Raw genomic sequence first — 57671 nt, 5'->3', positions numbered from 1 at the left:
GAACGGGTGGCGCTCAATTTCGCGGGGCGGCTCTCGGGCATCGCCAGCCAGACCGCCGATTTCGTGGCCGAGACAAGGGGCACGCGGGCGCGCATCACCTGCACCCGCAAGACCACGCCCGGTCTGCGCCTCGTCGAGAAGCAGGCCGTGCTGCACGGCGGCGGCTTCAACCACCGCTTCTCGCTGTCCGACGCGATCCTGATCAAGGACAACCACATCGCCGCCGCTGGCGGTATTGCGCCGGCGCTCACGGCGGCGAAGGCCAGCGCCTCGCACATGATGCGGGTGGAGATCGAGGTCGACCGTCTCGACCAGCTCGCCGAGGTGCTGGAGGTCGGCGGCGCCGACGCGGTCCTCCTCGACAACATGGAGACCGCGACGCTCACCGAGGCGGTCAGGATGGTCGCCGGCCGGCTGATCACCGAGGCCTCGGGCAACATGGCGCTCGGCCGCATCGCCGAGGTCGCGGCGACCGGCGTCGATTACATCTCGGTCGGCGCGCTCACCCATTCGGCGCGCACGCTCGACCTCGGCCTCGACTTCTGAGCCTCAGCCGACCGCGATCCGCGGCCGGCCCTGCGCGGTGACGCGGAGCCGCGCTTCGATGAACATCGGCTGGCCCTCGACCTCGATCTCGGAAAGCTCGCGGTCGACCGTGATCCGCATCTTCTCGACCCCGGCAAGCCGGGCGCGACCCTCGGCATCCTCGGTCAGCGCGGCTTCGAGGACGGCAAGCGCGGTGTCGCGGTCGTTGAAGCGTTTCGGCCCCTCGGCCAGGTGGGCGGAGAAGAGGCCGGGGCCGGGGCTCGTCACGATGCCCTCGGCATGCATGGCGATCTGCCCGACGACGGCGCCGATCGCGTTCGCGACGCCGGCATGTTCAGGCAGCACCATCCGCGTGCCGACCCGGTCGCCCACCGCACCGTAATAGGACGGCGCGGAGGCGCCGAGGCCGATCACCGGCACGCCGAGACTCGCCTGCAGCTTCACGATGCCGGAATGACCGTCGAGCCCGGCGCGCATCAGCGGATGGCGGGCGAGCCCCTCGGGCACCTCGCCCCAGTCGCGGCTGTCCTCGGCGAAGGCGGCCTCCAGAAGGCAGTCGACGGTCTGCGCGGTGAGCTGGTCGATGACCGCCTCGGCCAAGGCCTCCGGACCCGCCGCGATCCGGTCGCCGCGCCCGTTGCGGCGCCGGGCAAAGAGCGTCACTGCCTTGCGCGCGGCGCCGGCATCCCAGCTGTCGAGCCGGCCCAGAACATGCGCCGCGTCCGAGGGCGTGACGCCCGCGATCATCACATGGCCGCGCGCCACGAGCCGGTTCAAGGCTGGCAGTTCCAGCCGCGTCCGCACGCAGTCGGTCACCCGGCGCGGCCCGGCCAGCAGCCGCTCCACCACCGCGCCCTCGCGCCCCGTCAGCCCTTCGGGCGGCGTGTCGCGCCACATCGGGATCGCGAAGCGCCCGTCATGCTCTCCGACCGCGTCGAGCGCGAGCCAGCCATCGAGCGCGTCATGGACGATCCCGGGGTAGTCCCGCGCCGCGAGCGAGACCGGCACCAGCCGCCTCGGTCCGAGCCTGAGGCTGGTCATCAGCCCTTCGATCAGGTGCAGTTCGCTGTCGCCGCCAAGGCCGGTCGTGCGCATCGCCACCGCCTCGACCATGGTGCGGAACTCGCCAACCCGCGCGCCCATCGGGTCGATCATCGGCTTGCCGTCCTTGAGAAGGCAGACATCCGTCGTCGTGCCGCCGATGTCCGACACCAGGGCGTCGGTCTCGCCCGTGAGCCAGCTCGCCCCGGCGATCGAGGCGGCGGGGCCGGAAAGGATCGTCTCGATCGGCCGGTCGCGGGCAAGGTCCGCGGAAACCAGCGCGCCGTCGCCGCGCACCACCATCAGGGGCGCGTCGATGCCGAGGCTCGCCATATGCGCCTCGCAGGCGGTGATGAGCCGGTCGATCATGCCGATGAGGCGGGCATTCAGCACCGCCGTCAGCGCCCGGCGCGGACCGTTGAGCCCGGCGGAAAGCTCGTTCGAACAGGTCACCGGCTTGCCGGTTTTTTCACGAATCAGTTCACGCGCCGCGTTCTCATGCGCGGGGTTGCGGGTGGCAAAGCTCGCGGCGACGGCGAAACCGGTGATGTCGGCGCCTAGGGTGGCGATTTCAGTCTCTAACCTTGCCAGATCGAGCGGTGCGACCTCGCCGCCGCCATGATTGTGCCCGCCCGCGAGGCGGATCACCGGATCGCCCTTCAGCGCGTCGGTCAGCCCGGCGCGGGCCAGCTCGGATTCCTCGAAGCCGATGAAGACCAAGGCCACGCGCCCGCCCTGCCCCTCGACGAGCGCGTTGGTGGCGAGCGTGGTCGAGAGCGAGACCATTGCGACCTGCGCGGCCTTCACCCCGGCCTTCTCGATCGCCGCGTCGATGGCGCGGCCGACGCCAAGTGAGAGATCGGGCCGCGTGGTCAGCGATTTTGCCGAGGCGATGACGCGGTCCTCGCGCTCGTCGAGGATCACCGCGTCGGTATAGGTGCCGCCGGTATCGACGCCGAGAAGGTAAGCCATGATCGTCCCCTAGTTCCGGCCCGACAGGATGCGTTCGGCGCCCATCCAGCCCATGAGAATGCTCGGCGCATTGGTATTGCCGCCGATCAGCGTTGGAAAGGCCGAAGCGTCGCAGACCCGGAGCCCCTCGACGCCGCGCACCTTCAGATCCGGGTCCGCCGCCGAGGTCGCGGGGTCCGCGCCCATCCGGACCGTGCAGGACGGGTGGAACACGGTGCCCGACCGGGCGCGGAAGTCAGCGATGAGGTCTTCGTCGGACTTGACCTCCGGCCCCGGACGCAGCTCCTCGGCGATGAGCGAGCGCATCGGCTCCTCGGCGGCGATCCGGCGCAGGTACTTCACCGCCGCCAGCATCTCCTGGACGTCGTGGTCGGTGGAAAACGCGTTTGCCACGATCCGCGGGGCGGCGAAGGGATCGGCGGAGTGAAGCGTGATCTCGCCCCGGCTGGTCGGGCGGCAGTTCGACAGTCCGATGGAGAGGCCCGAGAACGGGTCGGGGGTCAGCAAGGGCCGCTCGCCCTCGCGCGGGATCAGCGTCGAAAACGCCTGGAAGTAGAGCTGCATGTTCGGGCGCGCGAGCTCCGGCGCGGTGCGGAAGAAGCCGCCGCCGTGGTTGATCGACTTCGCAAGCGGCCCCTTGCCGCCCATGAAGTACTTCATGCCGACGATCATCTTGCCCCACCAGGGCCGCAGGATGTCGTTGTAGGTCGGCACGTTCATCCGCCAGGTGTAGTTGACGCCCTGATGGTCGTTGAGGTTCCGCCCGACCTGCGCGTTGTCGGCCACGACCTCGATCCCGTGGCGCTTCAGATGCTCCGCCGGGCCGATGCCCGAGAGCATCAGAAGCTGTGGGCTGTTGATCGCGCCGCCCGCGAGGATGACCTCGGAAAAGGCTCTGACCCGGCTCAAAACGCCCTTCCGGGAATATTCGACCCCGACTGCTCGGCGGCCCTCGAACAGAACACGGGTCACATGGGCATGGGTCAGAACGGTGACGTTCGGCCGTTTCATCGCGGGCCTCAGGAAGGCGCGGGCGGCGGAGTTTCGGCGCGCACCCTTGATCGTCATCTGGTAGACGCCGACGCCTTCCTGCTCGGCGCCGTTGAAATCGGCGTTGCGGGGCAGGCCGGTCGCTTCGGCCGCGCCGATATAGCTCTCGACCAGCGGATGGAGGTCGCGGCCGTTGGCCGAGATGAAGAGCGGCCCGCCGGTGCCGCGCAGGTCGTTGCCGCCCGCCTCGTTGTCCTCGATCGCCCGGTAAGCCGCGCGCGCGGCCTCCCAGCCCCAACCCGGTCCGGCCTCGGCTTCCCAATCGTGATAATCGCTCTCGTGGCCCCGGATCCAGACCATCGCGTTGATCGAGCTCGACCCGCCGAGGATCTTGCCGCGGGGCCAGAAATCGCGACTTCCGGCAAGGCCCGGATCGGGCTCTGTCCGGTACATCCAGTTCACCGCCGGATCGAAGAAGAGCTTGCCGTATCCGAGCGGCAGATGGACGTAGAAGCGCCGGTCGGTTCCGCCCGCCTCCAGCACCAGAACCCGGTGCCGGCCGCTGGCCGAAAGCCGCTCCGCCAGCACGCAGCCTGCGGATCCCGCGCCGACGATGATGTAGTCGTATCCGTCCATGCCGCCCTCATGAAAAGCGCCCCGCCCTGATGCCTCAGGCGGGGCGCGTCGTCAGCCCGTTCCGCGACGGAATGCGTCGTTTCGGGACTATTCCAGCCGCGCCGGGAAGCCCGGCGCGCGCAGATCGGTGCCGAGCTGGTCTTCGAGAAGCTTGGCGATCATCGGCGACTGCGCGTCGCCGCCATAGGCGGCCTTCGCGGCGACATAGGTCTGGTTGGTCATCGAGGCGAGCTCCAGCGGCACGCCGAACTCCTTGCCGAAGTTCAGCGCGAAGCCGAGATCCTTCAGCGCGAGGTCGATGTTGAAGGCAATGTCGTAGGAGCCGTTGAGGATCAGGGCACCTTCCGTCTCATGGACGAAGGAATTGCCCGACGAAGCGGCAATAGCGTGCCAGGCCTGCCCGAGGTCGAGCCCGCCGCGTTTCGCGAGCATCAGCGCCTCGCCGCAGGCCTTGAGATGGATGAAGGCCAGCATGTTGGTGATGACCTTGATGATCGAGGACGACCCCAGAGGCCCCATGTGGAACACCCGGTTGCCCATCGCCTCGAAGGCCTTCCAGTGCAGGTCCACGGTCTCCTTGTCGCCACCCGGCAGCATGGTGATCTCGCCCCGATAGGCGAGGTGGACGCCGCCGGTGACCGGCAGTTCCAGCATGTGGATGCCGTGGGCCTCGGCGACCTTGGCGAAGGCCAGCACGTCGTCGCGGCCAAGCGTCGACATCTCGATCCAGGTCGCGCCCTTCTTCATCTTCGGCAGGATCTGCGCCAGCACCTTTTCGGTGACCGCCGGCGATGGCAGGCAGGTGATGACGTGATCGACCGAGGCCGCGACCTCCTCGGCGCTGTCCGACCAGGTCGCGCCCGCCGCGATCAGGGGTTCGGCCAGCTCTTTCTTGAGGTCCGTGACCGTGACCTTGAAGCCCGCCTTCAGAAGGCAGCCCGCGCAGGCCGCCCCGAGATTGCCGAGGCCGATGTAACCGTAATGCATGGAGAGTCTCCCTTGGCGCCTCAGGCGCCGTATCCGATGATGCCCTTGGTCTCGCAGAAGTCGTGGATGCCCCAGTCGGCATATTCACGGCCATTGCCAGATTGCTTGTAACCGCCGAACGGGGCGAAGGTGTCCCAGTCGGGGTAGTTGATCTGCACCTGCCCGGTGCGCAGGCGCCGCGCCACCGCGCGGGCCTCGGTGATCTCGCCCTGCACATAGCCGCCGAGACCGTAGACGCTGTCATTGGCCATCGCGACGGCCTCGTCCACGCTGTCATAGGGCATGATCGCGAGCACGGGCCCGAAGATCTCCTCGCGCGCGATGGTCATGCCGGGGGTGACATTGCCGAAGATGGTGGGGCGCACGAAATGACCCCGGTTGAGGCCATCCGGCCGGTCGAGCCCGCCCGCGACCAGAACCGCGCCCTCGTCGATGCCGGTCCGGATCAGCCCCTGGATCTTCTCGTATTGCGCCCGGCTGACGACCGGGCCGATCCCGGTCTCCGGATCGGTCGGATCGCCGACGCGGAGGCTCGCGGCCTTAGTCCCGGCGATGCCCAGCGCCGCCTCCTGCACCGCGCGCGGCACGAACATTCGCGTCGGCGCGTCGCAGCTCTGGCCGGTGTTCGACATGCAGGCCTCGACACCGCCCTCGACCGCCGCCTTCAGATCGGCCGAGGCGAGGATGATGTTGGCCGACTTGCCGCCCAGTTCCTGCGCCACCCGCTTGACCGTCGGCGCGGCGGCTTCAGCCACCAGGATCCCGGCGCGCGTGGAGCCGGTGAAGGAGACCATGTCGACCTCGGGATGCGAGGAAAGCCGCGACCCCACGCCCGGCCCGTCGCCGTTCACGAGGTTGAAGACCCCGGCCGGAACGCCCGCCGCGTCCATGATCTCGGCGAAGATGAGCCCCGACAGCGGCGCGATCTCGGAGGGCTTCAGAACCATCGTGCAGCCCGCCGCGAGCGCCGGGGCGACCTTGCAGACGATCTGGTTCATCGGCCAGTTCCAGGGCGTGATCAGCCCGACGACGCCGATCGCCTCGCGCTGGATGAGCGTGGTGCCGCGCAGCTCCTCCCAGGGGAACCGCTCGGCCGCCTCGATGGTGGCGGCGAGATGCACGTCGCCCGCCCAGACCTGCGCCTCGCGGGAAAAGCCGATCGGCGCCCCCATCTCGACCGACATCGCCTGCGCGAGGTCCTCGGCGCGGCTGAGATAAACTTCGCGCACCCGCTTCAGGAGCGCGATGCGCTCGGAGGCGGGCTTGACCGAGAAGGCGGGAAACGCCGCCCGTGCGGCGAGGATCGCCCGGTCGGCATCCTCCGCCGAGCCGATGGCGACCTCGCCCACGATCTCCTCGGTCGCCGGGTTCTCGACCGGCATGGTTCTCGCCCCGGCGCCCGGGCCGACCCAGGCGCCATTGATGTAGAACTGCCCCAGACGCGCAAGAACAGACACTATTTCAGCCCGAAATAGATGTTGTAGTCCTTGCGGATCGCCGCATCGAGCTGCGGGTCGACCTGGATCCCGGCCTTGGACAGGATCTCGTTCTTGCGCGCGATCGCCTTGTCGAGAAGCATCGGCCGGTCGGCCTCGACCCATTCCTTCGGGCTCATCCGGTTGCCGAGCGTCGGGTAGACATATTCCGTCTGCATCAGCTGCAGCGTCTGGTCCGAGCCAAGGTAATGGCCGGGACCGCCAAGGCACACCGCCTTCATCGCCTCGATCGAGGTCGAATCCTCGGTCACGTCGATGCCGCGCACGGTGCGCAGCACCTGGCCGAGGATATCGTCGCCAAGCACGAGGCTTTCGAGACAGAAGCCGAGAAGCGAGGCATGCATCCCCACCGATTCATAGACCATGTTGAGGCCCGACAGCCCGGCCAGCACGTTGGTGATGCCCTGCTCCCACCCGGCCTGCATGTCCGGCAGCTTGGCATCCGAGATCCCCGCCGCCGCGCCGCCGGGCAGGTTGTAGAACTTGTGCATCTGCGAGCAGCCCGCCGTCAGCAGCGCCTGCTCGGCCGAGCCGCCCGACATCGCCCCGGTGCGCAGGTCCGAGACGAAGGGCCAGGTGCCGAAGATCGCCGGATGGCCCGGCTTCATCGCGTTGACATAGACGACGCCCGCAAGGCATTCCGCCACCGCCTGCACGATGGCGAGCGCGATCGGCGCCGGCGCGGTCGCGCCCGCCTGCCCGGCCGACAGGAGGAGAACCGGCATCCCGGCGCGGATGCAGTGCTCCATCGCCATGCAGCTCTCCTCGGCGAACTTCATCGGCGGCACGACGAAGCAGTTGGAGTTCGAGATGAAGGGCCGCGCCCGCCACGCCTCCTCGCCGCCCGCGAGCCGGTGAATGAGATCCATGCAGGGCTCGACATGGCTCGGGTCGGAGAAGGAGGTGCCGATATGCTTGGTCGTCGCCGAGACGCAGGCATAGATCGTGTTGAGGTCCATCTCGAGATTGTCCAGCACGTCCCGGCAGACCATCGCCCGCTGGAAGAAGTGCACGTTGTCGAGATTGTGGGTGATCCGCGCCGCGTCGAAGAGGTCCTGCGCGGTCGAATCGCGATAGGTGTTGGTCTCCAGATCGACGATGTGAACCGCCGCCCCGGCGGTGCCGAAATGCACGTTGGTCCCGCTCAGATGCAGGTCGTGCTTCGGATCGCGGCCGCAGAGCGTGATGTCGCGCGCCGCCTTCGCCAGCATGTCCTCGACCAGCGCGCGGGGGAACCGGAGGCGCCCATCATCGCCCTGTATCGCGCCAGCCTTGGTCATGATCTCGACGCCGGATGCCGGCGCCTGCGAAAGCCCGATCACCTCCAGCGCGTCGAGCGCCGCCTGATGGATCTTCGCCATCCCCGCCTCGGTCAGCGGCTTGTATTGCCCGCCCGGCAACCCGGCCCGGATCGGCCGCATACCCTCGGCCAGGGGCGCCGCCCGCGCTGCCCGGCGCGCCTCGCGCCCGCCGGCCCGTGCCGCCCGCCGCGGTTCGCAGTTCGTGGATTCGTCAGACATGCCGTCTCTCCTGAAATGCCAATTGGCATCTTCTTTTCAGAAATATCCTCGGGGGGTCCGGGGGGCAGACAGCCCCCCGGCGCTCACTCACATGCGCACGCGTTCCGATTTCGGGTCATACATCGGCGCCAGCGACGCCTCTGCCTTCACCCGCCGCCCGGCCACCTCGACCTCATAGGCCGATCCCAGCACGTCCGCGGCCGTCTCGCCCTTGCAGGGCACATAGCCCATGCCGATCGCGGCACCCAGATGATGACCATAGGAGCCCGACGAGAGATAGCTCACGATCTTGCCGTCGCGGATCAGCGGCTCGTTGTGATAGACCATCACCCCGGGATCGGAGAGCCTGAACTGCAGAAGCCGCTTCTCCAGCCCCGCCTCCTTCTTCCGCAACACCGCGTCGCGGCCGATGAAGCCGGGTTTCGCGGTCTTCACGGCGAAGCCGAGACCCGCCTCCAGCACATGGTCCTCGCAGGTGATGTCATGGCCGAAATGGCGGAACGCCTTCTCGATCCGGCACGAATCCATCATGTGCATGCCGCAGAGCTTCAGCCCCATGCCCTGACCGGCATCCCAGAGCGTCTCAAAGACATGGCCCGCCATGTCGGAGGAGATATAGACCTCCCAGCCGAGCTCGCCGACATAGGAGACGCGATGCGCCCGCGCGAGGCCCATGCCGATCTCGATCTCCTGCGCGGTGCCGAAGGGGTTCGCCTCGTTCGAGAAGTCGTTCGGGCTCACCGCCTGCATCAGCTTGCGCGCGTTTGGCCCCATCACCGCCAACACACCCTCGCCCGCCGTCACATCGGTGAGGACGACGTTGAACACGCCGATGTGCCGGCGCATCCAGACCTGGTCCTTGAGCCGCGTCACCGCCGGCGTCACCACCAGATAGGCGGTCTCGGAGAGCCGCGTGACGGTCACGTCGGCCTCGATCCCGCCCGCCCTGTTCAGGAACTGGGTATAGACGATCTTGCCGGGTGCCACCGACATGTCCGCGCCCGAGATATGGTTGAGATAGGCCTCGGCATCGCGCCCCTCGACCCGGATCTTGCCGAAGGACGACATGTCGTACATGCCGACATTGGTTCGGACCGCCCTGTGCTCGGCGGCCTGGTTGGAAAACCAGTTCTGCGGCCCCCAGCTGTACTGGTAGTCCCGCTCCTGGCCCTCGTTCGCGAACCAGTTCGCCCGCTCCCAGCCGCCGATCTCGCCGAAGACCGCGCCGTTGGCCTCCAGATGCGCATGGAACGGCGTCCGCCGCACCCCGCGCGCGGTCGCCTTCTGGCGGTACGGATAGTGGTCGGCATAAAGCAGGCCGAGCGTTTCCTTCGACCGTTCGAAGAGGTAGTGCCTGTTGCCCTGGAACGGCTGGTTGCGACCGACATCGACATCGCCGAGATCGAACGGCTTCTCGCCCGTCTCCATCCACTGGGCAAGCGCCATGCCCGCGCCGCCGGCCGACTGGATGCCGATCGAGTTGAACCCGGCCGCGACCCAGTAATTGTCGACCTCGAGCGAGAGCCCGAGATTGTAGGCATCGTCCGGCGTGAAGCTCTCCGGCCCGTTGAAGAAGGTATGGATGCCAGCCTCGGCCAGCATCGGCAGCCGGTTCACCGCGCGTTCGAGAATCGGCTCGAAATGATCGAAATCCTCCGGAAGCTGGTCGAAGCAGAAATCCTCCGGGATGCCCTTCATGCCCCAGGGCTTGGCGTTCGGCTCGAAGGCGCCGAGAAGGTACTTGCCCGCATCCTCCTTGTAATAGGCGCATTCGTCCGGCACCCGCAGCACCGGCATCTGCGTCAGGCCCGGGATCGGCTCGGTCACGATGTAGAAATGCTCGCAGGCATGCAGCGGCACATTGACGCCCGCCATGCGGCCGACCTCGTGGCCCCACATGCCGGCGCAGTTGACCACGTGATCGGCCTCGATGACACCCTGTTCGCCGTTCTGCTCCCACGAGACCGACTTAGCCCGACGGCCTTCCACCGCGATGCCCGTCACCTTAACGCCCTCGGCCACGACCGCGCCGCGCTGGCGGGCGCCCTTGGCCAAGGCCAGAGCGATGTTGGCCGGATCTCCCTGCCCGTCCGTCGGCAGCCAGACGCCGGCCTTCACGCCCTCGATGTTGAGATGCGGATAGCGTTCCTTCACCTCCTGGGGCGAGATCTCCTCCACCGGCACGCCGAAGGCCCGCGCCATGGAAGCGCCGCGATAAAGCTCCTCCTTGCGCGCCTCGGTCAGCGCCACGGAGATCGAGCCGACCTGCTTCATCCCGGTCGCAAGCCCCGTCTCCGCCTCGAGCCCGCGGTAGAGATCGGCGGAGTACTTCGCGAGCCGCGTCATGTTGGCCGAGGCGCGGAGCTGGCCGATCAGCCCCGCCGCATGCCAGGTCGTGCCGCAGGTGAGCTGCTTGCGCTCCAGCAGAACGACGTCCTTCCAGCCGAGCTTGGTCAGGTGATAGGCGACCGAACACCCGACCACGCCCCCTCCGACGATCACGACCCGAGCTTTTTTTGGCAGGTTAGTCACTGTTCTGACCCTTCATCTTGCTGAAAATATCCTGGGGGTCCGGGGGTGAAACCCCCGGCCTCCGCCCGTCACGCGCGGATCCGCGCGTTTTCCGGATCCCAGAGCGGCTGGTCTTCCTCGACCACCGCGCGGCACCTCTCGCCATAGATCTCGACCTCGATCTCGGTGCCGGGCACCGCGAGATCGCTCCGCAGCATCCCGAGCGCGATCGACTTTCCGACCCGGTAGCCCCAGGCGCCCGACGTGGTCTCGCCCACGACCTGGCCATCGTGCCAGAGCGTCGACATGTAGGGCGCATCCGCCTCGCCAGCCTCGACGGTCAGCGTCACGAACCGCTTCTTCGACCCTTGCTGCTTCTCGGCCAGAAGGGCTGCCTTGCCGGGGAAGTCCTGCGGCTTGTCGAACTTGACGAACCGCTCCAGCCCGCCTTCCAAGAGCGAGTAATCGGTCGAAAGATCGCCCTTCCAGGCCCGGTAGCCCTTCTCCAGCCGGAGCGAGTTCAGCGCCCACATGCCGAAGGGCTTCGCACCGGCGCCGAGCACCGCGTCATAGATCGCCGGCATGTCGGCGACCTTGGCATGAACCTCCCAGCCAAGCTCGCCCGCGAAACTCACCCGCGCCAGCATCGCCGGCTTGCCCGCGACGCTGCCGGTCTGGATCGACAGCCACGGCAGCGTCAGATCGGCCTCGCCGATCGCGGCGAAGAGATCGCGCGCCTTCGGACCGGTGACGATCAGCGTGTCGTATTCGGTGGTGTGGTCGGTCAGCGTTAGGCCGGGTGCGAGGTTCTTTCTCAGATGCTCGCCGTCATGCCACTGGGCGGTGGCCGCGGTGATCAGCGTGAATTCCTCATCGCCGTGGCGCAGGATCGACATCTCGGTCAGGATCCGGCCGCGATTGTCGGGGAAGTAGCCGAGGTTCATGCGCCCGACCTTCGGCAGTGCGCCCGAGATCATGCCGCGCAGCCAGTCGGCCGCGCCCGCCCCGGAAAGGTTGAAGCGCGAGAAGCCCGGCAGGTCGAGCACGCCGACCCCGTCGCGCACCGCCTCGCATTCTTCCTTGATTCGCTGTTCCCACGGACCCGAGCGGCCCCAGGTATGCGTCGCCTCCTCCAAGGTGTCGTCGCCGGGCCTGGCGAACCAGGTCGCGCGTTCCCAGCCGTTGTAGACCCCGAACTGCCCGCCAAGCTCCTTGACCTTGTCATGCACCGGCGACAGCTTGCGGTCCGGCGCGGCCGGCCAGCGGTGCCAGGGGAAATGCATCGCGTATTCGTGGCCATAGGTCTCCATGCCCTTGGCGATGCAGTAGTCGCGGTCGGTGTAGTCAGTGTAGCGGCGCGGATCGACCGCCCACATGTCCCATTCGGTCGCGCCTTCGGTGATCCATTCCGCCATCACCTTGCCCGCGCCGCCGGACTGGGCGATGCCGAAGGTGAAGACGCAGGCCTCGAAGGCGTTCGGCACGCCCGGCATCGGCCCCATCAGCGGCAACCCGTCCGGCGCATAGGGGATCGGCCCGTTGATGACGCGGCTGATGCCCGACGAGCCGAGGAGCGGCACCCGCGCCATCGCGTCCTCGATATACCACTCCAGCCGGTCGAGATCGTCCGGATAGAGCTGGAACGAGAAATCCTCCGGGAACGGGTCGTTCGGCGTCACCCAATGCGCCTTGCAGTTGCGCTCATAAGGCCCAAGGTTGAAGCCGGTCTTCTCCTGCCGCAGGTAGTAGGAGGTGTCGACGTCGCGCAGGAGCGGCAGCTTGCGGCCATGTTCCTTCGACCAGGCCTCGAGCTCGGCCACCGGCTCCGAGAGGAGGTACTGGTGGCTCATCACCATCATCGGCACGGTGCGCCCGCCATAGGGCTTGAACCACTCGCCCACCTTCTGGGCGTAGTAGCCGGCGGCGTTGACGACATATTCGCAGCGGATGTCGCCCTTCTCGGTATGGATGATCCATTCGCCGTTCTCGCGGCTCACGCCCGTCGCCGGGGTGAAGCGCAGGATCGTCGCGCCGAGGTCGCGGGCGCCCTTGGCCAGCGCCTGCGTCAGCTGCGCGGGGTCGATGTCGCCGTCGGTCGGATCGTAAAGCGCGCCTTTCAGGTCATGCAATTCGATGAACGGATACTTGCCCTGGATCTCGTCCACCCCGAGCATCTCCATGTCGATGCCCTGGTAGCGGCCCATGCCCTTCGCGCGCTCGAATTCCTGCATCCGCTCCTTGGAATGGGCAAGCCGGATCGAGCCGGTGACATGGTAGTTCATCGGATAGTCGACCGCCTCGCCGAGACCGCGATAGAGCTCGGTCGAATAGCGCTGCATGTTCATGATCGACCACGACGTCGAGAAGGTCGGCACGTTGCCCGCCGCATGCCAGGTCGATCCGGCGGTCAGCTCGTTCTTCTCCAGCAGCACGCAGTCGGTCCAGCCCGCCTTGGCCAGATGATAGAGGGTCGAGACGCCGACGGCGCCGCCCCCGATGATGACCACGCGCGCTGTTGTCGGAATCTCGGCCATGACGCCCCCCAAGGTGATTTGCGGCCGGAGTATCGGGGCAGTTCACCCCGCTTTCAATTCGTCAGGTGTCGTATTATTGATCGGAAAGATCGATTAGCGGAGTCGCATCATGTCCGATCCCCTGTTCCACCGATCGAAGTCGTTTCTCGCGGTGATCGACGTGCAGAAGCTCTTTGTCGACAAGCTCGCACCCGAGGCGCGCGCGCCTCTCGTGGACCGGATCCGCTGGCTGATCGGCACCGCCCGGCGACTCGGCATCCCGGTTTTGGCCATGGCCGAGGATATCGCCCGGAACGGCCCGCCCCTGCCCGAGATCGTCGCGGCGCTCGGTGCGGACGTACCGGTCCACGACAAGCGGATCTTCGGCCTCGCCGGCCAGGCCGACATCCTCGCCGGCGCCCGCGCCTTCCAGCGACCGCAGGCGGTGCTTGTGGGGCTCGAGACGGATGTCTGCGTCGCCCAGTCGGCGCTCGGGCTTCTCGCCGCCGGGTTCCGGGTCGCGGTGCTGGTCGACGCGACCGGATCGCCGGGCGATTGCCACGGGGCCGGGCTCGACCGGATGCGCGATGCCGGGATCACCGTGACGACCGTGAAGGGCATCTTCTACGAATGGGTGCGCGATCTCGACACGCTCGCGACGGTCCGCGCGGATCTCGGCCCCCTTCCCGACGGGATGACGCTCTGATGCAGATCGAGCTCATCGAGACCTTCCTCGACCTCTGCACCACCCGGAGCTTCAATCGCACCGCCGACCGGCTCGGCATCACCCAGTCCACCGTGTCGGGACGCGTCCGTTCGCTCGAGGCGACGCTCGGCCACCGGCTCTTCATCCGCTCGCGCTCGGGCACCGAGCTCACGACCGAGGGGTTGCGCTTCGCGCCGCACGCGCGGGCGCTGCTGCACGGCTGGACCGAGGCGCGCCACGCGATCGGTGAAACCGGCTCCGGCGCGGTGACGATGCGGATCGGCATCCAGCATGACCTCGTCGGCATCCACTTCTCCGAATTGATCAAGGATTTCCGCGCCGCGCTGCCCGGCACCTCCTTCCTCTTCGAGGCCGATTATTCGGCGCAGATGAGTTCCGACCTCTCCACCGGTGTCGAGGATTTCGCGATCCTCTTCACCCCGCGCTTCCACCCCGACCTCTATTTCGAGACGCTGGGCGAGATCACCTATCTCATGGTCTCGACCGAGACCGACCGGCTCGGCGAGGTGAACGCCGAGACCTACATCATGCCGCATTACTCCGACGCTATGCCGCAGATTCATGCGCAGATGCATCCGCGGCTGGCCTCCGCGAGCCTGTCGATCGGCCAGAACGCGGCGATGGTCGCGCTTCTGGGGTCGCTCGGCGGGACGGCCTATGTATTGCGCCAGTCGGCCACCGACCTCATCCGCGCCGGCACCTGCCGCTTGGTCGGTGATGCGCCGCCGATTCCGCAGCCGATCTATGCCGGCCTGCATATCCGCAACCGGCACCGCTCGATGCATCGCCGGCTCTTGCAGATCCTGCGCAACCGCTTCGGACCCTCGGGGCCGAGCCTCGCCCGCCGCCGGGTCGGCTGAGGCGCCGGGTCTCAGAACCCCGGCAACGGCAGCCCCTCGCCGAGCGCGAAGACGAGAATTGGCACCGGTGCGACCGCGAGCGCCACGGTCAGAAGCGTCACCGGCGCCGCGAAGAGGCGGCTGCATCCCGCGACCATGAGGATGCCGCCGCCGCCGCCGATCACCGAATTGCCCGGCAGGTTGATCAGAAGCGCCAGCAGGAGATAGCGGTAGTTCCGCGCCAGCGGCGCCAGCCAGCCCGGCAGGTGGCTTCGCAAGTGGTCAAGCCGCGCCTCGCGGTCCAGGGGCTCGATCTGCGCCACGAGCTCGGCCGCGCGGCAGAGGCGGAGATCGGCGAGCGTGCGGCGCAGGGCCGGGTAGGGCAGGGCCAGCCCCACCAGGAACGAGAGCATCAGCCCGGCGAGCGTCGCCCCCCAGATGAAGGGCGCGATCCAGCCGCCCTCGACCATCAAGAGCGTCAAGCCAAGCTCCACCCCCGGCACGAACGGCAGCGCGATGAGGAGCGCATAGGCGACGAGCAGAAGCACCAGCACCCACAGAGCCGGGATCTCGCCGCCCTTGAGAGCCTGCGATTCCGCCATCGTCCAGCCGATCAGCCCATGCGCGACCCAGACGAGGAGCAGAAGCACCGCGATACGCCGGCCGAGCCGCGCGATCCGCCCGCCAATGCGGCCGGCCCGCTCACCGTTGCCGGGGCGGTCTGGCACGATCTCCCGGTCGTCACTCACGTCATTTCCTTCCGGCGCTCCCGGTTTCCGATCCAAGGTCCGCTTCAACCGGCTCGCTGCGAGTTGAGGCCAGTTGATGACCACGAACCTGCCACGCATCATATCCTATTCCAGACCCCGGTAAGGAGGAATCCCGGTGGCAGACCCAAGCGCCACCGGGCGATCAGTGCGACCTGAGCCCGGATCAGGATGCGGAGGCGGCGATGAATGACACGTTTTTGGCTGGAACAGACACAATTCTGGATCGTCTCGGCCGCGCGATGGCGCGGCGGCTGACCAAGCAGGTCTCCGGCTACGAACCTTACACGCCGTCCGACTTCGGCAGCCTCTGCCGCACCCTCGTTCCCGGTGATGTTCTGCTCATTGAGGGGTCCGAGCGGGTGGCGACCGCGATCAAGTACCTCACCCAGTCGACCTGGAGCCATGCCGCGCTCTATGTCGGAGACGTGCTGCCGAAGCCGGAGGAAGGCGGCGAACGGCCGCGGCTGATCGAGGTCAACCTCGGCGAGGGCTGCGTCGCGCGGCCGCTCAGCAAGTACGCGAGCTACAATACGCGGATCTGCCGCGCCGTCGGGCTGAATGCGGACGAACGCGCGAAGGTGGTGGACTACATGCGCCAACATCTCGGCCTGCGCTACGACATGCACCACATCTTTGATCTCTTGCGCTACTTCTTCCCGACCCCGCCGGTGCCGGTGCGCTGGCGGCGGCGGATGATCGCCTTCGGCTCGGGCGACCCGACGCGGGCGATCTGTTCCTCGCTCATCGCCCAGGCCTTCCAGTCGATCCGCTACCCGATCCTGCCCGAGGTCGAGGTCAGGACCGGAAGCGCCTATGCGCGGCGCGAGATCTACCACATCCGCCACCATTCGCTGTTCACGCCGCGCGACTTCGACCTGTCGCCCTATTTCGCGGTGGTCAAACCGCATCTCCAGGGCGGTTTCGACCACCGGCTTCTGCGCTGGAGCGACGACGCGCCTTCCGGGGAGGAGGCTACAGGCTGACCACCGGGCCGCCGGCGGCTTCTGCATCGGCGGCGTCGTGGGTGACCATCAGCACGGGAATGTCGCGGTCGCGGACATGGTCGAAGACGAAGCGCCGCAGTTCTTCGCGCAGCGCCGGGTCGAGCTTCGCGAAGGGCTCATCGAGCAACAGCGCGCATGGCTCGGCCAGAAGCGTCCGCATCAGCGCCACCCGGGCGCGCTGGCCGCCCGAGAGCGTCGCGGGATCGCGTGCCGCGAAGCCCGGAAGCCCGGCCTGATCGAGAGCCATTGCCACCGCGGCAGTACGCGCCGCGCGGCCCCTGACATGCGCGGCGAGCCCGAAGGCGAGGTTGTCGCCGACCGAGAGATGCGGAAAGAGCGCCGCGTCCTGAAACAGGATGCCGATCCGCCGCGCCTCGGCCGGCAGGCGGGTGACGTTGCGGCCGTCGAGGATCACATCGCCCGAGGCGCGAAAGCCGCGCGGCAGATGGCCGCCGATGAACTCCATCAGCGTCGACTTGCCGATGCCCGAGGGGCCGACAATGGTCGTGACGCTGCCCGGCGCGACCGCGAGTGAGAGCGGCGAAAAGAGCGGTTCTGCGCCATTTTCCGCCTGAATAGATACTGATTTAAGCATCAGACCCCTCACGCGGCACCCCCTGACAGCCCGGCCCGGTGGCGGTGTAGAATCGCCGGTACGCCAAGCGCGGCGAGATAGGCGAGGAACGGCAGCGCCGCCTGCAGAACGGCATAGACGCCGGTGACCCGGCGGTCGGAGCCTGACGAAAGCGTCACCGCCTCGGTCGTCAGCGTTGCGACCCGGCCTGCGCCCATGAAGAGCGTCGGCAGGTATTGCGCGACCGAAACCGCGAAGCCGATCGCCGCGGCGGTCAACAGCGGGCGCAGCAGGATCGGCAGCTTGACCGCGAAGAGCCGTCGAACCGGTCCGGCGCCGAGCGCCGCCGCCGCACGTATGTACGCCGGATCGAGCGCACGCCACGGATCGGAGAGCGCGATCATCACATAGGGAAAGACGAAAAGCGCATGCGCCCAGATCACTGCACTGATCCCGCCGCCGATCCCGGCTTTGAGGAAGACGACGTGGAGCCCGTAGAGGAAGGCGATCTGCGGCACGAGCAGCGGGAGGTAGATCAGCGCCTCGGCCCAAGTGGCGCGGGGCAGGTGGCCGCGGTCCTCGCCCTCGAGCCAGGCCACGGCGAGGATCAGCGCCAGCGCGGTCGTCGCGACGCCGATGATCACCGTGCTTTCGACCGCCGTTCCCCAGCCTGCGGCCGAACGGCCCCAGGCGGCGAGGCTCCAGCTTTCCGGCAGGGCGCGCGGATAGGACCAGCGCCAGGCGACCGACCAGACGGCGAGTGCCATCAAGGCTCCCGCGCCGAGCGCCATCAGCCCGGTGACCGCCGCCCCGGCCGCGACGAGCCCCGGTTCGGCCGAGACCCCGCGCCCGCCGCGCCGGATCCAGACCCGGCCGATCCGCGCGAGCGCCCGTTCCGCGGCCCACCAGAGGCCGATGCCGCCGGCCACCACCGCGCTTTGCAGGAGGGCCGCCGCCGAGGCGGGCAGGATCAGCGTCGTCTCGGCGGCGAGGAACCAGCGCGTGACCGCCACCGCCAGCACCGGCGGGTTCGAGGGGCCGAGCACGATCGCCATGTCGACGATCGAGAGCGCGAACGAGAGGACCACGTAGACCGGCAGCCGGATCAACGGGTAGAGCTGTGGGCCGATCACTTTGATCCAGACCACGCCGTGCCCGTAGCCGAGCGCGCGGCCCGCCTCGAGGTGGCGGCGCACCGGCAGTTGCGACAGTGCCGCAAGGATTACCAGGAGGAAGAACGGCACCTCCTTGACCAGGAGCCCGAGGATCAGCGCGAGTCCCGCCGGATCGTTGACCGTGGCGAGGTCGGGCGGCAGGTCCCAGCCGGTCGCCCAAGGGCTGAGGAGGCGGGAGATCCAGCCAGAAGGCGCGATGAGGAAGGCAAGGCCGATCGCCAGCGCCGCATGCGGCGTCGCGAGAAAGGGCGCCAGCAGCCGGGCGCCGCCGCGAAAGCCCGCCCGGTCGTACATCGCCGCGGCGAAGCCGACCGCGAGCACCAGCGCCAGCGCGGTCGAGGCAAAGCCGGTCCAGAGCGTCAGCGTCAGGCTGGTGCCGAAGCCCGGCAGGTCGAAGAGTCGTCGCCAGGGGTCGAGCGAAAGCCCATCTGCCCCGATGGCCGGCAAATGGCCGAAGGCCGCCCGCGCGGTCTCCCAGAGCCCGGCGAGGATCGGCAGCACGAGGCCGCCCGCAACCGCACCGAGCACCAGAAGCCGGAGCAGGCGGCCTTCGGGCGCCGTCATTCGGTGTAGCGCCGCGCCCAGTCCTCGGCGAGACGGGTCATCCAGCTCGGATGCGGCTCGCCGAGGGTCGGGCCGAGGGCCTCGTTTGAGGGCAGGGCAGGGGAGTCGGGCAGGGCGTCGAAGGCCGCCTTCGCCGCGGCGTCGAGCTTCGCGGGGTCGAGCACCGAGTAGCTGCCGAGGACGGTGATGTCCTGCGCCCGCGCCTGCACCGCGGGGTCGAGGAGGAAGTTCGCCACCACCATCGCGCCCTCCTTGTGTGCGGCGTTGAACGGAATCGCGACGAAGCTGATGTTGCCGATCGAGCCCGCCTCGGGCGCGTAGCTCCGCACCGTCTCGGGCAGAAGGCCGCGTTCGACCGCCGCCGCCGCCGCCGCCGGGTCGAAGGCCATCGCGAAATCGACCTCGCCGTCGTTCAGCATCTGCTGCAGCACGCTCTCGTTCTCGGGGAAGGTCACGCCCTCGCGCCAGAGATTGGGACGAAGCGCGTCGTACCAAGTCCAAAGCGGCTCTGTTGCGGCCGAAAACGCCTCATCCGTGGCTTCGGCCTGCAGTACCGAAGGGTCCGGTGCAAGCTCGATCAGCGCCTGCTTGAGGAAGGTGGAGCCCATGAAGTTCGTCACCGCCGGGTGGGTGAAGCGGCCGGGATTGGCCTTGGCCCAGTCAAGGAGCGCCGCCATCGAGCGCGGCGGCTCGGCCACCCGTGCGCTGTCACGGGTCAGGACGAACTTCGCGAGCCGCCAGGGGCTCTCGTAGCCCTCGGTCGGGATCGTGAAATCCACCACCGCCGCGGAGCCCTCCGAGAGGTCGAGATAGCGCGCGTTCGGCAGGTTCTGGAGGAACGGGCCGTGCAGCAGACCCTGCTCCTTCATCGACAGGAAGTTCGCCCCGTTGATCCAGATGAGGTCGACCGAGCCGTCCTCTGCCTGCCCGGCCGCCTTCTCGGCGATCACCCGCGTCACCGCCTCGGCTGTGTCGGAGAGCTTCACGTGGTTGATGGTCACGCCGTACTGCGCCTGAAGCGCGCCGCTCGCCCAGGCGATGAAGTCGTTGGTGCGCTCGTCGCCGCCCCAGGCGTTCCAATAGACGGTCTGGCCACGCGCGGCGGCGACGGTGTCGTCCCAGCCCCCGGCGAGGGCGGGGGCGGCGAGGCCGAAGGCCAGCGTTGCGAGTAGGGGAAGGCGCATGTTGGTTCCTGTTCTTAGTCAGCTTGGTTCGGTCGGGGAAAAGGCGGTCCAGCCCTGGTGCCAGCGGCTGAGCGTGGTGATGGCGCAGAGCGCGGCGAAGCTCCAGGCGAGCGTCGGGAAGGCGGCGGGCCAGAGACACATCGCGGCGAAGATTGCGATGGTTTCGGCGCCTTCGGTCAGGCCGCCGAGGTAGTAGATGCCCTTCGCCGGATAGGCATCGGCGGAAAGCCCGCGCCGCGCCGCGATGGCGGCGAAGGCGAGGAAGCTCGATCCGGTGCCGACGAAGGCGGCGATGAGTACCGCCGCCGCCAGCGCATTGGCGCCGGGGTCGGCGAGCGCGAAGCCTAAGGGCACCAGCGCGTAAAAGACGAAGTCGAGCGCGATGTCGAGAAAGGCGCCGCGCTCGGTCGGACCCACCTCGCGCGCGACCGCGCCGTCGAGCCCGTCGGCGAGGCGGTTCATCGCGATGAGGAGGAGCGCCAGTCCGAACCATCCCGCCGCCAGCGCGCCCACCGTGAGGAGCCCAGCCGCGAATCCCGCAAGCGTCACCAGATCGGCACCGACACCGCGCCGGACGAGCGCCCGCGCCGGGCGGATGAGCGCCGCGCGCTGCAGCGGCAGGAGGTAGCGGTCGATCATTCAGCCTCTCCGCCAGGCATGGAACCGCTCGAGTAGCCGCAGCGCGATCGGGTTCACATGCGCCTTGCGCCATTCCCCGGCGGCGAACTTGTTCGCCTCGGCCAGGGTCGGATAGATGTGGATCGTCGAGAGGATCTTGCCGAGCCCGTGGCCCTGCTTCATCGCGAAGACGAACTCGGCGATGAGGTCGCCCGCATGTTCGCCGGCGATGGTCACGCCGAGGATCTCGTCCTTTCCCGGCGGCGTCAGCACCTTGACGAAGCCCTTGGCCGCGCCGTCCGCGATCGCCCGGTCGAGATCGTCGATGCCGTAGCGCGTGACCTCGTGCGGGATCTTCCTTTCTCGCGCCTCCGCCTCGTTCAGGCCGACGCGAGCGATCTCGGGATCGGTGAAGGTCGCCCAGGGGATCACCCGGTAATCGGCGCGGAACCGCTTGAACTTGCCGAAGAGCGCGTTGACGGTCGCGAACCAGGCCTGATGCGCGGCGGTATGGGTGAACTGGAAGGGTCCCGCCGCGTCGCCCGCAGCGAGGATGTTGGGGTAGAGCGTCTCCAGGAATTCGTTCGTCTCGATGACCTTCCCGGTCGGGATGCCCAGTTCCTCGAGCCCGTAGCCGTCGAGCCGCACCGCGCGCCCGACCGCGACGAGGAGATCGTCGAAGGCGATGCGCCGGGTCTTTCCCCCGGCCTCGACCTCGATCCACTTCTCGCCATCGGTGATGCCGCAGGCCCGCGCCCGGTGCCCGGTCAGCACGGTGACCCCGTCGGCCTCCATCGACGCCTTGACCAGCGCCGAAACCTCCTCGTCCTCGCGGATCAGAAGGCGCGGCAGCATCTCGACCTGTGTGACCTCGGAGCCGAGCCGCGCGAAGCTCTGCGCCAGCTCGCAGCCGATCGGCCCGCCGCCGAGCACCACGAGCCGCTTCGGCCCGGCCTCTCGCTGCGCCATCTCCTCCCAGAGCGTGTCCGAGGTGAGATAGCCGACCGCGTCGAGCCCCGGCAAGGGCGGCACGAAGGGTGCGGCGCCGGTGGCGAGGATCACTGCGCGGGTCGTGAGCCGTTCGGCATTGCCGGCGTAATCGGTGATCTGGACCGTCCAGGGGTCGATCAGTCGGGCATGGCCGCGCCGCACGTCGACGCCTAGACCTTCGTAACGCGCGACGCTGTCATGCGGCTCGATCGCGGCGATCACCGCCTGGATACGTTCGAAGATGCCACGGAAGGAGAATTCCGGCCGCGTCGCCGCCAGCCCGTAGCGGTCGGCATGGCGCATCTGATGCGCGAGCTTGGCCGAACGGATCAGCGCCTTCGAGGGCACACAGCCGTAGTTCAGGCAGTCGCCACCCATCTTGTGGGACTCGACCAGCGTCACCTTCGCCTTCACCGCCGCCGCGATATAGGCGGAGACCAGACCGGCGGCACCGGCGCCGATCACCACGAGGTTGCGGTCGTAGCGCGCGGGGCGGCTCCAGCCGGCATGGGCGCGCCGCCGCTTCACGAGCCGCAGGGCGAATTTCGCGATCCAGGGAAAGAAGCCAAGCAGCAGGAACGACAGGATCAGCGGCGGCGACAGGATGCCCGACAGGCTTTCGAGTTGGGCAAGCTGGGTGCCCGCGTTCACATAGACCGCGGTGCCGGCGAGCATGCCGATCTGGCTGACGAGGTAGAAGACCCAGGCCTTGATCGGCGTCAGTCCCATCAGGAGGTTGATCGCGAAGAACGGCACCGCCGGGATCAGCCTGAGCGTGAAGAGGTAGAAGGCGCCGTCGCGCGTCATCCCCTCGTCGATGGCCTGCAGGCGGTTGCCGAATCTTCCATGCACCCAGTCAGAGAGGAGATAACGGGCAGCAAGGAAAGCGAGCGTCGCGCCGATCGTCGAGGCGAAGGAGACGAGAACGAGCCCCCAGCCGAAGCCGAACAGCGCGCCCGCCGCGAGCGTCATCCACACCGCGAGCGGCAGCGACAGCGCGGTGACCGCGACATAGGCTGCGAAAAAGAGTGCGGCGACGAGCAGGGGCCGCTCGACGCGCCAGGCGTCGAGGTCGATCAACTGTTCACGCAGCATGTCGAGATCGGGCGGATTGCGGCCGATCAGCCAGATCAGGGCGGCGATGACGACGGCGAGAGCGAGAAAGAGCGCCGGCTTTCTCATGTGCGCCGGGCCCGGTCGTTGCTGCCGGTGGCCGGTGCCGCGCGACGGTTCATGTTCGGTCCGGTCATGCGATCCCCAGTCATTTCCGACAGTTGTGCAACGAAGGCCGGGGCCGCGCCAAGACCGTTACAGAAATGTCCGCATCTCGTGAACGCGCCGGTCAGGCGGCACACATGAAAAGGGCGCCCCAAACGGGGCGCCCGAAACGTGGCGCGATCGGGTCAGTTCAGCACCGAGCGGATCTGGCCGCCGCGTGCATCTTCTTCGCTCGACAGGATCGAGCGGATCGCGTCGGCCTGCGCCGAAGTCAGATTGTCGAAGTTGCCGTTCGGAACGAGGCGCTGGGCCTCCATGCGGGCGGGCCCGCTCAGTTCGCTCGGGTCGGTGACGGCCGAGGCGGTGCCGGCGGCGGCAAGAACGAGTGCGATTGCGATCATCAGGCGTGTCATCTTCGGTCCTTTCGACGGTTTCGTGTTTCGACTGATCGGGCCGGGTGTGCCCTGTGACACCAACATGCGTGCCGGGCGCCGCTAAAGGAAATCACAGTCGGGTCGCGTCGGCTCACGCGGAATTGCCGGACCGTGCCCGTGATGTTTCGGGGAGTCACAGTCGTGCGATGGGTTGACGCAACCCGCTGTGGTTCGGAAGAAAACACCGTGAAGTGGCGCCGCCGGGCCCGGCCGCCGCTCACGGCGGCGTAGGCCGGAACGTTTCAGAGGTGGGGTCCGGGCCGTGCACATAGCTTGTGCGCTCTCGCACATCGCGGAGAACCCCGGTGCGGGGACGGGCGTGGGGGATACTCCCGGCTCAATGACCGCCCGGATCACGCCGCGACGGGGATTCGGACCCTTCCCTGCCGCAGTAATCCGGGCCGTCGATCAGTGCCGTCGGCCGGGCAACCGCCGTCAGGGCGTCGAAATCGGAGATCGTCACGTGCTGGCCTTCCACCGCGACGCCGTCGTCGCGCAGCGAGCGGAGGGCGCGCGACAGGTTCTCCGGCGTCATCCCGAGATAGGAGGCGAGCAGCCGCTTCTCGATCTGCAGATCGAAGTCCAGCGCGCCGTGGGCGGGTACGTGGCGCAGGAGATAGGCGGCAAGCCGTTCGCGCGAGGCGCGCAGCTTCAGATCCTTGGCATGGCGCACGACGCTGCGGTAGCAGCTGGCGAGTTCGCCGACGATCGCCTTCGCGAAGGCGGGATCCTTGGTGAAGGCGGTGCGCAGGTCGGAGCCCGGGATCAGCGCGACCCGCGACGGCATCAGCGTTCGCGCCGACATCAGGTAGGGCGCATCGTTGATGCAGGCCGCGAGGATGAAGGTCGAGACCGGGCGCACCACCGACATCGTGGTCTCGCGGCCTTCCCAGCGGGCGTACATCTCGACCGCACCCTCGGTGACGACATGCAGGAAGTCGGCCGCCTGCCCCTCCTCGATCAGCGTGACCTGGGGCGGAAAGGACTGGTGATAGGCGCCGCGCATGAGCGCGGCGAAATGCGCGTCATCCATGTCGCGGAAGAGCGACAGGTCGCGGATCTCTTCGAGGTCGGCGTCGCGCATGAATCACCAGAAGCGGAATTGTCGGCTTGATAAATGTTAAGGCTTGCGGCGGCAAGTGTCGATCCGCGCAATGGAATTTGTCCGAGCGCCGGGCGAACGATTTCTCCGCCTGACCGGACATTCTTCATAAGAACCTGAATTTTCCGGGAAAATCGCAAGAATTTGACCTCGATCAAACCTTGGGAATCGACGTGGTGGTTCTTTGCCGCCAATCGCGGGGGCCCTTGCCACCCGTGCCACCACTCACGGAGGCGACAATGCTTGATGGCTCGCATGTGTCGAAGGGCGATCAGACCCGCGCCCTAGCACTCAGCACCATTGCGTTCACGGTCTGCTTTGCAGTCTGGACGATCTTTTCCATCATCGGCGTCGCGATCAAGAAAGAGCTCGGGCTCTCGGAGTTCGAGTTCGGCCTTCTGGTCGCGACCCCCATCCTCACGGGCTCGCTCACACGCCTGATTCTCGGCGTCTGGACCGAGAAATACGGCGGCAAGATCGTGTTCTCGCTGCAGATGATCCTGACGGGTCTCGCGACCTGGGCGCTGACGCTCGCCGACAGCTACGTCATGTACCTGATCGCCGCGCTGGGCATCGGCCTCGCCGGCGGCTCGTTCATCATCGGCGTCGCCTATGTCTCGCGCTGGTACGGGCCGGGCAAGCAGGGCACCGCGCTCGGCATCTTCGGTGCCGGCAACGTCGGTGCGGCGGTGACCAAGTTCCTCGCGCCCTTCGTGATGGTGGCCTATGGCTGGCAGGGCGTGGCGCAGGTCTGGGCCGTCGGCATCGCGCTCATGGGCGTGATCTTCTTCATCCTTGCCAAGGACGACCCGATGCTGGTCGAGCGCCGCAAAACCGGCGTCAAGGCGCCGAGCCTGCGTGAGCAGTTCGCGCCCTTGCGGAACCTCCAGGTCTGGCGCTTCTCGCTCTACTACTTCTTCGTCTTCGGCGCCTTCGTGGCGCTGGCGCTGTGGATGCCGCACTACCTGATCGACGTCTACGGCGTCGACGTGAAGACGGCAGGCATGTCGGCGGCGGCCTTCTCGCTTTCCGCCTCGCTCTTCCGCGCCTATGGCGGCCACCTTTCGGACCGCTTCGGCGCCCGTTCGGTCATGTACTGGACCTTCGGCTTCTCGCTGGTCTTCCTCTTCATGCTGTCCTACCCGCCCACCGACTACGTCATCCAGGGCAAGGACGGCCCGATCACCTTCTCGACCGAGATGGGGCGCTGGCCCTTCGTCGTGACGCTCTTCTGCCTCGGCTTCTTCATGTCCTTGGGCAAGGCCGCGGTCTACAAGCACATCCCGGTCTACTATCCGAAGCACGTCGGAGCGGTCGGCGGCCTCGTCGGCATGATCGGCGGCCTCGGCGGCTTCATCCTGCCGATCATGTTCGGGGCGCTCCTCGACCTGACCGGCATCTACACGAGCTGCTTCGCGCTGCTCTTCATCCTCGTCGCGATCGCGCTCGCCTGGATGCACATGTCCATCCGTCAGATGGAACGTGCCGCCATCGGCAAGACGCTCGACGAGCTTCCGGGCCTGCCCGAGATGCAGCCCATCCACATTCCTGGAAAGACGGTAATGACCACGCATACACTTGACGACTGGCGTCCCGAGGACAAGGCGTTCTGGGACGAGAAGGGCCGCAAGATCGCGCGCCGCAACCTGTGGCTGTCGATCCCGGCGCTGCTCCTGGCCTTCTCGGTCTGGATGGTGTGGTCGATGGTCGTCGCCCGGCTCCCGGCCATCGGCTTCGACTTCACGCCCGGCCAGCTCTTCTGGCTCGCCGCGCTGCCCGGCCTTTCGGGTGCGACGCTGCGGATCTTCTACAGCTTCATGGTGCCGATCTTCGGCGGCCGGCTCTGGACGACGCTCTCGACCGCATCGCTCCTCCTGCCGGCCATCGGCATCGGCTATGCGGTGCAGAACCCCGAGACGCCCTACCTGATCTTCATGGTGCTGGCGCTCCTCTGCGGTCTCGGCGGCGGCAACTTCGCCTCCTCGATGGCCAACATCGCCTACTTCTTCCCGAAGGCTGAAAAGGGCAACGCGCTCGCCCTGAATGCGGGCCTCGGCAACCTCGGCGTGTCGGTCATGCAGTTCCTCGTGCCGATCGTCATCACCATGGGCGTCTTCGGCGCCATGGGCGGTGCGCCGGTGCAGCTGGCCGATGGCGGCGAGCTCTGGATGCAGAACGCTGGCTTTGTCTGGGTGCCCTTCATCATCGTCGCCACCATCGCGGCCTGGTTCGGCATGAACGACATCGCCGACGCGAAGGCCTCGTTCCGTGACCAGGCGATCATCTTCACCCGCTTCCACAACTGGATCATGTGCATCCTCTACACCGGGACCTTCGGCAGCTTCATCGGCTACTCGGCGGGCTTCCCGCTCCTGACCAAGCTCATGTTCCCGGAAGTGAACGCGCTGCAGTACGTCTTCCTCGGCCCCCTCGTCGGCGCGCTCTCCCGCGCGGCCACCGGCTGGGTCTCGGACAAGTTCGGCGGCGGCCGGGTCACCTTCTGGACCTTCCTCGGCATGATCGTGGCGGTCTTCGGCGTCATCACCTTCCTGCCGACAGACGGCACGGGCGGTTCCTTCGCCGGCTTCTTCGCCTGCTTCATGGCGCTGTTCATGCTGACCGGCATCGGCAACGCCTCCACCTTCCAGATGATCCCGGCGATCATGGGCCGCGAGATCCCGCGTCTCATGCCGAACCTCGACGCCGCCGCCAGCCGCAAGCAGGCGGAGCGCGAGAGCGCCGCGATCATCGCCTTCACCTCGGCGATCGCCGCCTACGGCGCCTTCTTCATCCCGAAGGCCTATGGCACCTCGATCGCGATGACCGGCGCCCCCTTCATGGCGCTCTGGGGCTTCCTGATCTTCTACGCGGTCTGTGTTGTCCTGACCTGGGTCTACTACACGCGGCCCGGCGGTCTTCTCCATGACCTCGAGCGTGGTCGGCCTTCCGCCGCCCCGGCTCAGGCCTGAACTGTAAGGAGAGCAAGATGAGCCATCTTCTCGACCGTCTGAACTTCCTGAAATCCGTCCGCAAGGATACCTTTGCGGACGGCCACGGACAGACCACAATCGAAAACCGCGACTGGGAGGACACCTACCGGAACCGGTGGCGCCACGACAAGATCGTGCGCTCCACCCACGGGGTGAACTGCACCGGGTCGTGCTCCTGGAAGATCTACGTCAAGTCCGGGATCGTGACCTGGGAGACCCAGCAGACCGACTATCCGCGCACCCGCGCGGACCTGCCGAACCACGAGCCGCGCGGCTGTGCGCGCGGCGCCTCCTACAGCTGGTATCTCTACTCGGCCAACCGGGTGAAGACACCCTTGGTGCGTGGCCGGCTGATGCGGATGTGGCGTGACCTGCGCAAGTCCAAGAGCCCGATCGAGGCCTGGAAGGCGATCCAGGCCGATCCGGCCAAGCGCGCGGATTACACCAGGATCCGCGGCAAGGGCGGCTTCGTCCGCGCGACCTGGGACGAGGTGACCGAGATCACCGCCGCCGCCAACGCCTATACGGCGAAGACCTACGGCCCCGACCGGGTGTTCGGCTTCTCGCCGATCCCGGCGATGTCGATGGTCTCCTACGCGGCGGGCTCGCGCTACCTCAGCCTTCTCGGCGGCACCTGCATGTCGTTCTACGACTGGTACTGCGACCTGCCGCCGGCCTCGCCGATGACTTGGGGTGAGCAGACCGACGTGCCGGAATCGGCCGATTGGTACAATGCGGGCTACCTGATCCTCTGGGGCTCGAACGTGCCGCAGACCCGGACCCCGGACGCGCATTTCTACACCGAGGCGCGCTATCGCGGCACCAAGTCGGCGGTCGTCAGCCCCGACTATTCCGAGGCCGCGAAGTTCTCCGACATCTGGCTCAACGCCAAGCAAGGCACGGATGCCGCGCTCGGCATGGCGATGGGCCACGTGATCCTGCGCGAGTACCACCTCGACCGGCAGGCGGAGTATTTCGAGGACTACTGCCGCAAGTACACCGACATGCCGATGCTGGTGAAGCTGGAGCCGAAGGGCGACGGCTATGTGCCCGGCAAGCAGCTTCGGGCCTCCGACTTCGACAAGTCGCTCGGCCAGTCGAACAACCCCGAATGGAAGACGGTCGCGATCGACGAGAAGTCGGGCAGCATCGTGGTGCCGAACGGCTCCGTGGGCTTCCGCTGGGGTGAGACCGGCAAGTGGAACCTCGAGGAGAAGGCCGAGGGCAAGGATGTCACGCTCAAGATGAGCCTCGTCCTCGACACCGACCGCGATGACGTGATCGGCGTCGACTTTCCCTATTTCGGCGGCGCGGCCACCAATGGCTGGGAGAACGACGCGCGCGGCGAGGTGCTGACCCGCAACGTGCCGGTGAAGAAGATCAAGCTCGCGGACGGCGAGGAGCATTACGTCGCCACCGTGTTCGACCTCTTCTGCGCCAACTACAGCCTCGACCGCGGCCTCGGCGGCGATCATGTCGCGAGCGACTTCAATGCTGACGTGCCCTTCACCCCCGCCTGGGCGGAGAAGATCACCGGCGTGAAGCGCGACCGGATCATCCAGGTCGCACGGGAATTCGCCACCAATGCCGAGAAGACGAACGGCAAGTCGATGATCATCATCGGCGCGGCGATGAACCACTGGTACCACATGGACATGAATTACCGGGCCGTCATCAACATGCTGGTGATGTGCGGCGCCGTGGGTCAGTCCGGTGGCGGCTGGGCGCATTACGTCGGCCAGGAAAAGCTGCGTCCGCAGACCGGCTGGACCGCGCTCGCCTTCGCGCTCGACTGGGCGCGTCCGCCGCGGCACATGAACTCCACCTCGGCCTGGTACGCCCATACCGACCAGTGGCGCTATGAGACGGTGTCGTCGTCCGAGATCCTCTCGCCGACCGCGCCGGACGGCGACTACAAGGACCTCAGCCTGATCGACTACAACATCCGCGCCGAGCGGATGGGCTGGCTGCCGTCGGCGCCGCAGCTCCGCACCAACCCGCTCGAGGTGGGCAAGGCGGCGAAGGCGGCGGGCAAGACCATCCCGGAATACGTCGCCGAGCAGTTGAAAGCGGGAACGCTGGAAATGTCCGCCGAGGATCCGGATGCACCGGAGAACTGGCCGCGCAACCTCTTCGTCTGGCGCTCGAACCTTCTCGGCTCGTCGGGCAAGGGGCATGAGTACTTCCTCAAGCACCTTCTCGGCACCGATCACGGTGTTCTCGGCAAGGATCTTGGCGAGGAAGGCCGGACGAAGCCCGTGGAGGCCCGCTGGCACGACAAGGCGCCGGAGGGCAAGCTCGACCTCCTCGTCACGCTCGACTTCCGCATGTCGACGACGGCGGTCTATTCCGACATCGTGCTGCCGACCGCGTCGTGGTACGAGAAGGACGACCTCAACACCTCCGACATGCACCCGTTCATCCACCCGCTGCAGGCGGCGGTGGACCCGGCCTACGAGTCGAAGTCGGACTGGGAGATCTTCAAGTCGATCGCGAAGAAGTTCTCCGAGGTCGCGCCCGAGATCCTCGGGGTGGAGACCGACGTGGTGCAGCTGCCGCTGCAGCACGACAGCCCCGGCGAGATCGCGCAGCCGATCGTCCAGGACTGGAAGAAGGGCGAATGCGACCTCGTTCCGGGCAAGACCGCGCCGGCCTATATCGCGGTCGAGCGGGACTACCCGAACCTCTACGCTCGCTTCACCTCGCTTGGGCCGCTCATGGAGAAGGTCGGCAACGGCGGTAAGGGCATCGCCTGGGACACCAAGGTCGAGGTGCATCACCTCAAGGACCTGAACGGCACCCATGTGACCGGCCCGACCGAGGGCATGGCGAAGATCGAAACCGCGATCGACGCGGCCGAGGTCATCCTGATGCTCGCGCCGGAAACCAACGGCGAGGTGGCGGTCAAGGCCTGGGACGCGCTCTCGAAGGCCACCGGCCGAGAGCACGCCCACCTGGCCGAGGTCAAGGAAGACGAGAAGATCCGCTTCCGCGACATCGCCGCGCAGCCGCGCAAGATCATCTCGTCCCCGACCTGGTCGGGCATCGAGAGCGAGGAGGTCTGCTACAACGCCGGCTGGACCAACGTCCACGAATTGATCCCGTGGCGCACCGTCTCGGGCCGCCAGCAGCTCTACCAGGACCACGAATGGATGCAGGCCTTCGGCGAATTCTTCGTGACCTGGCGGCCGCCGGTCGACCTCAAGACGATCAACGCCTCGGCGACCGGTGCCCTGGGCGCCAACGAGAAGCACGTCGTCCTGAACTTCATCACTCCGCACCAGAAATGGGGCATCCACTCGACCTATTCCGACAACCTCCTGATGCTCACGCTGAACAGGGGCGGTCCGGTCGTCTGGGTCTCGGAGAATGATGCGAAGACGGCGGGCATCGTCGACAACGACTGGATCGAGGTCTTCAACTCGAACGGCGTTCTGACCGCGCGGGCCGTCGTGTCGCAGCGTGTGAAGGACGGCATGTGCCTGATGTATCACGCCCAGGAGAAGATCGTGAACACGCCGGGCTCGAACATCACGCGGAAACGGGGCGGTATCCACAACTCCGTCACCCGCGCGATCGTGAAGCCCACGCACATGATCGGCGGCTATGCCCAGCAGAGCTACGGGTTCAACTATTACGGCACCGTCGGCTCGAACCGCGACGAACTCGTCGTGGTCCGCAAGATGGATACGGTCGACTGGCTCGACCGGCCGGCTTCGAAAGTGGAGGCTGCGGAATGAAAGTACGCGCACAAATCGGCATGGTGCTGAACCTCGATAAATGCATCGGGTGTCACACCTGTTCCGTCACCTGCAAGAACGTCTGGACCAGCCGCGACGGCGTCGAATACGCCTGGTTCAACAACGTCGAGACCAAGCCCGGCATCGGCTATCCGAAGGACTGGGAGAACCAGAAGCGCTGGAACGGCGGCTGGGAACGCACTGCTTCGGGCGGTCTCAAGCCCAAGCAGGGCGGCAAGTGGCGGATTCTCGCGAACATCTTCGCCAACCCCGACCTGCCGGAAATCGACGACTTCTACGAGCCGTTCGACTTCGACTACGATCACCTGAAATCGGCCCCCGAAATGGAGGCCTTCCCCACCGCGCGCCCGCGGTCGAAAGTCTCGGGCGAGCGGATGGAGAAGATCGAATGGGGTCCGAACTGGGAGGAGATCCTCGGCGGCGAGTTCGAGAAGCGTGGCAAGGACTACAACTTCGAGGGCATCCAGAAGGACATCTACGGACAGTATGAAAATACGTTCATGATGTATCTGCCGCGTCTCTGCGAGCACTGCCTCAACCCGGCCTGCGCCGCGTCGTGCCCCTCGGGCGCGATCTACAAGCGCGAAGAGGACGGCGTGGTGCTGATCGACCAGGAGAAGTGCCGCGGCTGGCGGATGTGCGTCTCGGGCTGCCCCTACAAGAAGATCTACTACAACTGGTCGACGGGGAAGTCGGAGAAGTGCACGCTCTGCTATCCGCGCCTGGAATCCGGCATGCCGACGGTCTGCTCGGAAACCTGCGTGGGCCGGATCCGCTACATCGGCGTGATGCTCTATGACGCCGACAAGATCGCGGAGGCCGCGGCGGTTTCGGGTGAAAAGGACCTCTACGACGCCCAGCTCGGCGTGTTCCTCGACCCGAACGACCCGAAGGTGATCGAGGCCGCCCGCGCCGAGGGCGTGCCGGAGGACTGGATCGCCTCCGCCCGCAAGTCGCCGATCTGGAAGATGGCGATGGAGTGGAAGATCGCGTTCCCGCTGCATCCGGAATACCGGACGCTGCCGATGGTGTGGTACATCCCGCCGCTGTCGCCGATCCAGAACGCCGCGGCGGCCGGTCAGGTCGCGGTTCAGGACGACATGCCGGACGTGAAATCGCTCCGCATCCCGGTCCGCTACCTCGCCAACATGCTGACCGCGGGCGACGAGGCGCCGGTGATCTCCGCGCTCGAACGGATGCTCGCGATGCGCTCCTACATGCGGTCGAAGACCGTGGACGGGGTCGTCAACATCGGTGTCGCCAAGCGTGTCGGGCTCACCCCGCATCAGATCGACGAGATGTACAAGGTCATGGCGCTCGCCAACTACGAGGACCGCTTCGTCATCCCGACGACGCACCGGGAACTCGTGGAGGACGCCTACGACCTGCGCGGCGGCTGCGGCTTCACCGACGGCAACGGCTGCTCCACCGGCACCACCGGCGGCAAGCTCTTCGGCAGCCGCAAGTTCGTGACACCGGCGGAGGGCTGGAAATGAAGACCTTCAAGGCGCTCTCCGCGCTCCTTTCCTACCCGACGGCGGACCTCCAGTCCGCCGTGCCGGCGATCCGCGACGTGCTGGAGGCCGAAGGCCTCCTGCATCTCGGCCAGCGCCTCGCGCTGGAGCCGCTGCTCGCCGGGATGGAAGAGGGCGACATCTACGACCTGCAGGAGCGCTATGTGCTCCTGTTCGACCGCTCTCGCACGCTCTCGCTCAACCTCTTCGAGCATATCCACGGCGAAAGCCGGGATCGCGGCGGCGCGATGGTGGATCTGCTGGAGACCTACCGTGCCGGCGGCTTCGACCTCACCGGGCCGGAGCTTCCCGACCACCTGCCGGTGCTCCTGGAGTTCCTCTCGACCCGTCCCCTGACCGAGGCGCAGGAGATCCTCGCCGACGCCGGCCACATCATCGCGGTCCTCGCAGAACGCCTGACCCGGCGTGACACGCCCTACGCGGCGGTCCTGACGGCGCTGGCGAAAGTCGCCAACGCCGGCACCGACAGCCCCGAGGCCGAGGCGCTTCTGTCCGAGAAGGACGACGACCCCGAGGATCTCGAGGCGCTGGACGCCGTCTACGAGGAGGCGCAGGTTACATTCGCCCCCGACCCGAACGCGGGCTGCCCGATTTCGCGCGACATCCTCGCGCGGATGGACCTGCCCAGAAACCCGGCCGCCGCCGGGCCGGCCCAGTAAGGAGCGCTCACGATGCACGAATTCTTCTTCGGAACCTATCCCTACATCGCGCTCTCGGTGCTCCTCTTGGGCTCGATCGCGCGCTATGAACGCGACCCGTTCACCTGGAAATCGTCCTCGTCGCAGCTCCTGCGCCGCAAGCAGCTGGTGATCGGCTCGAGCCTCTTCCATGTTGGCGTGCTGATCATCTTCTTCGGTCACCTGATCGGGCTCCTGACGCCGATCGCGATCTTCGACGCCTTCGGCATCGGCCACGGCTTCAAGCAGACGATGGCAGTCCTCGTCGGCGGCGTGGCCGGGATCATGGCGCTCGCGGGCGGAGCGATGCTGCTCCATCGCCGGCTCTACGATCCGCGCATCCGGGCGAACTCGACCTTCGCCGATACCGGCATCCTGATTCTCCTGATGGTGCAGCTCGTGCTCGGGATCCTGACGATCTTCGTCTCGCTCCAGCATCTCGACGGCCACGAGATGACGAAGTTCATGGCCTGGTCCTTCGGCATCTTCACCTTCGACGGTCAGGCGGCGAGCTACATCGCCGACGTGAGCCCGCTCTTCAAGCTGCACATCTTCCTCGGGCTGACGATCTTCCTGCTCTTCCCGTTCACGCGGCTCGTCCACATGCTCTCGGCGCCGATCCGCTACATCTGGCGGCCCGGCTACCAGATCGTCCGGACGAAGAAGCGCGGGGCCTGAGATGGGACCGCTCCTAAGCGACATCACGGTGAACGGCGAGGTCATCCCCGCCGCCACCATCGCCGCCGAGGCGCAGATGCACGAAGCGCCCAAGGGCAAACCGGGCATCGCCTGGCGCGCTGCGGGCCGTGCGCTGGCGGTGCGCGCCCTCCTCTTGCAGGAGGCGCGCGCCCGGAGCCTCACTCCGGAACCGGTGACCGAGGGCGACCGCGCCGAGACCGAGGAGGAGGCACTGATCCGCCAGCTCCTCGACGAGGCGCTGACCCCCGAGGCGCCGAGCGACGACGCGGTGCGCGCCGTCTACGACGCCGATCCGGCGAAGTTCCGCGCGCCGACGCTCTACGAGGCCGCGCATATCCTCTTCCCGGTGCGTCCCGGCGATGACGCGGTCCTCGGTGCCGCGCGCGAAAAGGCCGAGGCGGTTCTTGCCGACCTCGCTCGCAGTCCACGCGAGTTCGACCGGCTCGCGCGCGAGCTGTCCGCCTGCTCGTCCCGCGACGCTGGCGGCCGGCTTGGGCAGATCGCGACCGGCGACACCGTGCCGGAATTCGAAGCCGTCCTCGACCGCCTCGCCGAGGGCGAGATCGCGGCCGAGCCGGTGGCGACCCGCTACGGGCTCCACATCATCCGGCTCGACGCTCGCGCGCCGGGCGCAATCCTTCCATTCGAGACCGTCGCTCCCCGCATCCGCGCGATGCTGGCGAAGGCCGAATGGGCCAGGGCGGCCCGTGACTTCATTGAAACCCTCGCCGACAAGGCGGAGGTGACGGGCGTCGATCTGAAGGCGGCATGACATGGCACACGTCCTCGAAGCTCTTCTCGAACGCAACCGCGAGTGGTCGGCGCAGATCCGCGCCGAAAGCCCGGACTACTTTGACGGCCTCGCCGAACAGCAGGCCCCAGAGTTCCTCTGGATCGGCTGTTCCGATAGCCGGGTGCCGGCGAACGTGATCTCCGGCCTCGCGCCGGGCGAGGTCTTCGTCCACCGCAACGTCGCCAATGTCGTCCATTCGTCCGACATGAACCTGCTCTCGGTGCTCGAATTCGCGGTCGACGCACTGAAGGTCCGCCAGATCATCGTCTGCGGCCATTACGGCTGCGGCGGCGTGCGCGCGGCGACCGAGGAGGACATGCCGCACGGCCTCGCCGACCACTGGCTGGAGCCGATCCGGCGGCTCGCGAAGCGCCATGCCCATGAACTGGCGCGGATCGAGGACCTCGAGATGCGCCGCGACCGGCTGGCGGAACTCAATGTCCTTGAAAGCGTGGCCCGCGTGGCCGAAACCCCGATCCTGCGCCGGGCCTGGGCGAAGGGCGAATATCCGCTCCTGCACGGCCTCATCTACGGGATCCGCGACGGGGTCCTGAGAAACCTCGACTGCACGATCAGCGGCGCCGACGCCCGCTGAGAAAGGAAGACCCATGCGCCTTGCCTATATCACCGCCGCCGAAAAGGGCCTGACCGACCGGGTTCTCGCCGAGGCGGCCGACCTTCTCGCAGAGCGCGGCCTGCGCCTGGCCGGCGTGGTGCAGACCAATGTCCAGCGCCCGCAGCGCTTCCACTGCGACATGGACCTCCGGATCCTGCCTGATGGCCCGGTGATCGGCATCACTCAGAACCTCGGCGCCAATGCGCGTGGCTGCCGGCTCGACCCCGGCGCGCTGGAAGGGGCGGTGGCCGATGTTTCGGCCCGGCTCGGCGCGGGTGCCGATCTCCTCATTCTCAACAAGTTCGGCAAGCACGAGGGCGAGGGCCGCGGCTTCCGCCCCGTCATTGCCGAGGCGCTGGCGATGGACCTGCCGGTGATCCTCGGCGTCAATGCGCTCAACCTCGACGCCTTCCACGCCTTCACCGAAGGTCTGGCCGAGGAACTGCCAGCCGATCCGAGAACCATCGCCGACTGGTGCGCGCTGTCGCTGGCCGAGGCCGCCTGATAGGATCCTGCGCGGGAGGATCCCCAATGACCGGAGACGATGACCGCCGGAGCTACGCTTCGCCGCCCTGCTTCCTGCACGAGCTGAGCGCGGAGGAAGGCGGCGTACCGGGCGCCGTGGACGCGGTGCAGGCCCGCGACGTCGCGCGCTGGCGCAAGGCTGAGCGCGCCCGGCTTCTTGCAGAGCGTGCGGCGTTGAGCGTGTCGGAGCGCAAGGCCGCTGCGGAGACGGTGGCTCGCCATCTCGACGGGCTTCTCGGCGACATATGCGGCAAGGCCATTTCCGCCTGGTGGCCGATCCAGTCCGAGCTGGACCTGCGCTTCTGGCTAGCGTCGCTCGACGCCCGCGGCGCGAGCGCCGCCCTGCCGCTCGTGACCGAGAAACACGCGCCCCTGCGCTTCCGAATCTGGACCGCCGATGCGAAGATGGAGCGCGGCTTCTGGAACATCCCCGTTCCTGCGGCGGGCGATTGGGTCACGCCTGACATCGCCCTCGCGCCGCTCGTCGGCTTCGACGCGGCGGGCTACCGGCTCGGTTATGGTGGCGGCTACTTCGACCGGACACTTGCCGCCAACCCCGGGATCCACGCCATCGGCATCGGCCTTTCGGCCGCCCGCCTCGAGACAATCTTCCCGCAGGCGCACGACATCCGGATGCGGGCGATCGTCACCGAAAACGGCATCGCCTGACATTCCGTCCTTCGGAATCGCTGACGCCGAAGGTGTTCGGCTCAGCCGCGCGAAAGCAGGTCGAGCAGGTTTGCCTTCGCGCCGAGGATATGGCGGCGCGTCAGCTCCGCAGCCCGCGCCGCATCGCCCGCCTCGCAGGCGGCGAGGATCGCCTCGTGTTCGGCATTCGCCCGCGCCACCCCGTTCGACAGCGAAAGCTGCGCGCGCAGGTAGCGGTCCACCCTGTCGAGCGTCTTCTCGACGATGCCGAGATGGTAGGCGAGCGCGCTGTCGCGGTAGAGCGTCGTATGGAAATGCCGGTTGTGGTCGCCCCATTCCACCGGGTTCGCCGCATTCGAGAAGGCCTCCAGATGCGCCCGCGCGGCGGCGAGCGTCTCGGGCGTCATCCGCGGGACGGCCATCTCGATGACGCGGCCCTCGACCAGCGCGCGGAAATCCCAGATCTCGGCCGCCTCGTCGGGCGAGATCCCGGCGACGACCGCGCCTTTGTAGCGCTGGGTGGCTACCAGTCCCTGCTGCTCAAGCATGGTCAGCGCCTCGCGCACCGGGATGCGGCTGGTGTTGAACATCCGCGCGATCTCGTCCTGGCGCAGCGGCTCGCCATCCTTGAGCTGACCCTCGATGATCGCCTTCTTCAGTGCCTCGTAGATGATCACCGCCGCCGAGGCGGTCTGGCCGATATTCACGCTGTCGATCTGCACGTCGCCTCCGGTCGCAGATTGGATCCAATTTCCTCTTGCATATTGTATCCAATAACCGATAACCAAGTCACGCAGATTCTGCCGATGCCCGCCGCACCGGCCCCATCCCAGGAAAGGACCGCCCATGTGGAGTGGAATGATGCCCGCCGTGACCACCAAGTTCACCGCCGGGGGCGAGCTTGATCACACCGAAATGGAGCGCTGCTTCGCGCTCCAGATCGAGGCCGGCAATGCCGGACTCATCACCTGCGGAACGCTCGGCGAGGGCAACATGCTGTCGCCCGACGAGCGGCTCGAGGTACTGAAAATCGCGAAATCGGTGGCCGGCACGAAGCCTGCGCTTCTGACGATTTCCGAAGCCGGCACCCGCGAGGCCTGCGCGCTGGCCGCCCGCGCCGCGAAGGCCGGGGCCGACGGGCTCATGATCGTGCCCTCGCCGATCTACCACACCAACCGCGCCGAGACGATCGCCAACCTTAACGCGATCGCCAACGCCGGCGGGCTGCCGGTAATGATCTACTCTAACCGCGTCGGCTACCGGGTCGACGTGACGCCCGAGATGATGGTGGAGCTTGCCGAGAACCCGCTGATGGTCGCGATCAAGGAAAGCTCCGACGACATCCGCCGCTGCACCGAGATCTTCAACACCGTGGGCGGCCGGTTCAAGGTGCTGACCGGGGTCGACAACCTCGGGCTGGAGGCGCTTTTGATGGGTTGCGACGGCTGGGTGTCCGGCGTCTCCATCGCGTTCCCGAAGGAAAACCAGGCGATCTACGACCTCGCCAAGGCGGGTCGGATCGTGGAGGCGCGCGAGATCTACCGCTGGCTGCGCCCGCTTCTCGACCTCGACGTCTCGACCTTCCTCGTCCAACAGATCAAGCTCGCCGAGGCGATGGCGCTCGGCTCGACCGAGCATGTCCGCGCCCCGCGCATGCCGCTCACCGGCGAGCACCGCGCGCGGGTCGAGGCGCTGATCGCCGAGCGCATCGCTTGCCGCCCGGACCTCGCCAAGTTCGCCAAGGCTGCCTGATGGAATACCCGGTCCCCGGTTGCGCGTACCACTTCCGAGCCAATGCGGAGGCCGCTATGGTCGTGGTCAACCTGCGCACGGCCGGGTTCCACGCGACCGTGAAAACCGACTGTCTCATGGCATGACCTTTTAGGAAATGGGCCCGAATTGACCACCACCACCCGCCCCGCCGATCCGACCTCACCTGCCGATCTGGTCGTGATCGGCGCGGGCGTCATCGGCCTCTCCGTCGCCAATGCCGCGCTGTCGCGCGGGCTCACCGTCCGCGTGATCGACCGCACTGGCCCCGCCTCCGGCGCCTCGGCGGGCAATGCCGGTGGCTTCGCGTTTTCCGAGATCCACCCGCTCGCCTCGCCCGACACGCTGCTCGCCTCGCCGAAATGGCTGCTTGACCCGCTCGGGCCGCTGTCGATCCCGGCGCGTTATGCGCCGAGCATCGTGCCCTGGATGCTGCGCTTCGCGAAGGCGAGCCTGCCGGGCCGCGTCGCTGCCTCCACGCGGGCGCAGGCGGCACTCATGGGCCACGCGAAAAAGACGCTTGAACCCTTCATGGCGCTGACCGGCACCGCGGCGATGCTGCGCAAGACCGGCCAGATTCAGGTGCTGGAATCGGCTCGTGCCTTCGACGCCGCGCGACGCGAGTGCGAGGAAGCAGGGCATTTCGGTTACGGTCACCGGACGCTCGTCGGCGCCGACGCGATCGCCGAGGTGCAGCCCGGGCTCTCGCCGCGGTTCACCCACGGCATCGCGACCGAGGAATGGTGGGCCATCGCGGATCCGAAGCTCTACACGCTGGCGCTTGCCGAGGCGCTGATCCGCAAGGGCGGATGGATCGACACCGCCGAGGCGCGGGCGGTCGAGACCGGCCTCGAGGGCGCGGCGATCCATCTCGCCGACGGTTCCACGATCACGGCTTCCCGCGTGGTCATTGCCGCCGGCGCCCATTCGCACCGGCTTGCGGCGAGCCTCGGCGATCGTATCCCGCTCGAGACCGAGCGCGGCTACAACACCACGCTGCCGCCGGGCGCCTTCGACCTCCGCCGCCACATCACGTTTTCCGAACACGGCTTCGTCGCGGCGCCCCTGTCGACCGGCATCCGCATCGGCGGCGCGGTGGAGCTTGGCGGGCTCGACCTGCCGCCGAACTACGCCCGCGCGCGGGCGATGCTGAAGAAGGCCGCGGGCTTCATGCCCGGTCTGAAGACCGAGGGCGGCACCGAATGGATGGGCTTCCGGCCGTCGCTTCCCGATACGCTGCCGGCCATCGGCCGGGCGAGCCATGCGCGGAACGTGATCTATGCCTTCGGCCACGGCCATCTGGGGCTCACGCAGTCCTCGGCCACCGCCGATCTGGTCGCCGACCTTCTGACCGGCGCGACGCCGGCCATCGACCTCGCCCCCTTTGCCCCGGACCGTTTCAAGGGCTTGATATGACCAGCCACACCTTCCTCTGCATCGACGGCCATACCTGCGGCAACCCGGTCCGCCTCGTCGCCGGCGGCGCGCCGCAACTCCAGGGCGCGACCATGCTGGAGCGCCGCGCGCATTTCCTCGCCGAATACGACTGGATCCGCACCGGGCTAATGTTCGAGCCACGCGGCCATGACCAGATGTCGGGCTCGATCCTCTATCCCCCGACGCGCGAGGATTGCGACGTCGGCGTCCTGTTCATCGAGACCTCGGGCTGCCTGCCGATGTGCGGCCACGGCACCATCGGCACGGTCACGACCGCCATCGAGAACGGTCTCGTCAGTCCCAAGACGCCGGGCGTCCTGCGGCTCGACACGCCGGCGGGGCTCGTCATCGCCGAATACCGGCAGGAGGGGCGCTTCGTCGAGGAAGTGCGGCTGACGAACGTGCCCGCCTTCCTTCACGCCGAGGGGCTGACCGCCGAGGTCGAGGGTCTGGGCGAGATCACCGTCGATGTCGCCTATGGCGGCAACTTCTATGCCGTTGTCGAAAGTCAGGCGAATTTCCGCGACATCGAAGACAACCGGGCCCTTGATCTCGTCGGCTGGAGTCCGAAGCTGCGCGCCGCGCTGAACGCGAAATACGAGTTCGCCCATCCCGAGAAACCCGAGATCAAGGGGCTGTCCCACATCCTCTGGACCGGCGCGCCGAAGCATTCGGAGGCCACCGCCCGCAACGCGGTCTTCTACGGCGATAAGGCCATCGACCGCTCGCCCTGCGGCACCGGCACCTCGGCGCGGATGGCGCAGTGGGCGGCGCAGGGGCGGCTCAGCGAGGGCGAGGACTTCGTCCACGAAAGCATCATCGGCTCGCTCTTCAAGGGCCGGATCGAGGGGCGGACGAAGGTCGGCGAGCGCGACGCGATCATCCCCTCGATCGCCGGCTGGGCGCGGGTCACCGGCTACAACACGATCTTCATCGACGACCGCGACCCGTTCGCGCATGGCTTCGTCGTGACCTGAGCGAATGGGATACGTGATGGCCACGAGCATCATCGCCGCGAAGGCCGAAGGTCCAGTCGTCGCGCTCGCCGAAGGGTTGAGCTTCTGGGGCGGCGTCGATCCCGTTACCGGGCGGGTGATCGACGCCCATCACCCGGCCTGCGGCACGGCGCTTGCGGGCCGCATCGTGATGATGCCGACCAGCCGCGGCTCCTGCTCGGGCAGCGGCGTGCTGCTGGAACTGGCCCTGAGCGGCCACGCCCCTGGCGCACTGATCTTCCGCGAGGCCGAGGACATCCTGACCCTCGGCGCGCTCATCGCGGCGCGGATGTATGATCGGCCGCTCGCCGTTGTCCGGCTCGATGCCGACAGCTACGCGGCGCTGGCCTCGAAACCGGCGGCGCGGCTCACTGGAACCAACATCGAGGCCGAGGGCCTGTCGCTGTCGGTCACGCCGCTCTTCGCGGGTGATCTCGCGCTGACGTCGCGGGACCACGCCATGCTTGCGGGGGCGGAGGGCGAGGCGGCGCGGCTCGCGATGGAGATCATCTGCACTATGGCCGCGGTGCAAGGCGCGACGGGGCTGATCGACGTGACCCGCGCCCATATCGACGGCTGCATCTACGCGAGCCCCGCCAATCTCACCTTCGCCCGGACCATGGCCGAGATGGGTGCGCGGGTGCGGATCCCGACAACGACCAACGCGATCTCGGTCGATCACGCGAACTGGCGCGCGCAGGGCGTGCCGCCCGCCTTCGGCGATCCGGCAGCACGGCTCGCCGATGCCTATGTCGAGATGGGCGCCGCCCCGAGCTTCACCTGCGCGCCCTACCTGCTCGATGTCGCCCCGGAGACCGGCGAGGCCATTGCCTGGGCGGAGTCCAACGCCGTCCTTTACGCCAATACGGTGCTCGGCGCGCGTACCGTGAAGCACCCGGACTTCCTCGACCTCTGCATCGCGCTGACCGGTCGGGCACCGCTCTCGGGCGTCTATCTCGAAGAGAACCGCCGCGCTGGCCGCGTGATCCGGGTGGAGCTGCCCGAGGCGCATGACGATGCGCTCTGGCCGATGCTCGGCTATCTCGCGGGGCGTCTCGCGCCCGACCGCATCCCGCTCCTGACCGGGCTCGAGGGCACGACCCCCTCCACCGATGACCTGAAGGCGCTCTGCGCCGCCTTCGGCACCACCTCGGCCGCGCCGATGCTGCATGTCGCGGGGATCACGCCCGAGGCCGGGCCTGCCCCCGCGCCCGGTGCTGACGAAGCGCGGATCACCCGTGCCGACTTGGCCCGCAGCTGGGCGCAGTTCAACTCCGGCCCGCCCGAGGTCGACCTCGTCGCGTTCGGCTCGCCGCATTTCTCCGCCGCCGAATGCCGGAAACTGGCTGATCTTGTCGACGGGCGCCACTGCCATCCCGGCACCGCCGCGATCGTGACCCTCGGCCGGGACACGCTCGCCGCAACCCGGGCCGACGGCACGCTCGGCCGGCTCGAAGCGGCGGGCATCCGCATCGTGCCCGACCTTTGCTGGTGCTCGATCTCCGAGCCGGTCTTTCCGCCCGCCGCCCGCACGCTGATGACCAATTCCGGCAAATACGCCCATTACGCCCCGGCGCTCTCCGGCCGCGCCGTCCGCTTCGGCAGCCTTGCCGATTGCGTCGCGGCGGCGCTGACCGGCAGGGCGTCCGACACCCCGCCCGACTGGCTCACCTGACAAGGACGACCCCGATGCGCAGCACCAAGACCATCCACGTCATCTCCGCCCATGCCGAGGGCGAGGTCGGCGACGTCATCGTCGGCGGCGTGGCCCCGCCGCCCGGCGCCACGCTCTGGGACCAGCGCCGCCACATCGCCGAGGACGGGGCCTTGCGCGCCTTCGTGCTGAACGAGCCGAGGGGCGGGGTCTTCCGCCATGTCAACCTGCTGGTGCCGCCGAAGGACTCCGAGGCACAGATGGGCTTCATCATCATGGAGCCCGAGGACACGCCGCCCATGTCCGGCTCGAACTCGATCTGCGTCGCGACGGTGCTTCTCGATTCCGGCATCGTGCCGATGACCGAGCCCGTCACCGAACTGACGCTCGAAGCGCCCGGCGGTCTCGTCCGGGTCCGTGCCGACTGCCGGAATGGCAAGGCCGAGCGGATCACGGTCAGGAACCTGCCCTCCTTCGCCGACCGGCTGGATGCCAAGCTGGAGGTCGAGGGGCTCGGCACGCTCATGGTCGACACCGCCTTCGGCGGCGACAGCTTCGTGATCGTCGACGCCGCGGCGCTGGGCCTGAAGATCGCGCCCGACGAGGCGCGCGACATCGCCCGGCTCGGCACCCGCATCACCAATGCCGCGAACGCCCAGCTCGGCTTCGCCCATCCCGAGCGGCCCGACTGGGATCATATCTCCTTTTGCCTTTTCGCCGGGCCGCTCGGACCCGACGCGACCGGCTTCACCGCCCGCTCCGCCGTCGCGATCCAGCCCGGCAAGATCGACCGCTCGCCGACCGGCACCGGCGTCTCGGCGCGGATGGCGGTTCTTCACGCGAAGGGCGTGATGGCAGAGGGCCAGACTCTCACCGCGCGCTCGATCATCGACAGCACCTTCGCCGGGCGCATCGCGGCGCTCGCGAACGTCGCCGGCCGGCCCGCCATCGTGCCCGAGATCAGCGGCCGCGGCTGGATCACCGGCATCCACCAGCACCTGCTCGACCCCGACGATCCCTGGCCGCAGGGCTACCGGCTCAAGGATACCTGGGGCGCGGGAGACTGATCCGCGATCCTTTTTGTTGGACGCATGGGAAAACATGCGGTTAGCTTCATTCATCGATGTGAATGTGAAGGGAGCCGCCCGCCATGGATCCGATGACGTTGGGTGTCGGCGCACTGTTCGTTTTCGGCACGATCGCTGTCGCACTCCTTGCCTATTCCGCGATGCGCGCCATCGTTGGCGGCGACTACGGCTCTGAAACCCAGGATCTCGCCGGGTCGGTGATCTTCCGGGTCTCGGCGCTGCACGGCCTGATCCTCGCCCTGATCTTCGCGCAGGAGATCCAGAACTATAATCTCGTGCGCAACGACCTCGTCGACGAGGCCACGGCGATCGCCGACATCTATAACGACATCCACCGCTATGGCGCCGAAAGCGAGGGCGAGGTCCATGCCGCGCTCTCGGCCTATGTGCGGGTGGTGGTCGACGAGGAATGGCCGCTTCTCGCGGAATCCGACCGGCTCGCGCCCGAGGGCTGGCGCCTGCGTGAGATCGTCTATCAAGCGGTGCTCGACCTCGTGCCTAGTACACCGCGCGAGGAGGCGCTCAGGCACCATATGATCGACCGGGCGCAGGCCATCGCCACGCTGCGGCAGGAGCGCGAGAACAGCGCGCTCAACTCCCCGAACGGGCTCTTCTGGTTCGCGGCGCTTTCAGGCGTGGTGCTGGTGACGCTGCCCTATTTTATCTTCTCGCCAACCCGGCTGCACCTGATGCTGCTCAGTGTATATGGCGGCTTCAGCGGCATCGTGATGTTCATCATCTACGCGATCTCCGACCCGTTCTCGGCCCCGGGCGCGCTGGCGCCGGTCGCGTTCGAGCGCCTGCTCGAAACCGAGATCGGCGACGGATGAGCCGCTCGTCCGGTTCAGTCCGTGGGCGCTGACGCGACGACCGCTGCGGGCGCGAGTTCCCGCAGCAGCTTTTCGCGGATGGCGGTCTTGTAGTCGGAGAAATCCCAAGTCGGAATCGCGAAGGCGCCGACGCCTCTGATCACTCGCGTCTCGTAATAGCGCATGAGTTCTGGCCGGGCCCGGCCGCCGATTACGAGCGCGTTCACCGTCGTGGAATCGAAGTCGCGCACAAGGTAGACGGCTTCAGGCTCCGGTCCACGGTTGTTGTAGCCGTCGCTCGACAGGTCGATCGTCTGCCGCGCGCAATCCGGCATCCTGGCAAGCTCCGCATGAGCGAATTCCAGCGCCGAGCCGACGGCGGTGCGCCGGCCCCGGCCGGTACGCTCATGCCGGTCGAGCCGCGCGGCGATCCCGTCGAGGTCGGCCCCGGTCTCCGCCAGCGTCCAGTCGGCGATCACTTCGTGGTGGGTCGCATCGCTCCACTCGAAGACGGTGATGGCGACCGGCTCGTCCGGTTCGAGGATCGTGGCGCGGACATCGGGGTCACGCAGCGCCGCCGCAAGGCCGCCGAACTGGAGCCTGTAGTCACGCCCGTCGACGCTTTTCGAGACATCCATCGCCAGAACCAACGCCAGCCGACAGGCCGCGGCGCCATCCGGCGCCCCGAAAGCCAGCGCGAGGGCCAGCGTTGTCCGAAGCCAGATCGGGTGGCCCATGTCGCTCCCCGTGTCGGTGCCGCGCCGCGAACAAGCCGCGGCGATCCGGCATGATAGCACGGATCGCCACCGCCGTCGCCGGAGCTTCCCGGCGGGTTCAGGGCATGTGGTAGCCCGGTGTGGAGAGCGAGATCTGCCGCTCCTCCTCGTCCATGTCCTCGGGAATGCCCTCGAAGAGCGGTGTCGTCAGATACCGCTCGCCGGTATCGGGCAGCATCGCGAGGATCACCGACCCCGGCGCCGCCTTCTCGGCGATCCGCATCGCGACCGCGAAGGTGGAGCCGCCGGAAATCCCGGTGAAGATCCCTTCCTTCTGGGCGAGCTTCCTGGCCCAGGCGACGCCCTCGGGACCGGGAACCGGGATCAGCTCGTCATAGAAGCCCTTGTCGAGCGCCTCCTGCAGCACGAGTGGGATGAAGTCCGGCGTCCAGCCCTGGATCGGATGCGGCTCGAAGGCCGGGTGGCTCGCGGCCGGCGATCCGTCGGCCCCGCGCTCCTGCTTGGTGCCGGAAGAAACAAGCGCGGCATTCGCGGGTTCGGAGAGGATGAACTTGACCTCGGGCCGCTCCTTGCGCAGCACCCGGCCCACCCCGGTCAGCGTCCCGCCGGTGCCGTAGCCGGTGACGAAGTAGTCGAGCCGCTTGCCCGCGAAATCGCCGAGGATCTCGCGTGCGGTGGTCGCCTCGTGGATATCGGCGTTGGCCGCGGTCTCGAACTGGCGGGCGAGGAACCAGCCGTGCTTTTCGGCGAGCTCCACCGCCTTGTTGTACATGCCGGTGCCCTTCTCGGTGCGCGGCGTCAGCACCACCTTGGCGCCGAGTATCCGCATCAGCCGCCGCCGCTCGACCGAGAAACTGTCGGCCATGGTCACCACGAGCGGATAGCCCTTGGCCGCGCAGACCATCGCAAGCCCGATCCCGGTATTGCCCGAGGTCGCCTCGACCACGGTCTGGCCGGGCTTGATCTTGCCCTCGCGCTCGGCGGCCTCGATGATGTTCACCGCGAGCCGGTCCTTGACCGAGGCGGCGGGGTTGAAGGCCTCGGCCTTGACGTACATCGTCACATGGTCCGGCCCGAGGTTGTTCACCCGGATCACCGGCGTATCGCCGATCGTGTCGAGAACGCTGTCGAAAAGGCGGCCCCTGCCGTTGGTTGTTCTGATGGCCATGTATCCCCCCTGAGTTATGTGGTCGGGGCCCGAAGCCCCGGTCGGACCCCGTGACTATACCAGCCCCGCCGGAATCCTCACCCGGTCTTTTCAGTATCGGTTTCCCGGTTGCTCGACCGACCGGCGCAACCCATTGATGTTCGACAGATCCGCAAATCCTGTTGGTCCGCATTGCGGGACGGAGCGGTCATTTGACCAGCCAGCGTTTGGGGCCGCATTTCGGAACAGCTGCACTCAAGAATGGATGATATGGTCTCTCGCCATATGGGGGAGATACGAGATTCGCGGCGGCGCGCTCGAGTGCATCGTGGTCGGTGGCGGCTGGGCTGGGCTAGCCGTCAGCGGTGAACTGACGGCCCGGGGCATCCAGCATCGCCTGTTCGAACGACACCGTATTGCCGAGACCTGGCGCACCCAGAGGTGGGACTCCTTTAGAATAAACACTCCAAGGCATCAGACCGTCATGCCGGGCGAACGCGACACCAGCGGCGACCCTGACGGTGCCATGCCCGTCGCGGAATTCATCGCCCTCATGCAAGATTACGCGGGACGTCGGGGTCTGCCGGTCGAGTGTGGCCGGGAAGTGCGCAGGATCGAGCCGCACGGGCGCGGTTATCGTATCGAGTTGGACAGGGAGACGGTGCTGTCCCGATGTGTCGTCGTCGCCAGCGGTGATCAGAACGTGGCCGTCCGTCCTGCGCTGGCAGCCAACGTCCCGGACGCCGTGGCACAATACGACGCGACGAGCTACCGCAATCCCACGTCAATGCCCGAAGGCGCGGTGCTGGTGGTCGGAAGCGGCCAATCGGGTGGTCAAATCGCCGAGGACCTTATCCGGGCCGGCCGCGAAGTCTATCTCTCGACGAGCCGCGTGGCGCGGCAGACCCACAGCTATCGCGGCCGCCACAGTATGGCATGGATGGTCGACACCGGCATCATGGACATACCGAAGGCCAATTTGCTGGCAGCGGGCCCGATTCCGACGCGAGCGCTAGTTGGTGCCGACCACACGATCAGCCTACAGTCACTGAGCGCACAGGGCGTGCAACTGCTAGGACGACTGACGGCTATCGACGCAGGCAGGGCGCACTTCGACTCAGATGTGAGCGTCAATGTCGCCTTTGGGGACACGACTGCCGCGGAGACGAAGGCACGGATCGATGCGTGGCTGACGGCCAATGGCATCATGGCACCGGCGGCCCGAACGGATCCTGCCGAGACCGTAGTGCCGACTCTCCCCGATCCGGCGATACTGGAACTTGACCTGACGCAGAGCGTCGGATCAGTGGTTTGGTGCACAGGCGTGCGGGGTGACTACACTTTCCTGCGGGTGCCCGCCGTACTGGACAATCGAGGCGCCCCTATTGAATCTGGCGGGCTTACCCGCGTTGCCGGGCTTTGCATCGCAGGCGTGCCCTATTCCGTTTCCCGTCGTTCCGGCACAATCCTTGCCGCCGCCCCGGATGCGGAGCGCATGGTCAACCACGTAGAAATGGTTCTCAGGAGCAATTAGATCAGTCGCTCCCGGCCAATCACCGGCGGAAAAAAACGGACCAATTCAAGCAGTGTTCGTGACGCCGCAACGGAGGCGGTTGTGCTTGGAGCGAGGATGCGGAGGACAGCTACTCGCTTCGCCCCGCAGAACGGTGGGGCAGGGCGGCGAGAGTCCGTTCGGCGCAGTCAGCATGACGGTCGCGCGAGGGCGGGCAGCAGAAGTTCGCTGTGGCGAGAGCGTACGGCGGGTTTGGTCTCGAAGCGGACCAACACGATGTGCTGACACACTCTTGATTCTCAGCGCATCACAGCCGCCGCGTTCAGTCCGGCAGCCCGGCCTTCCTGAGCCCGCCCACTAGATGCTCCCAATCGCTCGGGTCGCGCCACATCGCCCGGTAGGCGCCGGCGAGGCTCTCGACCGTATCGTTCTCTATGGCGATGTTCCGGCTCGCGAATTCCCGTCGCCGCATGCGGATGAACTCCGCCAGGGCCGTTCCCGCCTCGCCCGTCTGGCCGAGATGGGCATAGGCGCTGACCAGGAAGGCATGGGCAAGCGAATTGAGAAGCGCCTCGCCGATCAGCACCTGCACGACCTCCCCGTAGTCGCCCGCGAAGAAGTGGATCTGGCCGAGGATCCAGTCGATCGAGGGCGAATGCATCGGATCGAGCCGGATCGCCTCGAGCACGACCTCGCGTGCTTTCTCGCGCCGGCCGAGAAGCAGGAACGCATAGCCGCACCAGGCCATCGATTCCGCCTCGTTCACGATCTTCGACAGGGTCTTGTCGAACTGGACCTCGGCCTCGTCCCAGAGCCCCTCGCACAGGAATGCGTAGCCGAGCTGGTCCTGGATATAGACGTCGGTGTTGTCGAGCCCGGCCCCCTTGCGCGACAGCGCGAGCGACTTGCCCGAGGCGCCCTCCTCGGCCAGGCCGAGCCATCCATCGACGACATAGGTATCCGCGAGGTACATGTAGGCGCGGGCGTAGCGCGGGTCGAGCTCCAGCGCCTTGTTGAACAGCTCGCGGGCCTCGGCGGTGTCCTCGGCATTCAGCCCGTCGCGCAGCGACTTGCCCCTGAGCATGTATTCGTAGGCCTTCATGTTCTCCGTCGGCATCCGCGAGGCGCGTTCGGCCACGTCCTCCTGCACCCGTCCGGGCAGGACGGCGACGATGCTGCGCGTGACCTCGTCCTGCACGGCGAAGATGTCGTCGAGCTCCCGGTCATAGCGCTCCGCCCAGACATGGTTGCCGGTCAGGGCATCGGCGAGCTGCGCGGAGATGCGGACCTTGCTCCCGGCGCGGCGCACGCTGCCCTCGACCACATACTGGACGCCGAGCCTCTGGCCGATTTCCCGGACCCCGAGATTCTCGTCGCGGAACGCGAACGAGGAATGGCGCGCGACGACGAACAGGGTCCGGAACCGCGACAGGCCGGTGATGATGTCCTCGGTAATCCCGTCGCTGAAGTAGTCCTGTTCGGGATCGCCGCTCATGTTGGTGAACGGCAGCACCGCGACCGAGGGCTTGTCGCGATGCTTGGCGGCTTCGACCATCGGTCGCGCCGGGGTGTCGGAGGTGGATGGACCGTCGGCGCCCGTCCGGATGCGCCCGATCAAGGCGGTGGTTGCCGGTCCCGGCTGAATGCCGAGTTCATCCGAGAACAGGTCGCGCATCGCCTCGTAGTGTCGCAGCGCCGAGGCGGTTTCCCCCTGCGCGTGGAGGATCCGCAGCACCAGCCGATGCGCCGCTTCGTTGAACTCGTCGAGCTCAAGGAGCTTGCGGGCCGCCGTGGACGCGCCGGAGAGGTTCTCCGTGCCGATCAGCGCCTCGGCGATCTGGGCGAGTTCCGACGTCACGAGGGCTGCGACCCTCGCGCGTTCGGCCGTCAACCAGTCCTCGAACGGCGGCTCGTTGACCGACAGCCCGGAAAGCAGCGTCGGCGCCGCCGCGAGGTGGTCGAGCCGCTGCCCGACGGTCCGCGGCGGGGCATCCTTGCCGAGCGCGTCGATATCCAGGTCGACCGCATCGAACCGCAGCCCGAGCATCGGCCCCCGGGTTTCGATGACATCGGCATCCGCGCCAAGCGCCCTGCGCAGGCTCGCGAGCGATTGGCGGAGATTGGTGCGCGCCTGCGTCTGGCCGCTGCGGCTCCACAAGAGGTCGGCCGCGGTGTCGCGGTGCAGCCCGCCGGGTCCGGCCAGCGCGATCATTGCCAGCAGCGCCTGGGATTTCTGCGTCGGGAAGGATACGGGCGTCCCGTCGCCGCTTGTGGCCGATAGCGGACCCAGAAGCCGGAGGTGAAGGCGGTTGCGTCTCGTCAATATTCCAGCCCTCGGATGCCGCGGTCGATTTTGCGGGAGGCGACGACGATTTCACGCCCCCGTCACGCCGGGCCGTACGGATCCCGAGCGCCCTACCAGCATCTTAGGTGCATCGACCCGCAATCCAAGAACGGAAAGGACAGACCATGTGCTTCGATGTGAACCCGCTGGCCCACGAGATGTATCTGCGTAACCTGACCCGCGATCCCCGGGCCGGTTATGACCACGCCGCCGGCCCGCTGACCGGCTGGCGCGCCGAGCGGCTGCGCGGCCTTATGGAGGGGGCCAGGCGGGTGCGGCGCCGGGGCGGCATGTGGACCCCGGCCACCGCAACACGGGCCTGATCCGCAGACGCCGGCGGGCCTCTCCGGGGAGGCGGTTTCCGCCCCCCCGGGCGTCGGCGGTTCAGCCGTGCCGGCCCTTGTGGCCGATGTTGTAGTAGTTGCCGGTCCGGGTCTCGAGATAGGGCGTGAGCGGGATTTCCTCCTGCTTGAGGAACCCCTGCTGCGGCAGTCTGCCTGCCCGCACCATCTCGATCACGGCAACGACCGAGGCCGAGGTCGTCCAGGCGATCGCGGTCCGCCGCTTGCCGCCGATCTCCAGGGGATAGTAGGCGCGGACGAATTCCTTGCGCTTCAGCTGGCCTTCCACCCAGCCCTCGGCGGCGACATGGACATAGACCACGTCCTCGTCCACGGGGGGCTTCGCATGGGTCAGGATCTTGCCCGCCGCCTCGCGGTTTTCCCGCATCAGGAGCTCGTGGAAGAAGAAGTTCATCAATTCCACATGGCCGGGATAGCGCATGGTCTTGTAGTCGAGGTTCTCGATCTTGTCGGCATAGGTCTCGCACATCGTGCCGAGCCCGCCGGAGGTGGTGAAGGCTTCGAGCTTCACGCCGTCGATATAGATCGTCTCCAGCCATTCCATCGCCGAGACGGTCTTGTGCACGCCCTCCTCGATCACCTCGCAATCGTTGAGGTACTCGTTGACGACGCCCTCGGGCGACCAGTTGAAGGCGTAGCCCAGGAGGCCAGTCGGGTTCTGCGGCAGCGCGCCGACGCGGAGCCGGATCGAGCGGACCTTGTCGAACATGTCCGCGAGATGCGCGCCGACGATGCCGACGAAGCCGGGCGCGAGGCCGCATTGCGGGGCCATGACGCCCTTCGCGGTCGTCGCAAGCTCGCGGATATGCTTCGTCGTCGGCACGTCCTCGGTCAGGTCGAAATAGTGGAGCCCGAGCCCGTGGGCGACGGTCGAGACGCCGATATTGAGGTGATAGGGCAGGCAGGACAGCACCGCCTCCTGATCCCTGAGGATCGCCCGCAGGGCGTCCTTGTCGGTGAGGTCGGCGGTGCGGACCGGGAACGGACAGCCCGAGACCTCGCGCGCATCGACGCCGGTGACGGCAAAACCCGCCTCGGCCAGAAGCTCCGCCGCAAGGTGACCCACCTTGCCAAGACCCAGCACCGCGACTCTGGTGAACGACATTCCCGATTTCCTTTCGTTATTTGGCTGTCCGGCCGGACGCCGGTTCGCCGCCACAATCACCCGCGCGGCTGGCGATTTCCTCAGCTATTCCGGCGGTTTTGGTGGGGGAATGCAGAAAAGTGCCGGGGTGGTCGGTCAATGTGCCGGGGGCAATGGAGTAGCTTCGCAGACAGGCTGCCGATCCTGCATGGACATCCATGCAGTTGATTGGGATGTGATCGAGAATAGCCATACTATGGAATACGTGCCTTCTCCGGTCACGGGAGGCAAAAGCTATTCCGGTCGACCAGCGGGTGTCATGCCCATAGCTTGGCAAAGTATCGCGTGGACTTCCCAGCGCTTCTTGCTTTTTGCAATCGCAGCAGGTTTTTCCGGGACATAGTCCCAGTCGGCGGCATGAGGATCAGCGCCGCGCGAAAGAAGATGACGAACGACGGTGGGTGAGGACCAGGCGGCCGCAGTATGTAGCGCCGTCGATCCTAGAGTAGCAGTCAGGTTGATGTCCGCTCCCGCGTCACAAAGAAGATCGACCAACCGGATTGTCAGCGCAGATGCTTCATCGGGCGGCAATCTACAGTCGATTTCAACTTGCAGAGCGGACATAAGCACTGTGAACCCCTCGTCATCGACGTAGTTGATTTGGGGGTTCTTACTCAACACCCACGCAACTGCCTCCGGGTTTCCGGAGTCGATTGCGTTGGTCAACCAACGTCGCCCGAGCCATCCGTCAGTACCACAAGGAAACGGGCTTCTTACAGTCAACTCCTCCAAGCGCGAAACATCTGCCGCGCAAAAAGCCTCCCAGACAGTCTGAAAATGCTGGAAGGCAAAGTCTTCTGATCCCGACACCATTTTGTACTCGCGAAGTAAGGTGCCGCTAATACGGGGACGGAACAATGATTGTGTCAAGGCATCATGAGGAAGATCGTACTGACCCGATGGCTGGGGAGATATTAGGGCCCGGTCTCAAAGGTGAGAGGACGGTGCCGAAGAAGAGGTTGCGACATCCCGGATAGACACTGTGATGTCGCAACTGTCTCACGAGGTCCCGGATCATGTCCGGGACGGGGCCGCCTCAGAAGTCGAACTTCACGCCCTGCGCCAGCGGCAGTTGCGCCGAATAGTTGATCGTGTTGGTCTGCCGCCGCATATAGCCTTTCCAGGCGTCCGAGCCGCTTTCGCGCCCGCCGCCGGTTTCCTTCTCGCCGCCGAAGGCTCCGCCGATCTCGGCGCCCGAAGGACCGATATTGACGTTGGCGATGCCGCAGTCCGACCCGGCGGCGGAGAGGAACGCCTCGGCCTCGCGCATGTTCAGCGTGAAGATGCAGGACGACAGCCCCTGCGGCACGTCGTTCTGGATCGCGATGGCTTCGTCCAGCGTCTCGTAGCCCATGACATAGAGGATCGGCGCGAAGGTCTCGGTGCGGACGGTGTCGGTCTGCTCGGGCATCTCGGCGATGGCCGGGGTGACATAGGCGCCGCCCTGCGGCACGCCCTCGGCCACAACCTTGCCGCCGTGGACGGTGCCGCCCTCGGACTTCGCCTTCTCCAGCGCGGCCTGCATCCGGTCGCGCGAGGCATGGTCGATCAGCGGACCCACGAGCGTGGTGCCCTTGCGCGGATCGCCGATCGGGAGCGAGGCATAGGCCTTGGTCAGCTTCGCGACGAGATCGTCCTTGATCGAGGTGTGCGCGATGAGCCGGCGGAGTGTCGTGCAGCGCTGGCCCGCCGTGCCGACGGCGGAGAAGACGATGGCGCGCACCGCCATGTCGAGATCGGCCGAGGGCGCCACGATCATCGCGTTGTTGCCGCCAAGCTCGAGGATCGGCCTTCCCCAGCGCGCCGACACTTTCGGTCCGACGATGCCGCCCATCCGGGTCGAGCCGGTGGCCGAAACGATCGGCACGTCCTTCGAACTCACCAGTGCCTCGCCGATCGCGGGGCCGCCGATCACCAGCTGGCAGAGCCCCTCCGGCGCGTCGCCGAAGCGCTTCAGCGCGCGGTCCATGATCTTCATCGTGGCGATGGCGGTCAGCGGCGTCTTTTCCGACGGCTTCCAGATCACCGGATCGCCGCAGACGAGCGCGAGGGCCGTGTTCCAGCACCAGACCGCGACCGGGAAGTTGAAGGCGGTGATGATCGCGCAGGGCCCGAGCGGATGCCAGGTTTCCATCATCCGGTGGCCGGGGCGTTCGGAGGCGATGGTGAGCCCATAGATCTGGCGCGAGAGGCCGACCGCGAAGTCGCAGATGTCGATCATCTCCTGCACTTCGCCGAGGCCCTCGGAGGTGATCTTGCCCGCCTCCAGCGTCACGACGGCGCCGAGTTCCTCCTTGGCCGCCCGCAGTTCCTCGCCGAGAAGCCGCACCAGCTCGCCGCGGCGCGGCGCCGGCACGGTGCGCCAGGCCTTGAAGGCTTCCTGCGCCTTGGCGATGACGCGGGGCATGTCGGCCGGGTCAGTCTCGTGAACACGCGCCACTTCCGCCCCGTCGATGGGCGAATGCACCGCGAGCGTACCGCCGCTCAGCTCGTCTTTGGTCAGGCCCGCGGCCTTGAGGATGTCGTCATGGGTCATCTTGGCTCTCCCTTCGTGACGGTGGCCCGCTGATCGTCCATGCCCATGGAGATCAACAGAGGCTCCGCCTGTTGCCGTGTCTGGAATTCGGTTTTCGAGCCCATGCTACGCCAATCCGCGAGGATCAGCGACTGGGCAACCGCGCCGCCGAGCGTGGTGCCGGGGCCGGTGACGAGGAAGAGATCGGGCGCGAATTCCCGCGCCGCGATCCGGATCGCATGGGTGAAGTCGTAGGTCTCGGTCACCTGGTGGCCGAGCGTATAGTCCCAAAGCGCGTGGGTGTCGGTGGCACCAGGCCACCAGATCGCACCGCGCCCGTCGATCATCGGCAGCTTCGGCTGGCTGAAGAGCGCGGGCGACAACCGCGAGCGGCCACGCTCGGCGACCGGCGCCTGAAGGCTCGAATGGAACGCCGCGTGGTTTGCGAGCCGCATCGGGAATCGACCCTGTACCGGCGGAACCGCGGCCTCAAAGGCCGCGAGCTCCGCCTCGTTCCCGGCGATGACCAGCATGCCACCGAGGTCGATCGAGAGCGTCAGCACATGGTCCGCGCGGGCGGCAATCTCCGCGATCAGCGCCATCAGCTCGGCCTTCCGCGCCGGATCGGGCCGCCAGTCCTCGCCCACGAATGGGTAGATGAGCTGGCCGCCGATCAGCGCCTCCTGCATCAGCGTGCCCATCGTGTTGACGACCTCGAACCCCGCCTCGGCCGTCAGCGCCCCGCCGCAGGCGAGCGCCGAATACCAGCCCATCGAGTTGCCGGTGACCGCGACGACCTCGACCTCGTCGCCGTCGATGGCGCGAAAGTCACCGAGCGTCGCGGCGTAGATCAGGGCGCTCGCATTGTCGCCACGGGTGTGCTTCGCCACCGAATAGGAGGCGGCCCCGTCGAGCGCCGACAGCGTCTCCTGCCCGAGCGCGGCGCGCGTCGCGTCAAAGGCGCCGAGCAGCGCGCGGTCCCCGAAATGCCGCTTGAGATAGCCGAGCTCGGTCTTGGTATAGGTGCCCCGACCGGGGCAGATGACGACGGCGGTCTTCATTTCGCACCCCCGATCAACGCCATCGCGGCGTCAAAGATGCTGTCGGCCGACGGCATCGTCGCGGCATAGGCGGGGCCGGTCGCGATGAAGCTGTCCTCCGCGGTGAGCCGCGCCACCGGCACGTCGCCGCGCTCCGCGAAGAGCGCCATCAGCGCCTCGGCAACGCCGCCCGAGTGGCGGGTTTCGTCGACGATGAGGACGCGATTCGCGCCCTTCGCGGCGTCCACCAATGTGTCGGCGGGCAGCGGCGAGAGCCAGCGCATGTCGATGACGCGCGTCTTGACGCCCGCCTCGGCCAGCCGCCTTTCCGCCTGCCGCGAGAGGTAGGTGCCATTGCCGAAGGTGACGATGGCGAGATCCTGGCCGTCACCGTGGACGCCCACCTCGCCAAACGGAATCAGCTCGTTTCGGGCGGGATAGACACGCATCCAGCCGCCGTCCCTCTCGCCGTGAAGATCGCGCATCGGGTAAAGCGCGATGGGTTCGAGGAACACGACGACGCGCTGCTCCTCCCGCGCGAGCCGCACGCATTCGCGCATCATCTTCGCCGCGTCGGCCCCGTTCGACGGGCAAGCGAGGATCACGCCCGGAATGTCGCGAAGGACCGCCACCGAGTTGTCGTTGTGGAAATGGCCGCCGAAGCCCTTCTGATAGCCCAGGCCCGCGATCCTGAGCACCATCGGGTTGGTGTATTGCCCGTTCGAGAAGAACGGCAAGGTCGCCGCCTCGCCCCTGATCTGGTCCTCGGCATTGTGGAGATAGGCGAGGAACTGGATTTCGGGCATCGGCACGAAGCCGTTCTGCGCCATGCCGATCGCAAGCCCGAGGATCGACTGCTCGTCGAGAAGCGTGTCGATCATCCGGTCCGGCCCGAACCGCTGGGTGAGTTTCTGGGTGACACCGTAGACGCCACCCTTGCGGCCGACATCCTCGCCCATCATGACGATCTCGGGATGCTCCAGCATCAGGTCGGTGAGCGCCCAGTTGATGAGCCGCGACATGATCTGTGGTTCGTCCATCGCCTTCATGTCGGATCCGAAAGCCGCCGCCCGCGCCTCGGCCGAGGGGCCGTTCGTCGGCTTGCAAGGCCGTTTCGGCGGGATGATGCTCGCCATGACGTCTTCGGCGGTCTTCAGCCGCGGCCGCTTCACGGCCTCGCCGGCGATCCGCGCCACCCGGGCGTTGGTCTCCTCGTAGATCGCGAGCGCCTCGGCGGGCTTGAGCGCCCCGGCCTCGCCCAGCAGCCGCACGGAATGAAGGAGCGGGTCATTCGCCTCCTCGGCCTCGACCTCGTCACGGGAAAGGTAGGTGGTGGGCACATCCGCCCCGGCATGACCGTAAAGCCGGATCGTGCCGACATGGAGGAACGCGGGTTTCTTCCGCGTGCGCACGTAATGCGCGGCTTCCTGGGCAACGCGGAAGGTCTCGTAGATGTCGAGCCCGTTGCAGTGGAAGTACTTCAGCCCCGGCCGGTTCGAAAATGTCGCCGCGATCCAGCCCTTCGGGGTCTTGGTCGAAATGCCGATGCCGTTGTCCTCGCAGACGAAGAGCAGGGGCAGCGGGATCGACTGATAGGAGGTCCACCCTGCCGTGTTGAACGCACCTTGCGCCGTCGAATGGTTGGCCGAGGCGTCGCCGAAAGAGCAATAGACGATGGCGTCGTCTGGAAGCGCCTTGTGCTCCGGCGCATGACGTCGGGCCGCACCGATGGCATAGGCCGCGCCCACCGCCTTCGGCAGATGCGAGGCGATGGTCGAGGTCTGCGGCGGGATTTTGAGCGCCTTCGAGCCCAGAACCTTGTGCCGTCCGCCCGAGATCGGATCCTCCGACGAGGCCGCGAAGCTCAGAAGCATGTCCCAGGCAATCGACTGGCCCGGCACCTGCGCCGCACGCGCGATCTGGAAGGCGGCGTCGCGGTAATGCAGGAAGGCCATGTCGGTCGGGCGAAGCGCGGCGGCAACCGCCGCCAGCCCCTCATGCCCCGAGGACCCGATGGTGTAGAATCCTTGCCCCGCCTTCTGCATGGCGCGGCTCTGCCGGTCGAGCGCACGGGACAAGCACCCCGCGCGATAGACGGAAACCGCCTCGGCCGCCGATAGCGGCCCGACCGGCGCGGCACCACCGGGCAGATCACCCGAAGCGACGCGTCTGAGGAAGTTGTCATGAACGATATCGGCGCGATCCATGATCCAGAACTCTTTCGCTCTTCTTCTTTTTCCAAACATCCCCGCCGGAGGCATCCAGCGGATGGGCCGGGAGCCTCCGGCGGGGATATTTTCGAAAAGAAGAAATCAGAAGAAGGCCTGCAGCCCCGTGATCGCGCGCCCGAGGATGAGGGCGTGGACATCGTGCGTGCCTTCGTAGGTGTTGACGGTCTCGAGGTTCATCGCATGGCGCATGACCTGGAATTCTTCCTGGATGCCGTTGCCGCCATGCATGT

The 57671-nt window shown here is 67.2% G+C and carries 46 protein-coding genes (1 of these 46 running past the window's edge); 21 read left to right on the top strand and 25 right to left on the bottom strand.

What is annotated here, in order from left to right:
- Positions 1-546: the 3' portion of a carboxylating nicotinate-nucleotide diphosphorylase gene (gene nadC / locus OEZ60_RS18200; RefSeq protein WP_263339313.1), read on the top strand. The gene continues 297 nt to the left of window position 1, outside the view; the window shows 546 of its 843 coding nt (coding positions 298-843); its start codon lies off the left edge, out of view; it ends in the stop codon at positions 544-546.
- A 3-nt stretch (positions 547-549) separates the two neighbouring features.
- On the opposite strand, the gene OEZ60_RS18195 is transcribed toward nadC, so the two are convergent.
- The 7 genes from OEZ60_RS18195 to OEZ60_RS18165 form a co-directional block, all read right to left on the bottom strand.
- Complete coding sequence (locus OEZ60_RS18195; protein WP_263339311.1) at positions 550-2559, bottom strand: hydantoinase/oxoprolinase family protein; 2010 nt, start codon at positions 2557-2559, stop codon at positions 550-552.
- Between the two features lie 9 nt (positions 2560-2568).
- Positions 2569-4185, bottom strand: a complete 1617-nt coding sequence (locus OEZ60_RS18190) for a GMC family oxidoreductase (protein WP_263339309.1) — start codon at positions 4183-4185, stop codon at positions 2569-2571.
- A gap of 87 nt (positions 4186-4272) precedes the next feature.
- Positions 4273-5172: an NAD(P)-dependent oxidoreductase gene (locus tag OEZ60_RS18185; protein WP_263339307.1), complete on the bottom strand. Its 900-nt coding sequence runs from the start codon at positions 5170-5172 to the stop codon at positions 4273-4275.
- Between the two features lie 20 nt (positions 5173-5192).
- Positions 5193-6629: an aldehyde dehydrogenase family protein gene (locus tag OEZ60_RS18180; protein WP_263339305.1), complete on the bottom strand. Its 1437-nt coding sequence runs from the start codon at positions 6627-6629 to the stop codon at positions 5193-5195.
- Positions 6629-8188 (bottom strand): trimethylamine methyltransferase family protein, encoded by a 1560-nt coding sequence (locus OEZ60_RS18175; RefSeq protein ID WP_263339302.1) that lies wholly within the window; start codon positions 8186-8188, stop codon positions 6629-6631. The genes OEZ60_RS18180 and OEZ60_RS18175 overlap by 1 nt, the downstream gene beginning before the upstream one ends.
- 87 nt (positions 8189-8275) lie before the next feature.
- Positions 8276-10720: a GcvT family protein gene (locus tag OEZ60_RS18170; RefSeq protein WP_263339299.1), complete on the bottom strand. Its 2445-nt coding sequence runs from the start codon at positions 10718-10720 to the stop codon at positions 8276-8278.
- 68 nt (positions 10721-10788) lie between these two features.
- Positions 10789-13233, bottom strand: coding sequence for a GcvT family protein (locus OEZ60_RS18165; protein ID WP_263339297.1), 2445 nt, complete (start codon positions 13231-13233; stop codon positions 10789-10791).
- A 109-nt stretch (positions 13234-13342) separates the two neighbouring features.
- On the opposite strand from OEZ60_RS18165, the gene OEZ60_RS18160 reads away from it, so the two are divergent.
- The gene (locus tag OEZ60_RS18160; RefSeq protein ID WP_263339295.1) at positions 13343-13918 is read left to right on the top strand and encodes an isochorismatase family protein; all 576 of its coding nucleotides are present in this window, start codon (positions 13343-13345) and stop codon (positions 13916-13918) included.
- On the top strand, positions 13918-14799 hold the full coding sequence (locus OEZ60_RS18155; RefSeq protein ID WP_263339293.1) for a LysR family transcriptional regulator: 882 nt from the start codon (positions 13918-13920) through the stop codon (positions 14797-14799). The genes OEZ60_RS18160 and OEZ60_RS18155 overlap by 1 nt, the downstream gene beginning before the upstream one ends.
- Positions 14800-14810: 11 nt before the next feature.
- On the opposite strand, the gene OEZ60_RS18150 is transcribed toward OEZ60_RS18155, so the two are convergent.
- The gene (locus tag OEZ60_RS18150) at positions 14811-15527 is read right to left on the bottom strand and encodes a hypothetical protein (protein WP_263339292.1); all 717 of its coding nucleotides are present in this window, start codon (positions 15525-15527) and stop codon (positions 14811-14813) included.
- Positions 15528-15730: 203 nt separating this feature from the next.
- Here OEZ60_RS18150 and OEZ60_RS18145 point away from each other — a divergent pair, with 203 nt between their 5' ends.
- On the top strand, positions 15731-16531 hold the full coding sequence (locus OEZ60_RS18145) for a YiiX/YebB-like N1pC/P60 family cysteine hydrolase (protein WP_263339290.1): 801 nt from the start codon (positions 15731-15733) through the stop codon (positions 16529-16531).
- Here the strand turns inward: OEZ60_RS18145 and OEZ60_RS18140 are convergent.
- From OEZ60_RS18140 to OEZ60_RS18110, 7 genes are all read right to left on the bottom strand, one after another.
- Positions 16521-17147, bottom strand: a complete 627-nt coding sequence (locus OEZ60_RS18140; RefSeq protein WP_263339288.1) for an ATP-binding cassette domain-containing protein — start codon at positions 17145-17147, stop codon at positions 16521-16523. The genes OEZ60_RS18145 and OEZ60_RS18140 overlap by 11 nt on opposite strands.
- Before the next feature lie 8 nt (positions 17148-17155).
- On the bottom strand, positions 17156-18865 hold the full coding sequence (locus tag OEZ60_RS18135) for an ABC transporter permease (RefSeq protein ID WP_263339286.1): 1710 nt from the start codon (positions 18863-18865) through the stop codon (positions 17156-17158).
- The gene (locus OEZ60_RS18130) at positions 18862-20049 is read right to left on the bottom strand and encodes an ABC transporter substrate-binding protein (RefSeq protein ID WP_263339283.1); all 1188 of its coding nucleotides are present in this window, start codon (positions 20047-20049) and stop codon (positions 18862-18864) included. Before OEZ60_RS18130 ends, OEZ60_RS18135 begins: the two co-directional genes overlap by 4 nt.
- An 18-nt stretch (positions 20050-20067) precedes the next feature.
- Positions 20068-20688 carry a CDP-alcohol phosphatidyltransferase family protein gene (locus OEZ60_RS18125; protein ID WP_263339281.1) on the bottom strand — a complete coding sequence of 207 codons (621 nt, stop codon included), beginning with the start codon at positions 20686-20688 and terminating at the stop codon, positions 20068-20070.
- Positions 20689-22839, bottom strand: coding sequence for an FAD-dependent oxidoreductase (locus tag OEZ60_RS18120; protein WP_263339279.1), 2151 nt, complete (start codon positions 22837-22839; stop codon positions 20689-20691). It abuts the gene before it with no gap.
- Positions 22840-23060: 221 nt separating this feature from the next.
- Positions 23061-23288: a hypothetical protein gene (locus tag OEZ60_RS18115; RefSeq protein WP_263339277.1), complete on the bottom strand. Its 228-nt coding sequence runs from the start codon at positions 23286-23288 to the stop codon at positions 23061-23063.
- 358 nt (positions 23289-23646) lie between these two features.
- The gene (locus tag OEZ60_RS18110) at positions 23647-24393 is read right to left on the bottom strand and encodes a helix-turn-helix domain-containing protein (protein ID WP_263339276.1); all 747 of its coding nucleotides are present in this window, start codon (positions 24391-24393) and stop codon (positions 23647-23649) included.
- 257 nt (positions 24394-24650) lie between these two features.
- On the opposite strand from OEZ60_RS18110, the gene OEZ60_RS18105 reads away from it, so the two are divergent.
- The 9 genes from OEZ60_RS18105 to OEZ60_RS18065 are packed head-to-tail and all read left to right on the top strand — an operon-like array spanning position 24651 to position 36676.
- Positions 24651-27380, top strand: coding sequence for a nitrate/nitrite transporter (locus OEZ60_RS18105; RefSeq protein WP_263339274.1), 2730 nt, complete (start codon positions 24651-24653; stop codon positions 27378-27380).
- Positions 27381-27397: 17 nt separating this feature from the next.
- Positions 27398-31141, top strand: a complete 3744-nt coding sequence (locus OEZ60_RS18100) for a nitrate reductase subunit alpha (RefSeq protein WP_263339272.1) — start codon at positions 27398-27400, stop codon at positions 31139-31141.
- Positions 31138-32658: a nitrate reductase subunit beta gene (gene narH / locus OEZ60_RS18095; protein ID WP_263339269.1), complete on the top strand. Its 1521-nt coding sequence runs from the start codon at positions 31138-31140 to the stop codon at positions 32656-32658. Before OEZ60_RS18100 ends, narH begins: the two co-directional genes overlap by 4 nt.
- Positions 32655-33356, top strand: a complete 702-nt coding sequence (gene narJ / locus OEZ60_RS18090) for a nitrate reductase molybdenum cofactor assembly chaperone (protein WP_263339266.1) — start codon at positions 32655-32657, stop codon at positions 33354-33356. The genes narH and narJ overlap by 4 nt, the downstream gene beginning before the upstream one ends.
- 12 nt (positions 33357-33368) lie before the next feature.
- Positions 33369-34052, top strand: coding sequence for a respiratory nitrate reductase subunit gamma (gene narI / locus OEZ60_RS18085; RefSeq protein ID WP_263339263.1), 684 nt, complete (start codon positions 33369-33371; stop codon positions 34050-34052).
- A gap of 1 nt (position 34053) precedes the next feature.
- On the top strand, positions 34054-34845 hold the full coding sequence (locus tag OEZ60_RS18080; protein WP_263339260.1) for a peptidylprolyl isomerase: 792 nt from the start codon (positions 34054-34056) through the stop codon (positions 34843-34845).
- A 1-nt stretch (position 34846) separates the two neighbouring features.
- A complete protein-coding gene (locus tag OEZ60_RS18075; RefSeq protein WP_263339257.1) occupies positions 34847-35461 on the top strand; it encodes a carbonic anhydrase in 615 nt (204 codons plus the stop codon).
- A 13-nt stretch (positions 35462-35474) separates the two neighbouring features.
- Positions 35475-35987: a DUF2478 domain-containing protein gene (locus OEZ60_RS18070; protein WP_263339255.1), complete on the top strand. Its 513-nt coding sequence runs from the start codon at positions 35475-35477 to the stop codon at positions 35985-35987.
- Between the two features lie 26 nt (positions 35988-36013).
- Positions 36014-36676, top strand: coding sequence for a 5-formyltetrahydrofolate cyclo-ligase (locus tag OEZ60_RS18065; RefSeq protein ID WP_263339252.1), 663 nt, complete (start codon positions 36014-36016; stop codon positions 36674-36676).
- 41 nt (positions 36677-36717) lie between these two features.
- On the opposite strand, the gene OEZ60_RS18060 is transcribed toward OEZ60_RS18065, so the two are convergent.
- Positions 36718-37377, bottom strand: coding sequence for a GntR family transcriptional regulator (locus OEZ60_RS18060; protein WP_263339250.1), 660 nt, complete (start codon positions 37375-37377; stop codon positions 36718-36720).
- 139 nt (positions 37378-37516) lie between these two features.
- On the opposite strand from OEZ60_RS18060, the gene OEZ60_RS18055 reads away from it, so the two are divergent.
- The 6 genes from OEZ60_RS18055 (at position 37517) to OEZ60_RS18030 (ending at position 44429) form a co-directional block, all read left to right on the top strand.
- Complete coding sequence (locus OEZ60_RS18055) at positions 37517-38407, top strand: dihydrodipicolinate synthase family protein (RefSeq protein ID WP_263339247.1); 891 nt, start codon at positions 37517-37519, stop codon at positions 38405-38407.
- A gap of 147 nt (positions 38408-38554) precedes the next feature.
- Positions 38555-39841: an NAD(P)/FAD-dependent oxidoreductase gene (locus tag OEZ60_RS18050; protein ID WP_263339245.1), complete on the top strand. Its 1287-nt coding sequence runs from the start codon at positions 38555-38557 to the stop codon at positions 39839-39841.
- Positions 39838-40839 (top strand): 4-hydroxyproline epimerase, encoded by a 1002-nt coding sequence (locus OEZ60_RS18045; RefSeq protein WP_263339243.1) that lies wholly within the window; start codon positions 39838-39840, stop codon positions 40837-40839. Before OEZ60_RS18050 ends, OEZ60_RS18045 begins: the two co-directional genes overlap by 4 nt.
- A 16-nt stretch (positions 40840-40855) precedes the next feature.
- Positions 40856-42532, top strand: coding sequence for a cis-3-hydroxy-L-proline dehydratase (lhpI, locus tag OEZ60_RS18040; RefSeq protein ID WP_263339242.1), 1677 nt, complete (start codon positions 40856-40858; stop codon positions 42530-42532).
- Positions 42533-42546: 14 nt separating this feature from the next.
- A complete protein-coding gene (locus OEZ60_RS18035) occupies positions 42547-43578 on the top strand; it encodes a trans-3-hydroxy-L-proline dehydratase (protein WP_263339240.1) in 1032 nt (343 codons plus the stop codon).
- Between the two features lie 83 nt (positions 43579-43661).
- Complete coding sequence (locus OEZ60_RS18030; RefSeq protein ID WP_263339238.1) at positions 43662-44429, top strand: bestrophin-like domain; 768 nt, start codon at positions 43662-43664, stop codon at positions 44427-44429.
- A gap of 14 nt (positions 44430-44443) precedes the next feature.
- Here OEZ60_RS18030 and OEZ60_RS18025 read toward each other — a convergent pair whose 3' ends face one another.
- Positions 44444-45145 carry a DUF1194 domain-containing protein gene (locus tag OEZ60_RS18025; RefSeq protein ID WP_263339235.1) on the bottom strand — a complete coding sequence of 234 codons (702 nt, stop codon included), beginning with the start codon at positions 45143-45145 and terminating at the stop codon, positions 44444-44446.
- 97 nt (positions 45146-45242) lie between these two features.
- Positions 45243-46313, bottom strand: coding sequence for a cysteine synthase A (gene cysK, locus OEZ60_RS18020; RefSeq protein WP_263339232.1), 1071 nt, complete (start codon positions 46311-46313; stop codon positions 45243-45245).
- A gap of 136 nt (positions 46314-46449) precedes the next feature.
- On the opposite strand from cysK, the gene OEZ60_RS18015 reads away from it, so the two are divergent.
- Positions 46450-47826 carry an NAD(P)-binding domain-containing protein gene (locus OEZ60_RS18015; RefSeq protein ID WP_263339230.1) on the top strand — a complete coding sequence of 459 codons (1377 nt, stop codon included), beginning with the start codon at positions 46450-46452 and terminating at the stop codon, positions 47824-47826.
- A gap of 301 nt (positions 47827-48127) precedes the next feature.
- Here the strand turns inward: OEZ60_RS18015 and OEZ60_RS18010 are convergent, their stop codons facing one another.
- Positions 48128-50128, bottom strand: a complete 2001-nt coding sequence (locus OEZ60_RS18010; protein WP_263339228.1) for a BTAD domain-containing putative transcriptional regulator — start codon at positions 50126-50128, stop codon at positions 48128-48130.
- Positions 50129-50274: 146 nt separating this feature from the next.
- Here OEZ60_RS18010 and OEZ60_RS18005 point away from each other — a divergent pair, with 146 nt between their 5' ends.
- Entirely contained in the window at positions 50275-50472 is a 198-nt protein-coding gene (locus OEZ60_RS18005) for a hypothetical protein (RefSeq protein ID WP_263339225.1), read from the top strand.
- A gap of 61 nt (positions 50473-50533) precedes the next feature.
- On the opposite strand, the gene OEZ60_RS18000 is transcribed toward OEZ60_RS18005, so the two are convergent.
- The 6 genes from OEZ60_RS18000 to OEZ60_RS17975 form a co-directional block, all read right to left on the bottom strand.
- A complete protein-coding gene (locus tag OEZ60_RS18000; RefSeq protein ID WP_263339222.1) occupies positions 50534-51616 on the bottom strand; it encodes a saccharopine dehydrogenase C-terminal domain-containing protein in 1083 nt (360 codons plus the stop codon).
- Positions 51617-51889: 273 nt separating this feature from the next.
- Positions 51890-52321, bottom strand: a complete 432-nt coding sequence (locus OEZ60_RS17995; RefSeq protein ID WP_263339220.1) for an ankyrin repeat domain-containing protein — start codon at positions 52319-52321, stop codon at positions 51890-51892.
- A 370-nt stretch (positions 52322-52691) separates the two neighbouring features.
- Entirely contained in the window at positions 52692-54191 is a 1500-nt protein-coding gene (gene amaB / locus OEZ60_RS17990) for an L-piperidine-6-carboxylate dehydrogenase (protein ID WP_263339218.1), read from the bottom strand.
- Positions 54188-55231, bottom strand: a complete 1044-nt coding sequence (locus OEZ60_RS17985; protein ID WP_263339216.1) for an ACP S-malonyltransferase — start codon at positions 55229-55231, stop codon at positions 54188-54190. Before OEZ60_RS17985 ends, amaB begins: the two co-directional genes overlap by 4 nt.
- Complete coding sequence (locus OEZ60_RS17980) at positions 55228-57417, bottom strand: dehydrogenase E1 component subunit alpha/beta (protein WP_263339214.1); 2190 nt, start codon at positions 57415-57417, stop codon at positions 55228-55230. The genes OEZ60_RS17985 and OEZ60_RS17980 overlap by 4 nt, the downstream gene beginning before the upstream one ends.
- A 105-nt stretch (positions 57418-57522) precedes the next feature.
- The coding region (locus OEZ60_RS17975; RefSeq protein ID WP_411709813.1) for an acyl-CoA dehydrogenase family protein at positions 57523-57671 on the bottom strand (149 nt) is incomplete at its 5' end.

It is taken from the genome of Albidovulum salinarum, assembly GCF_025673475.1.
Classification (GTDB): Bacteria; Pseudomonadota; Alphaproteobacteria; order Rhodobacterales; family Rhodobacteraceae; genus Albidovulum; species Albidovulum salinarum.
The sequence above is the reverse complement of the archived record's forward strand: the minus strand, read 5'-3'. Positions and strand labels throughout refer to the sequence as shown.

Excerpts from the sequence above, each read along its gene's own strand:
- OEZ60_RS18195 (WP_263339311.1), bottom strand. The coding sequence starts at position 2,559 with ATGGCTTACCTTCTCGGCGTCGATACCGGCGGCACCTATACCGACGCG.
- OEZ60_RS18190 (WP_263339309.1), bottom strand. The coding sequence starts at position 4,185 with ATGGACGGATACGACTACATCATCGTCGGCGCGGGATCCGCAGGCTGC.
- OEZ60_RS18185 (WP_263339307.1), bottom strand. The coding sequence starts at position 5,172 with ATGCATTACGGTTACATCGGCCTCGGCAATCTCGGGGCGGCCTGCGCG.
- OEZ60_RS18175 (WP_263339302.1), bottom strand. The coding sequence starts at position 8,188 with ATGTCTGACGAATCCACGAACTGCGAACCGCGGCGGGCGGCACGGGCC.
- OEZ60_RS18165 (WP_263339297.1), bottom strand. The coding sequence starts at position 13,233 with ATGGCCGAGATTCCGACAACAGCGCGCGTGGTCATCATCGGGGGCGGC.
- OEZ60_RS18160 (WP_263339295.1), top strand. The coding sequence starts at position 13,343 with ATGTCCGATCCCCTGTTCCACCGATCGAAGTCGTTTCTCGCGGTGATC.
- OEZ60_RS18155 (WP_263339293.1), top strand. The coding sequence starts at position 13,918 with ATGCAGATCGAGCTCATCGAGACCTTCCTCGACCTCTGCACCACCCGG.
- OEZ60_RS18145 (WP_263339290.1), top strand. The coding sequence starts at position 15,731 with ATGAATGACACGTTTTTGGCTGGAACAGACACAATTCTGGATCGTCTC.
- OEZ60_RS18140 (WP_263339288.1), bottom strand. The coding sequence starts at position 17,147 with ATGCTTAAATCAGTATCTATTCAGGCGGAAAATGGCGCAGAACCGCTC.
- OEZ60_RS18135 (WP_263339286.1), bottom strand. The coding sequence starts at position 18,865 with ATGACGGCGCCCGAAGGCCGCCTGCTCCGGCTTCTGGTGCTCGGTGCG.
- OEZ60_RS18130 (WP_263339283.1), bottom strand. The coding sequence starts at position 20,049 with ATGCGCCTTCCCCTACTCGCAACGCTGGCCTTCGGCCTCGCCGCCCCC.
- OEZ60_RS18125 (WP_263339281.1), bottom strand. The coding sequence starts at position 20,688 with ATGATCGACCGCTACCTCCTGCCGCTGCAGCGCGCGGCGCTCATCCGC.
- OEZ60_RS18120 (WP_263339279.1), bottom strand. The coding sequence starts at position 22,839 with ATGAGAAAGCCGGCGCTCTTTCTCGCTCTCGCCGTCGTCATCGCCGCC.
- OEZ60_RS18115 (WP_263339277.1), bottom strand. The coding sequence starts at position 23,288 with ATGACACGCCTGATGATCGCAATCGCACTCGTTCTTGCCGCCGCCGGC.
- OEZ60_RS18110 (WP_263339276.1), bottom strand. The coding sequence starts at position 24,393 with ATGCGCGACGCCGACCTCGAAGAGATCCGCGACCTGTCGCTCTTCCGC.
- OEZ60_RS18105 (WP_263339274.1), top strand. The coding sequence starts at position 24,651 with ATGCTTGATGGCTCGCATGTGTCGAAGGGCGATCAGACCCGCGCCCTA.
- OEZ60_RS18100 (WP_263339272.1), top strand. The coding sequence starts at position 27,398 with ATGAGCCATCTTCTCGACCGTCTGAACTTCCTGAAATCCGTCCGCAAG.
- narH (WP_263339269.1), top strand. The coding sequence starts at position 31,138 with ATGAAAGTACGCGCACAAATCGGCATGGTGCTGAACCTCGATAAATGC.
- narJ (WP_263339266.1), top strand. The coding sequence starts at position 32,655 with ATGAAGACCTTCAAGGCGCTCTCCGCGCTCCTTTCCTACCCGACGGCG.
- narI (WP_263339263.1), top strand. The coding sequence starts at position 33,369 with ATGCACGAATTCTTCTTCGGAACCTATCCCTACATCGCGCTCTCGGTG.
- OEZ60_RS18080 (WP_263339260.1), top strand. The coding sequence starts at position 34,054 with ATGGGACCGCTCCTAAGCGACATCACGGTGAACGGCGAGGTCATCCCC.
- OEZ60_RS18075 (WP_263339257.1), top strand. The coding sequence starts at position 34,847 with ATGGCACACGTCCTCGAAGCTCTTCTCGAACGCAACCGCGAGTGGTCG.
- OEZ60_RS18070 (WP_263339255.1), top strand. The coding sequence starts at position 35,475 with ATGCGCCTTGCCTATATCACCGCCGCCGAAAAGGGCCTGACCGACCGG.
- OEZ60_RS18065 (WP_263339252.1), top strand. The coding sequence starts at position 36,014 with ATGACCGGAGACGATGACCGCCGGAGCTACGCTTCGCCGCCCTGCTTC.
- OEZ60_RS18055 (WP_263339247.1), top strand. The coding sequence starts at position 37,517 with ATGCCCGCCGTGACCACCAAGTTCACCGCCGGGGGCGAGCTTGATCAC.
- OEZ60_RS18045 (WP_263339243.1), top strand. The coding sequence starts at position 39,838 with ATGACCAGCCACACCTTCCTCTGCATCGACGGCCATACCTGCGGCAAC.
- lhpI (WP_263339242.1), top strand. The coding sequence starts at position 40,856 with ATGGCCACGAGCATCATCGCCGCGAAGGCCGAAGGTCCAGTCGTCGCG.
- OEZ60_RS18035 (WP_263339240.1), top strand. The coding sequence starts at position 42,547 with ATGCGCAGCACCAAGACCATCCACGTCATCTCCGCCCATGCCGAGGGC.
- OEZ60_RS18030 (WP_263339238.1), top strand. The coding sequence starts at position 43,662 with ATGGATCCGATGACGTTGGGTGTCGGCGCACTGTTCGTTTTCGGCACG.
- OEZ60_RS18025 (WP_263339235.1), bottom strand. The coding sequence starts at position 45,145 with ATGGGCCACCCGATCTGGCTTCGGACAACGCTGGCCCTCGCGCTGGCT.
- cysK (WP_263339232.1), bottom strand. The coding sequence starts at position 46,313 with ATGGCCATCAGAACAACCAACGGCAGGGGCCGCCTTTTCGACAGCGTT.
- OEZ60_RS18015 (WP_263339230.1), top strand. The coding sequence starts at position 46,450 with ATGTTCGACAGATCCGCAAATCCTGTTGGTCCGCATTGCGGGACGGAG.
- OEZ60_RS18005 (WP_263339225.1), top strand. The coding sequence starts at position 50,275 with ATGTGCTTCGATGTGAACCCGCTGGCCCACGAGATGTATCTGCGTAAC.
- OEZ60_RS18000 (WP_263339222.1), bottom strand. The coding sequence starts at position 51,616 with ATGTCGTTCACCAGAGTCGCGGTGCTGGGTCTTGGCAAGGTGGGTCAC.
- amaB (WP_263339218.1), bottom strand. The coding sequence starts at position 54,191 with ATGACCCATGACGACATCCTCAAGGCCGCGGGCCTGACCAAAGACGAG.
- OEZ60_RS17985 (WP_263339216.1), bottom strand. The coding sequence starts at position 55,231 with ATGAAGACCGCCGTCGTCATCTGCCCCGGTCGGGGCACCTATACCAAG.
- OEZ60_RS17980 (WP_263339214.1), bottom strand. The coding sequence starts at position 57,417 with ATGGATCGCGCCGATATCGTTCATGACAACTTCCTCAGACGCGTCGCT.